The organism is Streptomyces sp. NPDC033131 (genome assembly GCF_055578365.1).
The window spans coordinates 1-57671 of the sequence record NZ_JBVIPA010000046.1; the positions used below are offsets into that span (position 1 = coordinate 1).

40 protein-coding genes and 6 pseudogenes (1 of these 46 running past the window's edge) are annotated in these 57671 nt (G+C 68.0%); 38 read left to right on the forward strand and 8 right to left on the reverse strand.

The genetic code is table 11. The features are described from left to right. Positions 1–386: 386 nt before the first annotated feature. Positions 387–851, reverse strand: a complete 465-nt coding sequence (locus ACZ5XS_RS38310; RefSeq protein ID WP_468659433.1) for a hypothetical protein — start codon at positions 849–851, stop codon at positions 387–389. Between ACZ5XS_RS38310 and ACZ5XS_RS38315 the strand changes: the two are divergent. The 13 genes and pseudogenes from ACZ5XS_RS38315 to ACZ5XS_RS38375 form a co-directional block, all read left to right on the forward strand. Further along, positions 850–1041, forward strand: a pseudogene (locus ACZ5XS_RS38315) (CBS domain-containing protein); the annotation flags it as partial. The gene ACZ5XS_RS38310 and the pseudogene ACZ5XS_RS38315 sit on opposite strands and share 2 nt — an antisense overlap. A 93-nt stretch (positions 1042–1134) precedes the next feature. After that, entirely contained in the window at positions 1135–2499 is a 1365-nt protein-coding gene (locus ACZ5XS_RS38320; protein WP_468659352.1) for an AlbA family DNA-binding domain-containing protein, read from the forward strand. Positions 2500–3458: 959 nt separating this feature from the next. Then, positions 3459–3581, forward strand: coding sequence for a hypothetical protein (locus ACZ5XS_RS38325; RefSeq protein ID WP_468659354.1), 123 nt, complete (start codon positions 3459–3461; stop codon positions 3579–3581). A gap of 176 nt (positions 3582–3757) precedes the next feature. Next, positions 3758–4054, forward strand: a pseudogene (locus ACZ5XS_RS38330) (urease subunit gamma); the annotation flags it as partial. Beyond that, a complete protein-coding gene (locus ACZ5XS_RS38335; protein WP_468659429.1) occupies positions 4052–4615 on the forward strand; it encodes an urease subunit beta in 564 nt (187 codons plus the stop codon). The pseudogene ACZ5XS_RS38330 and the gene ACZ5XS_RS38335, both read left to right, overlap by 3 nt. Beyond that, positions 4612–6660 (forward strand): urease subunit alpha, encoded by a 2049-nt coding sequence (locus ACZ5XS_RS38340; protein WP_468659356.1) that lies wholly within the window; start codon positions 4612–4614, stop codon positions 6658–6660. The genes ACZ5XS_RS38335 and ACZ5XS_RS38340 overlap by 4 nt, the downstream gene beginning before the upstream one ends. Positions 6661–6765: 105 nt before the next feature. Further along, positions 6766–7440 (forward strand): urease accessory protein UreF, encoded by a 675-nt coding sequence (locus ACZ5XS_RS38345; protein ID WP_468659358.1) that lies wholly within the window; start codon positions 6766–6768, stop codon positions 7438–7440. A 39-nt stretch (positions 7441–7479) separates the two neighbouring features. After that, positions 7480–8169: an urease accessory protein UreG gene (ureG, locus tag ACZ5XS_RS38350; protein WP_468659360.1), complete on the forward strand. Its 690-nt coding sequence runs from the start codon at positions 7480–7482 to the stop codon at positions 8167–8169. Next, complete coding sequence (locus tag ACZ5XS_RS38355; RefSeq protein WP_468659362.1) at positions 8166–9107, forward strand: urease accessory protein UreD; 942 nt, start codon at positions 8166–8168, stop codon at positions 9105–9107. Before ureG ends, ACZ5XS_RS38355 begins: the two co-directional genes overlap by 4 nt. Positions 9108–9233: 126 nt before the next feature. Next, positions 9234–9508, forward strand: a pseudogene (locus ACZ5XS_RS38360) (hypothetical protein). Then, the gene (locus tag ACZ5XS_RS38365) at positions 9468–10013 is read left to right on the forward strand and encodes a DUF6879 family protein (protein WP_468659364.1); all 546 of its coding nucleotides are present in this window, start codon (positions 9468–9470) and stop codon (positions 10011–10013) included. Before ACZ5XS_RS38360 ends, ACZ5XS_RS38365 begins: the two are co-directional and overlap by 41 nt. A 16-nt stretch (positions 10014–10029) precedes the next feature. Further along, positions 10030–10872 (forward strand): helix-turn-helix domain-containing protein, encoded by an 843-nt coding sequence (locus tag ACZ5XS_RS38370; RefSeq protein ID WP_468659365.1) that lies wholly within the window; start codon positions 10030–10032, stop codon positions 10870–10872. A gap of 96 nt (positions 10873–10968) precedes the next feature. Then, positions 10969–11151 (forward strand): hypothetical protein, encoded by a 183-nt coding sequence (locus ACZ5XS_RS38375; RefSeq protein WP_468659367.1) that lies wholly within the window; start codon positions 10969–10971, stop codon positions 11149–11151. Between the two features lie 452 nt (positions 11152–11603). Here ACZ5XS_RS38375 and ACZ5XS_RS38380 read toward each other — a convergent pair whose 3' ends face one another. Further along, the gene (locus tag ACZ5XS_RS38380) at positions 11604–11894 is read right to left on the reverse strand and encodes an MmyB family transcriptional regulator (protein WP_468659369.1); all 291 of its coding nucleotides are present in this window, start codon (positions 11892–11894) and stop codon (positions 11604–11606) included. 706 nt (positions 11895–12600) lie between these two features. On the opposite strand from ACZ5XS_RS38380, the gene ACZ5XS_RS38385 reads away from it, so the two are divergent. The 3 genes and pseudogenes from ACZ5XS_RS38385 to ACZ5XS_RS38395 all read left to right on the forward strand — a co-directional run. Next, the gene (locus ACZ5XS_RS38385) at positions 12601–13662 is read left to right on the forward strand and encodes a ParB/RepB/Spo0J family partition protein (protein WP_468659371.1); all 1062 of its coding nucleotides are present in this window, start codon (positions 12601–12603) and stop codon (positions 13660–13662) included. Positions 13663–14806: 1144 nt separating this feature from the next. Continuing rightward, positions 14807–15414: pseudogene (locus tag ACZ5XS_RS38390) on the forward strand (IS110 family transposase); the annotation flags it as partial. A 1-nt stretch (position 15415) separates the two neighbouring features. Next, positions 15416–16286, forward strand: a pseudogene (locus tag ACZ5XS_RS38395) (IS630 family transposase); the annotation flags it as partial. A gap of 10 nt (positions 16287–16296) precedes the next feature. Here the strand turns inward: ACZ5XS_RS38395 and ACZ5XS_RS38400 are convergent. Continuing rightward, complete coding sequence (locus ACZ5XS_RS38400; protein WP_468659373.1) at positions 16297–17532, reverse strand: MFS transporter; 1236 nt, start codon at positions 17530–17532, stop codon at positions 16297–16299. Positions 17533–17679: 147 nt separating this feature from the next. Here ACZ5XS_RS38400 and ACZ5XS_RS38405 point away from each other — a divergent pair, with 147 nt between their 5' ends. From ACZ5XS_RS38405 to ACZ5XS_RS38505, 21 genes and pseudogenes are all read left to right on the forward strand, one after another. Then, positions 17680–19062, forward strand: a complete 1383-nt coding sequence (locus ACZ5XS_RS38405; protein ID WP_468659375.1) for a condensation domain-containing protein — start codon at positions 17680–17682, stop codon at positions 19060–19062. Between the two features lie 12 nt (positions 19063–19074). Further along, the gene (locus tag ACZ5XS_RS38410) at positions 19075–19371 is read left to right on the forward strand and encodes an acyl carrier protein (protein WP_468659377.1); all 297 of its coding nucleotides are present in this window, start codon (positions 19075–19077) and stop codon (positions 19369–19371) included. Positions 19372–19441: 70 nt separating this feature from the next. Further along, positions 19442–21172 (forward strand): condensation domain-containing protein, encoded by a 1731-nt coding sequence (locus tag ACZ5XS_RS38415; RefSeq protein WP_468659379.1) that lies wholly within the window; start codon positions 19442–19444, stop codon positions 21170–21172. 38 nt (positions 21173–21210) lie between these two features. Next, the gene (locus ACZ5XS_RS38420; protein ID WP_468659381.1) at positions 21211–24312 is read left to right on the forward strand and encodes a non-ribosomal peptide synthetase; all 3102 of its coding nucleotides are present in this window, start codon (positions 21211–21213) and stop codon (positions 24310–24312) included. Next, positions 24309–26018, forward strand: a complete 1710-nt coding sequence (locus ACZ5XS_RS38425; RefSeq protein ID WP_468659383.1) for an HAD-IIIC family phosphatase — start codon at positions 24309–24311, stop codon at positions 26016–26018. The genes ACZ5XS_RS38420 and ACZ5XS_RS38425 overlap by 4 nt, the downstream gene beginning before the upstream one ends. Positions 26019–26028: 10 nt before the next feature. Further along, positions 26029–27732: a condensation domain-containing protein gene (locus ACZ5XS_RS38430; protein ID WP_468659385.1), complete on the forward strand. Its 1704-nt coding sequence runs from the start codon at positions 26029–26031 to the stop codon at positions 27730–27732. Continuing rightward, positions 27732–28838 (forward strand): FkbM family methyltransferase, encoded by a 1107-nt coding sequence (locus ACZ5XS_RS38435; RefSeq protein ID WP_468659387.1) that lies wholly within the window; start codon positions 27732–27734, stop codon positions 28836–28838. Before ACZ5XS_RS38430 ends, ACZ5XS_RS38435 begins: the two co-directional genes overlap by 1 nt. 70 nt (positions 28839–28908) lie before the next feature. After that, positions 28909–29199: an MbtH family protein gene (locus tag ACZ5XS_RS38440; RefSeq protein WP_468659389.1), complete on the forward strand. Its 291-nt coding sequence runs from the start codon at positions 28909–28911 to the stop codon at positions 29197–29199. After that, on the forward strand, positions 29171–29989 hold the full coding sequence (locus ACZ5XS_RS38445) for a phytanoyl-CoA dioxygenase family protein (RefSeq protein ID WP_468659391.1): 819 nt from the start codon (positions 29171–29173) through the stop codon (positions 29987–29989). The genes ACZ5XS_RS38440 and ACZ5XS_RS38445 overlap by 29 nt, the downstream gene beginning before the upstream one ends. Positions 29990–30000: 11 nt before the next feature. Further along, positions 30001–31668, forward strand: coding sequence for a carbamoyltransferase N-terminal domain-containing protein (locus ACZ5XS_RS38450; RefSeq protein ID WP_468659393.1), 1668 nt, complete (start codon positions 30001–30003; stop codon positions 31666–31668). Further along, positions 31658–34897 (forward strand): non-ribosomal peptide synthetase, encoded by a 3240-nt coding sequence (locus ACZ5XS_RS38455; protein WP_468659395.1) that lies wholly within the window; start codon positions 31658–31660, stop codon positions 34895–34897. Before ACZ5XS_RS38450 ends, ACZ5XS_RS38455 begins: the two co-directional genes overlap by 11 nt. Continuing rightward, positions 34894–38151: a non-ribosomal peptide synthetase gene (locus ACZ5XS_RS38460; protein ID WP_468659397.1), complete on the forward strand. Its 3258-nt coding sequence runs from the start codon at positions 34894–34896 to the stop codon at positions 38149–38151. Before ACZ5XS_RS38455 ends, ACZ5XS_RS38460 begins: the two co-directional genes overlap by 4 nt. Further along, on the forward strand, positions 38144–42499 hold the full coding sequence (locus ACZ5XS_RS38465) for a type I polyketide synthase (protein ID WP_468659399.1): 4356 nt from the start codon (positions 38144–38146) through the stop codon (positions 42497–42499). The genes ACZ5XS_RS38460 and ACZ5XS_RS38465 overlap by 8 nt, the downstream gene beginning before the upstream one ends. 266 nt (positions 42500–42765) lie before the next feature. Then, complete coding sequence (locus ACZ5XS_RS38470) at positions 42766–44334, forward strand: amino acid adenylation domain-containing protein (RefSeq protein WP_468659401.1); 1569 nt, start codon at positions 42766–42768, stop codon at positions 44332–44334. A 27-nt stretch (positions 44335–44361) separates the two neighbouring features. Beyond that, a complete protein-coding gene (locus ACZ5XS_RS38475; protein ID WP_468659403.1) occupies positions 44362–44649 on the forward strand; it encodes an acyl carrier protein in 288 nt (95 codons plus the stop codon). Further along, positions 44646–45593, forward strand: coding sequence for a chlorinating enzyme (locus ACZ5XS_RS38480; protein WP_468659405.1), 948 nt, complete (start codon positions 44646–44648; stop codon positions 45591–45593). The genes ACZ5XS_RS38475 and ACZ5XS_RS38480 overlap by 4 nt, the downstream gene beginning before the upstream one ends. A gap of 40 nt (positions 45594–45633) precedes the next feature. Beyond that, positions 45634–46833 carry an alpha/beta fold hydrolase gene (locus ACZ5XS_RS38485; protein WP_468659407.1) on the forward strand — a complete coding sequence of 400 codons (1200 nt, stop codon included), beginning with the start codon at positions 45634–45636 and terminating at the stop codon, positions 46831–46833. 51 nt (positions 46834–46884) lie between these two features. Next, complete coding sequence (locus tag ACZ5XS_RS38490; RefSeq protein WP_468659409.1) at positions 46885–47097, forward strand: hypothetical protein; 213 nt, start codon at positions 46885–46887, stop codon at positions 47095–47097. 39 nt (positions 47098–47136) lie between these two features. After that, positions 47137–48486, forward strand: coding sequence for a cation:proton antiporter (locus ACZ5XS_RS38495; protein ID WP_468659411.1), 1350 nt, complete (start codon positions 47137–47139; stop codon positions 48484–48486). A 487-nt stretch (positions 48487–48973) separates the two neighbouring features. After that, complete coding sequence (locus tag ACZ5XS_RS38500) at positions 48974–49348, forward strand: hypothetical protein (protein ID WP_468659413.1); 375 nt, start codon at positions 48974–48976, stop codon at positions 49346–49348. A 155-nt stretch (positions 49349–49503) separates the two neighbouring features. After that, positions 49504–49885: pseudogene (locus tag ACZ5XS_RS38505) on the forward strand (transposase); the annotation flags it as partial. Positions 49886–50264: 379 nt separating this feature from the next. Here ACZ5XS_RS38505 and ACZ5XS_RS38510 read toward each other — a convergent pair. From ACZ5XS_RS38510 to ACZ5XS_RS38530, 5 genes are all read right to left on the reverse strand, one after another. Then, a complete protein-coding gene (locus tag ACZ5XS_RS38510) occupies positions 50265–51677 on the reverse strand; it encodes a WD40 repeat domain-containing protein (RefSeq protein WP_468659415.1) in 1413 nt (470 codons plus the stop codon). Positions 51678–52314: 637 nt separating this feature from the next. Then, a complete protein-coding gene (locus tag ACZ5XS_RS38515; protein ID WP_468659431.1) occupies positions 52315–52677 on the reverse strand; it encodes a 2Fe-2S iron-sulfur cluster-binding protein in 363 nt (120 codons plus the stop codon). A gap of 230 nt (positions 52678–52907) precedes the next feature. Next, complete coding sequence (locus tag ACZ5XS_RS38520; RefSeq protein WP_468659417.1) at positions 52908–53489, reverse strand: ferredoxin--NADP reductase; 582 nt, start codon at positions 53487–53489, stop codon at positions 52908–52910. Positions 53490–53758: 269 nt separating this feature from the next. Continuing rightward, positions 53759–54421, reverse strand: coding sequence for a response regulator (locus tag ACZ5XS_RS38525; protein WP_468659419.1), 663 nt, complete (start codon positions 54419–54421; stop codon positions 53759–53761). Further along, positions 54396–55568, reverse strand: coding sequence for a sensor histidine kinase (locus tag ACZ5XS_RS38530; protein WP_468659421.1), 1173 nt, complete (start codon positions 55566–55568; stop codon positions 54396–54398). Before ACZ5XS_RS38530 ends, ACZ5XS_RS38525 begins: the two co-directional genes overlap by 26 nt. Positions 55569–55743: 175 nt before the next feature. Between ACZ5XS_RS38530 and ACZ5XS_RS38535 the strand changes: the two genes are divergently transcribed. Continuing rightward, on the forward strand, positions 55744–57671 hold the 5' portion of the coding sequence (locus ACZ5XS_RS38535) for an MMPL family transporter (RefSeq protein WP_468659423.1). Its footprint extends 343 nt past the window's final position; only the first 1928 of its 2271 coding nucleotides appear in the window; its start codon is at positions 55744–55746; its stop codon lies off the right edge, out of view.

Genomic DNA, 57671 nt, shown 5'->3' on the forward strand with positions numbered 1-57671 from the left:
ACCGGCACCTGCACCACCTGCCACCGCCCCCTGCCCAGAACATCCACCACCAGCCCAGACCCAAGAGACAGAACAACCTAACGGAGTCCTACTAGGTGATCGTGTCCGGGGATCTCCGGCAAGAGGGCCGGGTACTCGTCACATTCGCGTACAGGGGACTTCGGACTGGTGCCTCTTTGAGCGGGCAGCCTGAGGAGGCATGTGACCACCCCGGCGTCCAGCGGGACCAGGCCGCAAATGCTCGATCGGCGGGCTGGGCACGGAGCGCGCTTCCAGAATGCGCTGCGGGGTGTACGCCTCGCCGGCGCGATACACCTGGCACCTGCCCCAAGCCATCCGGGTGCTCCGGACGAGAAGCGTTATCTGAGAACCGTCGCCTCACCGGCTCAGGGTCGGCGGCCCGGCGGCTCCTGGGTGAGGACCGTCTGTGGGGCGCGCCGCGGGGTGGCGGGGCCTTCCGGACCATAGCCGAGACGGATCTGCATCTGCGAGTGCCCGGAGTGCTCCGAGGCGGGGCTCAGTTCGCGGCGCACGTCGGGCCATTCCATCGGCTGGTGCAGCAGGGACGTGCGCAGGCTGTGCGCCGTGGCCACCAACAGCACGTGTTCACGTGCCTGTCCGGCGCGCAGCCAGTCGGTACGGCGGTCGTGCGTAGTCGTCAGCAGGGCGATGACGGGGGCGGTCTCGAATTCCTGGGCGGGTAGCCACTCGGGATGCCGCTGCGCGGTGAAGTCACGCATGGGGAGACGCTCACGCGCGTCCTGCGTGCCGAGTGCGCCCTGTAGGAGACCGCTGTCGGCGGAGTCGTTCGCATCGAGGTGGACCCAGCGGACGCGGGTCGCGGTAGCCAAGGCCCGTGCCATGACCGCCGGGCAGCTGATGTCGACACCCGCCATCACCGTTCACCCGGAGCAACGCGTCGCGGACGCCGCACGGGTGATGGAAAGCCACCACATCGAACGACTGCCCGTGGTTGACGAGGAGGACCGCCTGATCGGCATCGCCACCCGTCGTGACCTTCTGCGGGTCTTCCTGCGCACCGTGCGGCGTTCCAGGCGTCCCTCCAGCGTGGCCATGCCGTCGTGGACTGGCTGACGATCGTCAGCAGCATGTGGTGAACACACTGGAGTACCGATGGCACTGCCCGCACGACTCACTGCCGCCCTGGGACGACACCCCGACGACCTCACCGAGGACGATCTGCAGCGTGCGGTCGAGAACCACATCCCCGAGAGTGTCGACCTCGACTGGAAGAAGGACTTCTACAAGGGCACCGACGCGGACAAGAAGGAACTCGCCAAGGACGTGTCCGCCATCAAGAAGGAACTCGCCAAGGACGTGTCCGCCATGGCCAACACCGCCGGCGGCATGGTCGTCATCGGCGTCGACGACGGCAAGCAGGACCACGCCCACGACCTGGCCCCCTTCGACCCGGTCCAGGGCCGCGGTGAAGAGTGGATCCGCTCGGTGCTCGCAAACTGGATCCAGCCCGTCGTTCCCCACGTCGGCGTACGGGCCGTGAGGTCCGTAGCCCACGAAGGCAAGATCTACTGGCTGCTCACCGTGCCCCGAAGCACCCAGGCTCCGCACGCCGTCGCGGCCCCGGGCAACGACTACCACTTCCGGGTCCACGTCCGGCACGGCACCACGACCCGCACTCTCGCCGAATCCGAGATCGCCCAGCGCTACCGTGACCGTTTCCAGGCCGCCTCCGACGACGTCGACCGCCTGAAGCAGGTCGCCGACACAGGCTTTGGCTACTTGTCGACCTACCTGACCAGCACCGAGCACGGCGGCAGTCCCAGGGCGACCTACTCTCCCGCCTGGGTCAGCCTGGCCGAAGTCCCGGCCGCCCGGGGCACCTACCCCCTGGCCACACGGGCGGACCGAGACGCAGCCTTCGCCCGCTTCCGCACGCTCGCCTGTGAAGGAGTGACCATCAGCGCGATGCCGGAAGGCACCGCGCTGGTCGGACGCCGCCAAGCCCGCTTCGAGGGCAAAACAACCGGCCAGCTCCACCAAGACGGCAGCTTCTACGCGGCACTGCCCATCAACCTTCAGAGCGACCACTACAACGACGACGGCCCCAAGCGGCTGTATCACCATGGGCTCGAACTCGATCTCGTGGCTCTGGTTCAGGCTGCGGCAGCCTGGGCGGCGGAGACTGGAGCGGTCGGTGACCTGGTGCTGTCCGCTACGCTCCACCGCTTCGACGGCGGCGACGGGCCGGTGCGCCTGGTTGCGTCAGAAGACGCCTACCCGAGGGACGGCACGCTTGCGCCGCTCCCGGAAAGCCCGGCACAGACCACGGTGGACCTTGGCGCCATCGTCACCGACAAGCGGGAGGCCGTGGTCGCGGCCTACGCCCTCGTCGCAGATCTGTTGGCCGACATGGGAGCGCACCAGCCTTGCGTCCTGACCCCTGACGGGGACATCCAGATCGTCCGGCTCAACTCCGACTACCGCCAACAGCTCACCGGTTGGGACGCAGGGCGATAGCCGCCAGCCGGGACACAGCACCGGACCCCGGGCCTCGACAGGCCCGGGGTCCGGTGGGGGAGCGGCCGGAGGTCATCTCAGTAGTCGTCCCGTTCGGAGGGGCGGTCCGTACGGCTCGATCAGCGTGTCGGAGTAGGGGACACCTTCGGCAGCCTGGGCTGCGCCTGGCTGTCGTCCGTCGGAGCCGGAGCGGACTGGGTTGACTGCTTCGGTGCTGTGCCCGCCCAGTCGACACCGAGTTCAGCGAGGGCGGTGTCCACGAGCGGTATTTCTGATCAGTGGGGGTGGGTTGGCCTGGGCTGATCACTTTGGCGCTGCTGGTAGTGAGGGCTTCGGACCGGGCTCGGTGGTGGAGGAGTGGGAGCTTGGGCGGTGTCCTGAGCTGTCGCTTTGTCAGGAGTGGTCAGTTTCCTTGCACGCTGTTCGGGTTCATTGAGTGTTGGTATGTGCTGGTTGTGGTGTTGGCGGGGTGGTTGAGCCCTACAGAGGGGTGTCGATGTAGCGGGCGGTCCAGTTGCTGATGGGCCCTGGGCCCTGGGGCCTGGGGCCTGGGGCCTGGGGCCTGGGGCCTGGGGCCTGGGGCCTGGGCCCTGGGGCCTGGGCCAGGAGCCGGTCGATCGCTTCTGTGCAGCAGCGTCCGGGTGCGTGGCTGAGGATGATGCCGAGGGTGCGCATTCCGCTGCGGGCTCAGCGGTCGTAGGTGCCCATGCGGTCCGGTGCCGCTGCTGCGAGGACGGCGGAGGCGAGGGGATCGGGCGCCGCCCCGGGTGTCCTCGCGCGAAGGCGGGCGCGTCGCCCGGCAGACGAGCCGCTCGGATGGTGAGCCGGGCAGCAGTGGGGCAGTGGCCCCCGTTCCGTTCCGTAGGCGACGGGCCCCGAGGGGTCAGCCATGACGTCCTCGGGGGCGCTCCGTCCAACGACGCCGACGCCCCCGCCGTCACGCCGTCAGGTGTACGGGATTGGCCCTTGGCAGGTGGCTGGCCAAGCAGCGTTATCACACGGTCTGGGCCAGGCTGCTCGACGGGCAGCGCGAGCGCCTGGAGCAAGAGGCCTCCTGCCGGTTCTCCTGCCTGGCGGGGTGAAACCGCGTGCTCTGTGAATTCATCAAATGGTGTGGGCCAGCCCCCGTTCGGTCGTTTCGCCGTTCTTGTCCCGCTGATGCTCGTAGAGCGTCCGTTGCCGTCCGGGGAGCGTTGTCCGCGTCCTGGGCATGTCCGGCCGGCCGCACGCACGATCCGCACAACAGAAACGAGTCATCGTGCATTTGACTCCGCATGAGCAGGAGCGCTTGCTGATCCACGTCGCGGCTGACGTGGCCGTCAAGCGCCGCGACCGGGGGCTGCGTCTGAACTACCCCGAGACGATGGCCCTGCTGACTGTGCACGTCTTCGAGGCGGCGCGCGACGGGAAGAGGGTCAGCGACATCATGGACTCGGGCCGGCAGGTGCTCACCCGTGACGACGTGATGGACGGCGTCCCGGAGATGACCAAAAACGTCCAGGTGGAGGCGACCTTCCCGGACGGCACCAAGCTGGTCACCATCCACGACCCCATCCCGGAGGCTACGCAGGAGCCCGAGGTCTACCCGGGTAAGGTCGAGCACCCCCAGCCGCCCCGCAAGCCAGGCTCCCCGGTCGACTGCGACGACAGCGGCAACTCCTCCGCAAGCTGCGACGAGGACGACGACACAGTCTCCCGGTACGACGCGATCTGCTTCAACGTGCACCTCGACGGGGACCCGCAGGGCGTCAGCCTGCAGGCGGACGCCACCACCTTGCCGGGGCCGGGCAAGACGAAGATCAGGGTGAAGAACGAGTCCGACCGTCCCGTTCAGGTCGGCTCCCACTATCACTTCGCCGAGGTCAACCCGGGACTGAAAGTCGTCAGCGTCGAGGTCCCCGCCGGTCAGACGGTCCCCCAGAACCGCAGTCTCTGGAACTGCGACGCGGCGAGGGGCCGGCGGCTCAACATCGCCGCGGGCACGTCCGTGAGGTTCGAACCCGGCGACGAGTGCTGCGTGGAATTGGTGCAGATCCAGGGCGAGGTCACGGCCGGCGGCAGCAACACCAGCGACCTCGCCAAGATCCAGGGACTGCGCGAAGGGATCGTCCGATGAGCAATCCGCAGGGACGAGGCTCTGGCCAGGCGCCGGAGCGTGGGAAGGGCCGGCCGAAGCCGAGCAATGAGCTGACGCGGGCGGATTACACCGCGCTGTACGGGCCGACCACGCGGGACCGGGTCCGGCTCGCCGACACCGACCTCACGCTGGAGATCGAGGCCGACTGGAGCGGCGGCCCGTCATACAGCGGCAATGAGATGATCTTCGGCGGCGGCAAGGTGATCCGCGAGTCGATGGGGATGTCGCACCTTGCCAGGGACGGGCGGAACAGCAAAGGCGACGCCACGGACCACAGGCCCGTGGACACCGTCGTCACCGGCGCGCTGATCCTCGACTGGTGGGGCGTGGTCAAGGCCGACATCGGTATCCGCGACGGCAGGATCGCGGCCATCGGCAAGGCGTACAACCCCGAGACGATGGACCCGATCCCGAGCAACCGGTTCGAGATGCCGGACCGTACGACTGCCGGCAACGCTGTGCCCATTCCGGTGACGCCGGCGAGTTTCGTCGTCGGGCCGAGTACCGAGGTCATCTCCGGCAACGGGCGGATCCTCACCGCGGGCGGCGTGGACACCCATGTCCACTTCATCTGCCCCGAGGAGATCCACGAGGCCCTGGCCTCGGGCGTGACCACCCTCATCGGAGGCGGCACGGGACCGGCCGAGGGAAGCACGGCCACCACCGTGACCCCGGGCGCATGGCACATCAGGCGGCTCTTCGAGGCCCTGGATGAGTTCCCCGTCAACATCGGCCTGCTCGGCAAGGGCAGCACGGTGAACAAGCACGAGCTCAACGCGCAGGTGGACGCCGGTGTCTGCGGCTTCAAGGTCCACGAGGACTGGGGTGCCACGCCCGCGGTGATCGACCGGGCCCTGGACATCTGCGAAGAGCGCGGCGTCCAACTCGCTCTGCACGCCGACTCACTGAACGAGTCCGGGTTCTTGGAGAGCACACGGGCAGCCTTCACCGGCGACGCCAGGGACGCAGTCGGAAAGTTCACGGCGAAGAAGGCGCGCTCCGTCCACATCTTCCACGTCGAGGGCGCGGGCGGCGGTCACGCGCCCGACATGATCGAGCTGGTCAAGGACCCCAACGTCCTGCCGGCTTCGACCAACCCGACCCGCCCGTTGACGGTCAACACCGTCAAGGAGCACGTCGACATGATGATCGTGTGCCATCACCTGAACCCGGAGATCCCGGCCGACAGGGCCTTCGCCGACTCCCGGATCCGGCCGTCCACGATGGCGGCGGAGGACCTCCTCCACGACATGGGCGCCATCTCGATGATGTCCTCCGACGCCCAGGCGATGGGCCGCATCGGCGAGATGATCATGCGTACCTGGCAGACCGCGCACGTCATGAAGTGCCGCTACGGGGCACTGAAGGAGGACCTCGAAGCCGCGAAGGTCCGCACGATCACCGACGACACGGACCACGCCTTCAACGACCAGCAGCTGCAGCCCAACGACAACGTCCGCGCCCGCAGGTACGTCGCCAAGTACACGATCAACCCCGCGATCACACACGGCATCGACCGCCACACCGGCTCCGTGGAGACCGGGAAGCTCGCCGACCTGGTGCTGTGGGAGCCGAAGTTCTTCGGCGTCAAACCGCACATGCTCCTCAAGGGCGGCCAGCTCGCCTACGCGCAGGTCGGCGACGCCAACGCGTCGATCACCACGCCACAGCCCTACCTGCCCCGGGCGGTATGGGGCTCCACCGGCCGCTCCCCGGGACGCAACTCGGTGAACTTCGTGGCTCCCGGCGTGGCCGGCAAACTGAACGGTGACGGCACCAGCAGCAATCCGGGTCTAGGCCTCGACAAGGACTTCGTGGACATCACCAGCACCCGTCAGGTCACCAAGGCCGACATGAAGCTGAACGACACCGTTCCCCACAGCCTCGAGGTCGATCACAACAGCTTCGAGGTCACCATCGGCGGCGCGACCACCAGCGACGCCCGTACCGAACTCAACGGCGTCACGGTGCCGCGCTCCTACGTCACCGAAGTCCCCCTGGCACAGCGGTACTTCCTCTTCTGAACCGCCACCCGCCTGGGCCGCCGGCCCCGCCGCCACGGTCGGGGCCCGGCGACCGCCCAGACCCCCGCAATGCCATCCGACCCTGTGAAAGGCAGCCGCTCGCCCATGAGCCGCGCAGCCCTGCTCCTGTTGGCCGACGGTCGCTTCCCCGCCGGCGGGCACGCCCACTCCGGCGGCGTCGAAGCCGCCGTCGCCCACAAGGCCGTCCACGACACCGACAGCCTGGAGGCGTTCTGCCGCGGGCGCCTGCACACCGCCGGCCTGGCCACGGCAGGCCTCGCCGCCGCAGCCGCCGCCGGATACGACCCACTGCTGCTCGACGACGCCGCCGACGCACGGACCCCCGCCCCAGCCCTCCGCGCCGTCGCCCGCAGGCTCGGCCGGCAGATGATACGCGCGGCCCGCGCCACCTTCCCCTCCGACGCACTCGACCACCTGGCCGCCGCGTGTCCCCAGGGCGCCCACCAACCCATCGTCCTGGGCCTAGCCGCCCGGGCCGCCGGGCTCACCCCGCTGGACGCCGCCTACGCCGTCGCCTACGAGAGCATCGGCGGCCCGGCCACCGCGGCGGTGCGCCTGCTCAGCCTCGACCCGCTCGACGCCTCCGGCCTGCTGGCCCGACTCGGCCCCGAAACCGACCACGTCGCACAGGCCGCCGCCGACGCCGCAGCCAGTACTGTGACCGAGGGCCTCGACGCCCTGCCGTCGGCTTCCTCACCCCTGCTGGACATCACCGCAGAGCAGCACGCCGCCTGGACCGCCCGCCTCTTCGCCTCCTGACGAGCAACAACCACACCTGAGCCATTCGACGGAGTTGCCATGCACCTCGACCACCCCCTGCCTCACGAGCACACCTCCAGCGTCTCGGGGACCCGGCCCGACGGCAGCCGCCGCGCGCTGCGCGTCGGCTTGGGCGGCCCCGTCGGTTCCGGGAAGACCGCGACCGTGGCGGCGCTGTGCCGCACCCTGCGCAACCGCTGGCCCATCGCGGTGGTCACCAACGACATCTACACCCGCGAGGACGCCGAATTCCTGCGGCGCGAAGCCGTCCTGCCGCCCGAGCGGATCACCGCTGTGGAGACCGGCGCCTGCCCCCACACCGCGATCCGCGACGACATCTCCGCCAACCTGGAAGCCGTCGAGCACCTGGAAGCAACCCTCCACCCCCTGGACCTGGTGCTCATCGAGTCCGGTGGCGACAACCTGACCGCAACCTTCTCCAAGGGCCTGGCCGACGTGCAGATCTTCGTCATCGACGTGGCCAGCGGCGACGACATCCCCCGCAAGGGCGGCCCCGGCATCACCAGCGCCGACCTCCTCATCATCAACAAGACCGACCTGGCCCCGCACGTGGGCGCCGACCTGGACACCATGGCCATCGACGCGAAACGACAGCGCGGCGACCTCCCCGTCTTCTTCACCAGCCTCACCACCGACGACGGCATCCGCGACGTCGCCGACTGGGTCACCGGCCACCTCACCCAGTGGCGCACTGGGGAAGCCGCATGAGCCCCTCCACGCAACTCGCCGCACCTCAAACCACGTCCGGCCCCGGCCTTGCCCCAGCCGGAACCCAGCAGCCTGCCGGACACCCCGACGGTGTACATGCCACGGCCCGCATCCGCGCCGCGCACAACGGACGCGTCACCAGCCTCCCGCAACTGCACAGCGACGGCCCCTTCCACCTGCGGCGCCTGCGCACCCACGGCAACGCCGCCACAGTGGGGATCATCAGCGCGATGAGCGCCCCGTTGGGCGGCGACCGGCTCGCCCTCGACGTCACCGCCGAGGACCGGGCCGAGCTGGAGGTCACCACGGCCGCCGCCACACTGGCCCTGCGCGGCCCCACCACCGACGCGGCCACCTACGACGTGCGCCTCACTGCAGGGGAGCACGCCCGTCTGCGCTGGCTGCCACAGCCCCTGATCAGCGCCGCCGGCAGCAACCTGCGCCAGACCTACACCGTCGAACTCGCCGCCACCTCACGCCTGACACTGCGAGAAGAACAGCTCCTGGGCCGGGCCGACGAGGAACCCGGCCACCTCGTCACCCGCATCCTGGTCCACCGCGCCGGACGCCCACTACTCGACCAGCACACCGCCTATGGGGCCCCAGAACCCGGCTGGGACGGCCCGGCCGTCCTCAACGGACACCGCGCCGTCGGTCAACTCCTCATCGTGGACCCGCGCCTCGACGTCCGACGAGACCCCGTCCTGCTCGGTGGCGAAGGCACCCAGGACGGATGCGCCGTCATCGCGCCACTGGCAGGCGGCCCGGCACTGCTCGCCACCGCCATCGCACCCACCACCTCAAGATTGCGACACCTGCTCGACCAAGCGCACGCACACGCTCTCGCCCCCGTAGAGGCGTCCGGGTGCGCCGCGCCGGTGACCAGCTCGCCCGGAGAAGGAACCGAGCCCTTATGGACCTGGACCGGCAGGAACTGACCTGGGAGGGCTGGCCCGCACCCCGGCCCGCGGGCTAGCCTCCGGCGTTCTCGGTCCTCTTGACCGGCTCTTCGGACTGCGGGACGGTCGGTGCGCGCTGCGCAACCACGTCGCAGGGAGAGTGCCATGACGTTACGGTTCGTCGGGATCGCCCCGAACACCGGGGGCGAGGATCGCCGACAGTGTGGGTGGAGGAGGAGAGCGCGGACCTGGTCCTCCAGGGGGATGAGGCCGACGCGTTCCTCAAGTCCCAGGTCGGCTCCACTCAGTGGGTGGCAGGCCATACGACGGGGATCCCCGCGCATGAGCGGGTGATCCGGATTCCGGCCCGCACGGTGCCGATTTTGAGGGAGGCGTGCGATGCGGCGGAACGAGCTGCTGAACAGCGCGACGTTCGCTGACCTCCTCGCGGCCACCCGGCACACCGCTGTCCATCTGGAGATGCGCGACGTCTACGCCGTGGGCGACGAAGCCGACGACTTCAAGGCCTTCCTGCGCACCGGCGTCCCGAATCTGGATCCGGCCCGCTCGTTCTGGCCGCAGTGGATGCCGCTCGTTCAGGATGCGGTCGCCCGAGGCGTGGTGATCCGCCGCGCGCGGATCGTGTCCGAGCCGGTCACCGACTACATCCGCTACGAGCACGCCATCACCCCGCTCAACCTCCAGGCCGGGGAGGACGTGCGCTGGCTGCCCCGCCGCCAGGCGAGCGACATCCCGCTGCCCGGCAACGACTTCTGGCTCCTGGACGGACGCATCGTGCAGTTCCACCACTTCACCGGCACCGGCGACTGGGCGCCGGACGGCGGGAAAGAACGCACCGACGACCCGGCCGCGGCCGCGCTGTGCGCCACCGCGTTCGAGAAGGTCTGGGAACGCGGCATCCCGCACGAGAAGTTAACCGTCTAGGCCTCTGAGCTGCCCCATGACCGCCTCTCCATCGTCCAGCGCCCAAGGCGCCCGTGAGGCGCTCGCCGTGCGGTTGCAGCACCTGCGCAAGGACGCCGGCCTCACCAGGAAGGAACTCTCCGCCCGGTGCGGCTGGCACCCCGCCAAGACCACCCGCATCCAAAAGGGCGACGCCGCGCCCTCGGACACCGACATCCGCACCTGGTGCGCGGCATGCGGCGCCGACGACCAGGCCGACGACCTGATCGCCACCGCCCGCGCCGTCGACTCCATGTATCTGGAGTGGCGACGGCTGCACCGCACCGGCATGCGCAAGGTCCAGGAGGGCTGGTACGCCCTCCACGAACAGACCCGCATCTGCCGGACGTACGTCTCCAACGTGCCGCCGGGCTTCTTCCAGACGCCGGCATTCGCGACGGCCCTCATGGAGCAGATCACGACCTTCCAGGGCACGCCGAACGACGTCTCCGAAGCGGTCGCAGCCCGCGTCGCCCGCTCCCGGTTCCTCTACGAAGGCGGCCACCGCTACGTCGTCCTCATGGAGGAATCCGTCCTTCGCTACCGCACGGCCGACCCTGACGCCATGCGCGGTCAGCTGCGCCATCTCCTGGCCGTGATGCCGCTCGCGTCCGTCTCGCTGGGGATCATCCCCTTCACCACGCAGCGCTGGCCGCTGGAGGCGTTCTACCTCCACGACGACACCACGGCCGTGGTGGAGACACTGACGGCGGAGATCAAGGTGACGCAGCCGCGCGAACTGGCCGACTACGCCAAGGCATTCGTCCAACTCGCGGAAATGGCCGTGTACGGCGACGCGGCCCGCGACCTCATCCGGGCCGCGATCGACGCTCTGGAGTAAATCGCCCGCAATTACCCGCAATTCTGTTGAGGAACGCGCGGCGGTCTCCGTAGCGTCGAACGCCACGGACACACCCAGCAACAGAAGGCGGTGCCCATGAGCGCACCCACACCCGCCGGACCCGCAACGGAAGGATGCGGACTCCAGCCGCCCGCCTTCGGCCTGCCTTCCCCGGCGCTAATCGCCCGCGCCGACCGCGGCTACGCCCGCTTCCTCGCCACCACCGTCCCGGCCGCCCCGAGCGACGGCGACCAGGACGGCGCGGCGAGGCAGCGATGAGCGGAGCTCACACCGTGCTCTACGACCCCCAGGGCCTGATCGACGCCCAACTCCCGCTGGACCGCGCTCCGTACGAAGCGCTCGTCACCGCCGTCCTCGCGTGGCAAAACCCGAACCTCACACCCGGCGACTTCGCTGGACTTTGCCACGGCCGCCGTCACCTTCCACCCGCCACGAGGCCCAACATCTCAGGTACGCCAGAGGGACGGAGCTCACCCGTCCAGCCCTTTATGACCAGGCGAATCACCCGCCGAAGTTCCCGCAGAAGCGGACAGCCGACCTCCCGGGAAGCGCAACGGGACTGATCGTCTTGGCGTTGGGGTCAGCAACCCCGCCAGGAAACCCGCGCGTTGTCGGGCCGGACCGCCATCAAACGGCTACCCGGAGACAGGATCGGGACGGCAGGAAGAGCATGTAGCCGAGCCCCGAGGATGGGCCGCGAGCATGGCAGGTCAGGTGGTCGAGGTGTGGAGGTGGGTACCGGCCCAGGAGGAGAGCAGGCGCAGGCCGTCGTGGCTTCGCGAGCCGGGTTCGGCGGTCCACACGATGAGGCGCTGGTCGGGGCCGGTGCCGGCGGTGAGGGTGTCCCAGTCGAGGGTGAGGTCGCCGGCGACATCTTGCCTTTGAGTGTGATTGCCTGCGTTGCGCTGGATGCCGGATTCAGATGGCGTCCCGCTTCTCGGAGACGGTGCTGCTCGGTCTTGCTGCGCTTGCGCTCTGAGGGCTGGATCGAGCGGTAGCACATCTCTGAGGTCCCTACGGCGTGACCTGGCCCGGGTCAGCCGCCGCCGCGATCTTGACCGTCACGGTCAGCGAGAGAAAGCGCTCACTCTTTACCTAATCTTGCAAGTATCAGCCCTTCGGCTGCCACCGCCGCATGTCTGACGCCCTCTGAAATGGGATTTCAATGCGTCTTGAGCGACTTCTTTCATGGGTGCCGCAGACCCGGTTTGGGATTTAGGGGTCTGGTCCGCCTCCGTGGAGAGCCGGGGTGACGGAAGGTGGCCTGGACGCTCTCGGCTGCCTGTCATAGCCTTGGGAAGTCGTCAAGGTGACTTGTGCGAACTGCATTTTCCTGTCTGTCCAGAGAGGTACCGCAGCTCCCTCATGTTCAGTGGCGGCGAAGGAGGCAACCTCTCGACCGACTGTAGGGCGCAAAGAAGAACGGGTGACGATCCGTCTCTTTTGCACCGGTGATTCGCTGTGATGCCGAGCTCACGAATCCCGGGCCAGTTTTCCTGCTGAATCCAGCGGTTGGCTTGCTGCGAGCAATGGTCTGATCCTCGGCCCGGAAATTTCCTGTACTGGTCCGTACTATTTGGATGCCGTAGATGTACGGCAGTGGAGTCTTGCGGTGGCATCGGGCAATGAAGTGTTGGCAGTCTTGTCCCGGATTGAGTTGCAAGATCCCAGTGGATGTGGCGAGATGCAGCAAACGGGAGTGGCGGTATGGTGGGATTCGAACCGTCAGGTCTGGAAAAGTCGTCAGGTATGGAAAAAGGGCAACGTGCGCACAATCAGCGACCCACGTTACTGACTGAGCTGCACCTTCCCGTCGTAGAGGTGTCAATCAGCGAATTACACCTTGACGAGTCTCCGTCGCCACGTCTGCGCGGTGTCGACGCGGCTCATGTGCATGCTCTGCGGGAGACCGACGCGCGACTCCCGCCGATCGTGGTGCACCGCGACACCATGCAGGTCATCGATGGGGTGCACAGGGTGCAGGCCGCCATCGCCAAGGGGGCTCCGTCCATTGACGCTCGGCTGTACGCCGGCAGCCGTGATGAATCATATGTGCTGTCCGTCAGATTGAATATCGAGCATGGCCTGCCGTTGTCTCTGGCCGAGAGGCGCAATGCTGCCCTTCGCATCCTGAAGGTCTACTCGGAATGGTCGGACAGTGCCGTCGCTGAGGTGACCGGGCTTTCGGCGAAGACAGTCGCGAAACTCCGTCCGAGTGATTCCGCTGCTGGTCTGGAATCTAAAAGAAGGGTCGGCAAGGACGGGCGGGTGCGCCCCTTGGACCGCGCTGGTGGACGGATACTGGCCAGCCAGGTGATAGCGACCCGTCCCGAGGCATCCCTCCGTGAAATCGCGCAAGCCGCAGGAGTCTCACCGAACACGGCCCGGGATGTGCGCAATCGACTGAGAAATGGTGAAGATCCTGTGCTGGCGAAGAGGGAGGTCAAACTCAACCTGCAGAAGCGTGAGGTGGCAGCGAAGAATGACCATGGCATTTCGACTGAACGGGTCATTTCCAAGACGGTGGTTAATGGTGCATGCCTGTCATGGGAGCGACTCAGACGCGACCCTTCTTTGAGGTCAACGGAGGCGGGACGGTTCCTCCTCCGGAGTCTCAGCATGCAGGCGCTTGACGCGGAAACCTGGAGCAAGGTTGTTCAGGCAATACCCCGGCACTGTGCTCAGGGTGTGGCCGATCTGGCGCGCCAGTGTGCGGCGGCATGGGAGGAACTGGCACAAAAACTTGAGGCACCGGCCAGTGACCAGTGAGAGTTGTTTCAAAAGGGTGAGGACGGCCTTGGTGAGCGGCGAGGCGAGTTCGGTTCTGCGAGCAGGCCGTCGTGCGGCGGCTGCCAACCCCCGTCTTGACCGGAGAGCAGGGCAGCCGTTGACGAGGCGCAGTGCGGTCCAGGAGGGATTCATGACAGCGGTGTGCATCCGAGGATTTTCCCGGGTTGCACACCGTTTCCTGTCCGACGGTTGCCGATATCTCCCGAGGCGCAGGTGTGGTGACGGCCGACCTCGGCTGACGTGGTGCCCGTCTTGATGAACCTGGCGCCATCGATGTCCCACGCGCTGGAGCTGATGGAGTGCGCCGGTGCCTGCCCGTTCCCGTCCGCACTCCGCCGCGCGGCCATCGGCTCCACCGACTTGCGCCGCCCTCCAGCAGCAGCGCCGTACGCACACCGCTCCCCAACGGGGTGATCTGCCCGCGCGAACGGCCCGAACATGTCCGCCGCGGAATCCTCCGGGTCGCACCCGGATCGCGAGTGCACCTGACCAAGCCCCCGCTGGAAACCTGTTCGGTAGCCCTGTGCGCGGTGGGCCAAGCCCCTGCCCAGCAGACCCCCAGGGCTGCGTCGGAAGTAGCGCCTGCTGGGCGACGCCTGGCACGCGCCCCCACTGCCTCAGGGGCGTGGGAGGTGCCCCCACTCGCCGCGCCGGGCGAAAGCCACCCGCCCTGCGGGCGGACGGCGCCACCTCCGACCCAGGCCCTGACTTGATCCCGTCCGGCGTCGAACGGTGCGTCGAACTTGATCACCTGGTTCGGTAACTGCCGTACGCGGAAGCGGGCTTCGTCTGAACATGTGCTCCGACCAAGGAACACCGACGTCCAAAGGCCGTGAGGATGATTCTGCTGCATCGCGATGCCCGGCAGGAGGCGTTGGCGGAACCCTCACGCTTCCCTACGTTGTTCTGCGGGACGCGGTGAACCCTTCGTATGGTTGACCCTCCCAGGAGCGTCGGGTGTGGCTTTCACGCTTCTGCCGCTTGTGGCTTGCCCGGATTGGCCGCCCGACGCTCCACGACGACTCGGCTGCCAATTAGGAATTGCGAATGATCGCTGCGTAGGGAATCGACAGCGAGGTCGTCCGTCGGAAGGCACCAGCAACACACCGTACGGAGGCACCATATGGCCGCGATCTGGGCCGGCATCGACGCAGGCAAGACCCACCACCACTGCGTCGCGAACGACGAGGGCGGCCGCCGGCTGCTGTCGCGACGCGTCGCAAACGACGAACCCGAACTGCTCGAACTCCTCGGTGATGTTCTGGCCCTGGGCAACGAGGTGACTTGGGGTATCGACCTGGCCGACGGCGGAGCCGCCCTCGCCATCGCGATCCTGATCAACCACGGCCAGCCGGTGCGCTATATCTCCGGCCGGGCCATTCATCGCGCCTCTGAGGGCTACCGCGGCGAGGGAAAAACAGATGCCAAGGACGCCGCCGTCATCGCCGACCAGGCCCGGACCGCCGCGATCTGTACCCCTTACGCGCCAGCGACGAGATCGTCACCGACCTCAAGATCCTCACCAACCGCCGCACGGACCTGGTCGCTGACCGCACCCGCACTGTCAACCGGCTCCGGGCCCAGCTCACCAGCATTTTCCCCAGCCTGGAAAGGGCCCTGGACTTCGCCAACACAGGCCCGCTGACCTGGCTGACGGGGTACCAGGCTCCGGCAGCCATCCGCCGGATCGGCGCCAAACGGCTGGAGACGTGGCTACGCAACCGCAAGGTCACCATCGCGGTGTCGCCTGTCCCCGCGCTGTCTGGAGAAGCTGGCCGGGTATCTGGAGCAGGGGCGGCCGCGCATGGCTGGGTGGAGGACCAGGTGTGGACCGCGGCGAGGGTGGCCACGCTGATCGGCAGGAAGTTCCACGTCTCCTACAGCGTCTCCGGGGCGACGAGGCTGATGCACCGGCTCGGCTTCAGCCCGCAAATCCCCGCGCGGCGGGTCGCCGAGCGTGACGAGCAGGCCGTCACCGCGTGGAACGAGGCGACCTGGACCGAGGTAAAGGAGCACGGGCGGCTTGCGGAGGCTACGTCTGTTTCGAGGACGAGGCAGGCTTCACCCGACGGCCGCCCAGAGGACGTACCTGGGGCCGGCGCGGTGTGACTCCGCAAGTGGCGGTCAGCGGGCGACGCTCGGGGCGGCTGTCGGTAGCGGGGCTGATCGCGATGCGGCCCGGCTCCCGTACCCGGCTGTGCCACCGCCTGCGCGTCCACCGCGCGGGCAAAGGCAAGCGCCGCAGTATGGGCGAGCGCGACTTCATCGCGCTGATCGACGGCGTCCACCAGCTCGTCAAAGCGCCGATCGTGTTGGTGTGGGACCGTTTGAACACCCACGTCTCCCACGCTATGCGTGAGTTGATCGCCGAGCGTGCATGGCTGACGGTGTTCCTGCTGCCCGCCTACTCGCCCGACCTCAACCCCGTCGAGGGGGTATGGGCGCACGTCAAGCGCAGCCTGGCCAACCTCGCCGTGGTCGCCTTCGACCGGCTTGAAACCCTCGTCCGCAACCGACTCAAGCGTCTTCAGTACCGGCCCGACACCCTCGATGGCTTCATAGCGGGCACCGGCCTGGCACTCGACGAACCAGCGTCACCCTGACGAGCCGAAGTCAATAATGAACGGGATCCGCCTGCTCGGCCTCCGTCGCCCGCCCAGGCATGAACAAGGCGAGCACGGCGGCGCCGACAACGAGCGCGGCCGCCAGGTCCATGGCTGCGACGGTGCCCCACACCGATCCGAGGACCGAACCGAACAGCGCGCCCACCAGGGTCGCGGCGGCCTGCAGAGCGAGGTAGGCGGCGGAGACCCGGCCCAGCATGCCGTCGTCGGTGTTGCGCTGAATGAAGGTTTCGATGGCCACCAGCGCGGTCACCCCCGGCAGGCCGATCAGGGTGAACATCACCACGCTCCATTGCAGATGCCGCACATGGAAGGTCACCAGAAAGGCCAGGCCCAGCACGGCGAAGGAACTCACGAGCTGCCAACGCGGCGGCAGGGCCGTGACGGCGAAACGGCTGATCGGAGCGCCGATCAAGAACCCGACCCCCAGCGCACCGAGGAGGAGGCCCAGCATCCGCGCATCGGCGTGCAACACACCGCTTATGTAGGGAACCAGTAGGGCCGTCAAGGCGGCGTTGCCCACCAGGAACAATCCGCTCGAGCTGAAAAGCACGGAGAAACCGGGCGCATGACGGATATGAGCGCAGCCCTGCGCGACGTCGTGGACGATCCGACGGACGGCTCCGCCACCGCGAGGAGGGAGGTCCCGTGGACCCGAACGGAAACGGATCCTGGCTACCAGGCAGGCTGAGAGCAGGTAAGTGACGACGTCCGCAAGGACAGTGAAGTGGAAGCCCGCCACGGCATACAGCGCCCCACCCAGCGGCGCGCCGATCAGCTGAACCACGCCACGTACCAGCGCGCTGAGCGCGTTGGCCGAGACCAGGCCCGACTCCCGGCCGATCAGTGAGGGGACGAGGGCGTGCCGCGCCGGCAGGAAGAACTGGCTGAAGCAGCTTTCGATCGCCAACGCGACGTAGAGCAGCCACATCTGGTCCTGCGTGTGCACGAGTAGCATGAGAGAGACAGCCGCGGCGCGCAGCAGGTCAGTCGCCATCATGGTCTTACGCAGATCCCAACGGTCGACGAACGCACCGGCGATGAGTCCGATGAGAAGTGCGGGTACTGTCTCCGCAGCCATCGAAAGCCCGGTTGCCAGAGTGGATCCCGTCAACTGCCAGACATAGAAGGGCGCTGCCACGACCAGGAGGTAGTCGCCGAGGCTGGACAGCAACTGGCCGGCAAGGGACAGCTTGAAGTCGTGATTCCGCAGAGCTTCCCGCACGGCGCCCGCCTGCTTTCACCGTTGGATCCGGTGCACATGGAGTGGAGGGCCGCCATCGAACCACCCGGCTCCGCCCGCGATCAAGCCTCCACCGGCCTTCTGTGATCTCGCGTGTTTGCACACTCGGTCTTCGGCGCCGGGGAATGGTTGACAGAAATCGAGGCGACTGCGCTACTTGGAGATCAGCCGGAAGAGCGAATTCTGGAGGTCGAATTTGCTGTGTCAGCCTCACCGTTCGTCGAACTTAATTGGGCACAAAGGGCATGGCTGGGTGGCCCTCACGACGGACTGACCGACCTTGTCTGGCGGCACCGGTGTCAGATGCGGGTTGCCTTGCGTAAAAGGGTGGACGTCGCTTCGGTCAGGGCATCGTTCGAACGGACCGTGAAACGCTTCCCGATGCTGCGGGCGAAGGCCGTGCACAATGCCGACGGCGAGGTCGTGCAGAAGATATTGCCCGCGGCAACGGCGAGTGAACTGATCGTCGCGGAGATCACTGGAAACGGCACCGGGGAGGATACACCCGAGGCCGTACTGGACCTGATCAAGGGCGGCGGGCCCAGCATCGGAATCATCCTGATCCAGGAAGCGACGCGGTCGACACTCGTCATCGAAGCCGCCCACTTCTTCCTCGACAGCGGATCCCTGGCGACAACGGTTTCGCACGCTCTCACGTTCCTTGAAGGTGGGCGGGCGGGGTGGGGCGAGGCCGAGGACGGAACCCACCAGGCGATACTGCGGTACGAGAGGAGTGCCGCCGCGGGCAGCGCGTCGGATCGCAACATCTCCAGGCTGTGCGAGATCGGGGAGAAGGCGGTCGATCTCGGTGCCGCGGAGCAGTTCCGCCTCCACCCCGAATCGTCGATCGGCGGGGGCGCCAGCAGGAGCCTTGAAAGGTCCTGCGTGACCCTGGCGGAGTCCACCGGCATGCCGATGTCGGCCATACTGCTGTCGCTCTTTGTGATCGCCCGCGGTGCGGTGCTCCACGAACGACGCACATGGTTGTCGGTGTGCTCGGCCAACAGGATGACGCCTGAGGAACGACAGTACGTAGGTCTGCAGTCGCGGCATGGCGCGCTGCTGGCCGAGCTCGGTTCCTGCAGCGAGACGTTCGCCGAACTCGTTCGGCGAACCGGTGGCGCATTGGCCGATGCGGTGCAGAATTGCAGACACGATCCTGTCGCGCTGTTGCGGGCCTATCACAAACGTGGGATTCCCGATGACCCGCCGTTCTTCTTCAATTTCGTCCATGGGCAGATGCCGACTTCCAGCCTGGTGCTCGACGAGCTGGCGGAAGTCGAGGAGATCGAGTTCCCGTGGATCACGGCGCCAAGCGGCCGCTTCGCCTTGGAACTCAACTGCTTCTCTCTCTCCGGACTCACCGGTGTGAGCGTCGAACACGACCCGAAGATATTTCCGAGGGACCAGATGGCCGAGCTGATGGCCGCGATCCGAAACCTGGCCGACCAGGCCACCGTCCGTGGACCCGCAGTCCCCGTGCGGTTGCTCCTGAAACTGGCGGAAGCGTGAAAGGGGCAGGCTGTGCGGCTAATTGAGACGCTAGTCAAGAACGACCTCTGCGCCATGCTGCTTTCCTGCGCACACGGGCAGGTGCGGACGGTCGGCGAGTCTGACAACCTGCTGGAGCTGGGGCTCGATTCCTATGCAATGGTCGCCTTCACCGAGGCCATGAACAGCACATATGGAATCAGCCTTCGCGTGAGCGAGATCTACGACCGGCCCAGCATCGGAGATCTGTCCCGCTACCTGACGGAAGATCACGGTGTTGTGGTGGCGGAGCACTACCGGGCGGCTTCAGCAGGACAGCAGGAGACCTGAACCGCCCGATGCCGGTGGCACGACCGAAAGTGCGCTCACCTGACTCCCGTCGACGATCACGGAGTGTCTGATGGAGGTACGTTACCGAGACCTGCCCGGCGGTGCGGACTCGCTGACCTGGGCCCAGCTTGACGGATGGGATGCGTACCAGGACGGGAACGAGACGCACTCCGCGGCGGTCTCTCTCCCCGGTGACGTCCGCGAGGACGATCTGGCGCGGCTGGTGCACCGCCTCGTCGAGTCTCACGAGGCTCTGCGGACACGCTTCGCGGCCGGCCCGGGCGGCGACCCCGTGCAGACCGTGGACGCTGACGGCGAACTCCACGTCCGTATACGCGACTGCGGCGAGCAGGAGCAGGCAATGTGCGTGGAATCCCTGCTGACCGAGCTGTCCGCGGAGCCCTTCGACCACGAAAAGCAGCTCCCGGTCCGTCTGGCGGCAGTGCGTGTGACCGGTCGCGTGGCCACGCTGGTCGTCGTGGTGTCACGACTGGCGGTCGACTGCTGGGGTTGGGAGATCCTCAAGCAGGACATTCCCGCACTGTTGAGTGATGCTCCGGATGGCGCGGAGCGGCCGCCGAGCCGCCAGTCGCTTGAACAGGCGGCCTGGGAGAAGTCGTCGGAAGGCGGGAGGCAGGAGCAGGAGTCGCTCGACTTCTGGCGCTCGCGATTGTGGCGCCTCCCGGGCGGAACGCTGCGCCCGGTGTCCGACCCGGCGAGCGACGGACCGCACTGGACGTACTGCCGGCTGGACTCCACCGCGCTCGCGTACGCATGTGCCCACCTGGCATCCCAGTACCGCGTCAGCACCGGCAACATCCTGATGGCCGCCACCGGGGCGCTCCTCGGGATTCTCGGCTCCCACGAGACATGCGGTCTCGGCCTGGTCGTCAACAACCGTCTGATGGACATGCGGGCCGTCCGGTCGTCCTATCCCTACACACAGTCCGGAGTGTGTGTGCTGGCACTGGGGGACGTGTCCTTCGCCGAGCTGGCGCGGCAGTGTCGTGACGAAGCTCTGGAGAGCTTCGCGAAGGCCCGCTACCACCCGTTGACGCTACGGAGGATCGAAGAAGAGATCGCTCTCCTCCGTGGAGTCCACGCTTCGGTCCGCTGCTTCTTCAACGACACCAGGAAACCGGCGAGTTTTCTTCTCGACCAGGGGCTGGCGATCTCCTCACGTGAGATGGCGAGGCTGCGTTCACGGACCATGGTCTCCCGGGAGGTCCAGGCTGGCGGTATGGGTGAAGCCGACCTCTACCTGCACGTGCTGGACCGCACCGACACGGCCTCCCTGGCGCTCCAGGCGGACAGCCGGTTCTTCTCCCCGCACGACGCGGAGACTTTCCTGCGCAGCGTGGAGACCCTGGTCACCGAGGCCATGTACCGAGAGGTGCCCTTGGCCGCGATTCCGGAACTGACTGGTCTGGAGAGCCGGGTCGACCCCACCAAGCTGTGCTACGCGGACCACGGCTGGGTTGATCCGGGAGCGGTCGAGCGACTGGTGAGCGCGCAGCCGGCCGTCCGCGACGCAGCGGTCTTCGTCGTGGACGGACCTGACGGCTCGCCCTCGCTGCTCGCCTTCGCCGCGGTTCACGACGGAGCACGGCTCTCGCCGGAGGACCTCCATCGGGGCGTCGTGAGGGCCATGCGCGGCGTCCCCTCCGTCATCGCCCCGGGGTACTACGTGTGCTGTTCCGAGCCACCGCGGAACGGCCACGCCAACCTGTCCGGCTGGCGGGCCCAGCCGCTCCTGGCCGAAGGCTCGGGACGCCCGCAGGAACGAGGTGACGTGCGGTGACGGAGTTCCGAAGAGAAGCGGAAGCCATCCTCGCGGCAATGCGCGGAACCACCCATGGGCCGCCGAGCCCGCCGGCACCCGCACTGTCCGACCTGGAGCAGCAGGTTCTGGCCATCGCGGCAGCCATCCTGGGCCGGGGAGACCTGCGGCTCTCGGACCGCTACCAGGATGCCGGCGGGGATTCCCTGAAAGCAGTGCGCATCTTGTCGCACTGCTGGAAGGAGTACGCGGTTGAGCTGCCCTTGCGGCTCCTGGCGCCCACTACCACCTTCGCGGAACTGGTCGCCGCGGTGCAGGACGGCACCCGAACGGGCCCCCCGCGAGAGGACGAGATCCGGGCCGTGCCGCGCGACGGCTCGGCACATCCAGCCTCTCCTCACCAGGAGCCTCTCTACTACCTGTATCAGGCACGCCCCGATCTGCCGACCTACAACGTCCCGGTGGCGCTGAAGCTGACGGGCCCGCTGGACACAGCCCAGCTGCGGCAGGCGGTGGACGTGTTGTGCGAACGGCAGGAAGCGCTGCGCTGCCGGTTCGAGCCCGACGGCGAGGGGCACGCGGTCATGACCGTCCACGCCGCGGAGCCAGGCGTTCTGGACATCGTCGACTTGAGCTCGTCGCCCGCTGAGCGCCGCACCTCACTGGTGGAACAGGAGGTCGCCGGCGCGGCACGCACTCCGCTGGACCTGAGCCGATCCCCGTTCCGGGCCCGCCTGTTGCGGCTCGGGCCCAACGAGCACGTGCTGGTGATGACCACCCACCACGTGGTCTGCGACGGCTGGGCACTCGACGTCATGGTGCGGGAGCTGCTGAACCTGTACGCGGGGACAGCCCCGGCACCGCCCGCAGCCGGAGCCCTCGACCTCGCCGCGTGGGAACGCGAGTGCCTGCCGCGGGAGCGCCGGGAAGCGCTCGCCGGCCATTGGCGGCGGACCCTCGCCGCGGCCCCCCGACTGCTCGGCCTCCCGCTGGACCGCGGCCGCCCCCGTGTACAGAGTTACCGGGGCGGCCGGGTCCCTATTCGCTTGCCGCGGGAGCTGGCCGTACGGCTGCGGGATGTGGCAGCACGAGAGGGGGTGACGCTGTTCACCGTCCTGGCGGCGACTCTCGCCGTGGTTCTTCAGCGGTACTCGGGTCAGGACGACATCGTGATCGGCTGTCCCGTCGCGCGTCGCCGCCATCCGCAGACGCTCGACGTGATGACGCACCTTGCCAACACGGTGCCGCTGCGCCTGTCAGCCGCCGATGACCCGTCGTTGTGTGACTTCCTCGCACGCACACAGCACGAGCTGGTGGAAGCCCAGGAACACGCCGATCTTCCCTTCGACCAGATCGTCGAAGCAGTGGCACCGCACCGGAGTCCACGCCACAACCCGCTCTACCAAGTGGCTCTGGTCCTCGTGGCCGAGCAGAGGGACGTGCCGCGCCTACCGGGCATCGCTGTTCACCGGACCGACCTCGGCACCGGGACGTCGAAGTTCGACCTGTCGTGGTTTCTGCAGGAGCGTGGCGGCGCACTGGAGGGCTACGTCGAGTTTGCGACGGATCTGTTCGACACCACGACGATAGACCAACTGATCCGCCACTTCGGCAACGTGATGGAGAGCATGCTCGACTCGCCCATGGAGCGGCGGGTCAGCCGTCTGCTGCTGACCGATGACGCCGAGCGGCGTCATCTGCTGGCGCGGTTCGGCGCCGGCCGCCGTGGCGGGACCGTCCCGGTGACCGAGGCCTTCACAGCCCACGCCGAGCGCCGACCGGAGCACCCGGCGCTGTGGTTGCCGGATCGCCGCGTCACCTACCGCGAGCTCGACCGGCTGAGCGATCGGATGGCCGGCAGGCTCATCGCCCGGGGCGTTGGTCCGGAAACACTCGTCGCGGTCCACCTGCCGTGGTCGGTCGCTCAGGTCGTGGCGCTCCTCGGGGTGCTCAAGGCGGGCGGCGCCTTTCTTCCCCTGGACAGCCCATGGCCGGCCGAGCACGTGCGGTCCGTGGCGGCGGACTCCGGCGTGACGCTCACTGTGACGTCGGCCGCCGGCCAGGACCTGTTCTCGGGTGGGGGGACGGCGAAGGTGCTCCTGACGGGAGACGACGAACTCACCGAACCCGACGCCGAGGCGGAGAAGAGGAAGGACGCGGCAGACGGTGGCGGAGCCGTGAACCGCGCCGTCGTGAGGGACGACGGTCTCGCGTGTGTCGTACCCACCGCGGGTCCCTCTGGTCGGCACATGGGCGTGGAGCTGACACACGCGTGCCTCGCCGACATGACAGCGGAATCGGCCCGCGTCGTCGGATTCACGACACGCACACGTGTGCTGCCGCTGACATCACCCGGCCACGACACCGCGTTGTGGGAGGCGACCCTCATAGCGCTGGTTTGCGGAGCCACCCTCTGCCTGGCCCCGCCCGACCCGTCCCGCGCCGATCCGCCGATCGACGACATGATCAGGGAGCTGGGCGCGCACGTGCTGTTCAGCCCCCCGGCCGTGCTGTCCGTGATCGACCCGGCGGCGGTGCCGGACGTACAACAGGTGATCATCAGCGGTGACCGCGTCCACGCGGAACTCCGTGACCGGTGGGCGCAACGAGCACGTGTCTTCACCACCGGCGGATCGACGGAAGTCCCCATCGTGCGGAGCATGACCGGATGGTCCAGCAGTGCGTCCGGGCCCCAGCCGTTCACCGCCCCTTCCACCGGGATGCGGCTGTACGTGCTGGACCAGAGCCTCCAGCCGGTCCCCCCGGGAGCCGTCGGAGAGGTCCACATCGGTGGGGGCGCGCCGGGAAGGGGGTACAGGTTCCGGCCGGGGCAGACCGCCGAGCGCTTCATCCCGGACCCGTACGCGCAGCCCGGCGCCCGTATGTACCGGACAGGAGAGCTGGTCCGGCTCGACCGGCACGGAGCGCTCGAGGCCGTGGGTCGCAGGAACCAGGAAGCCGGGGAACGGAGCTCCTGGACAGAGACGGGGGCCGGCGAGAACTGCGAAGAGGTCGCCGTACAGACCAGGGCCGTGGCCGACACCGAGCCGGAACCTATGGAGAAGAATCCCCCCGACCTCGCCACCCTTCTCGACCGGCTCGACGCGATGACCGATGAACAGGCCGCCGCCCGGCTGGAGTCCCCGGAGAATGCGCGATGAACATCGACACCGGAACCGGAGTCGGCGGGACCAGGTCAGCACCGGCTTCTGGTTCACGCCGCGCGGTCGGGCTGGCCGGCACCTTCGTCCTGGACAGCTTGGCCAATTCCATCGGCTGGTGGTTGAGGAGGCTCCAGGCGGCCCCGGAGATCAGGGTCGCACCGTATGGCCAAGTCCTGGAGCCGCTCGTGGACGCAGGAGGGCCGTTGAGCGGCGACCTCGACGTCAGCATGGTCGTCTTGCGGGTCGAGGACCTGCTCCGGCCCGGAGGTCACGATCGATGGCACACACCTGGCACCCAGGAGATGGCCCGGGCCGATGCCTTGTTGGGCGAGATCCTCCATGCACTGGGGGAGGCGTCGTCCCGTTCCCCCGCGAACTGGCTCCTGGCCGTCACCCCAGCGTCTCCCGCTGCGGCCCTGGACACGGTCGCGGGCCCCTGGATCCTCGGTGCCACGGAGCGTGTTGCGAGAGCGGCGCAGGCCATGCCGTCCCTGCGCGCCGTCCCCGTGGAAGATCTTCCCGCGCTCTACGGCGTCCCCGCGGTGTACGACGAGTTCGCCGACCGGTCGGCGCACCTGCCGTACTCGGAGGAGTACATCGTCGCGCTGGGCACACACCTGGTGCGGATGGCTCACGCCGCGTGGGTGCCCCCGCGAAAGGTCATTGTGCTGGACTGCGACAACACCTTGTGGGACGGCGTCTGCGCCGAGGTGGGACCACGTCGGGTGAGCATCACTCCGGCCTTCGAGGGTGTGCAGCGCTTCATGCTCGCCCGGCGGGAGGAGGGCATGCTGCTCTGTCTGTGCAGCCACAACGAGGAGACCGACGTCAGGGAGGCGTTCGACAGTCATCCCGCGATGCTGCTCCGCTGGGAGCACATCACCTCCCATCGTTTCGGATGGACCGCCAAACCCGATCTGGTGACCGAGATCGCTGCCGAACTCGGACTGTCCGTCGACTCCTTCATTTTCGTCGATGACGATCCGCTGCAGCGAGACCTGATGCGGCAGCGCCACCCAGGCACAGCCGTGGTGGACGTGCCCGAGTCTGCGGAGCACATCCCCGGGGTGCTGGCGCACAGCTGGGTGTTCGACCGCTTGTCGGTCACTGAGGACGACAGACACCGTGCCGACAGGTACCGGGACGAAAACCACCGTCGGCAGGCTCTCAACACCACGGCGAGCTATGAGGAGTTCATGCGCCGGTGCCGGTTACAGGTGCGGATGACGGTCATGGACAACACAGACCTGGAACGTGGTGTTCAGCTGGCGGCCCGAACCAATCAGTTCAATCTCACCGGTGCCCGGACGGGCGAGGGCGAACTGCGCGGCCATCGGCAGGACGGGGGCCTCGCATGGGTGGTCCGTGTCACCGACCGCTTCGGGGACTACGGCACCGTCGGACTGGTCCTGGCGGAGATCGCCGGTCCCTGCCTTGACGTCAGCACCTTCCTCCTCAGCTGTCGCGTGCTGAACCGCAGGGTCGAACACGAAGTGCTCGGACAGCTGCTGGATGACGCGAGAGGTCGTGGACTGACTGCCGTGCGCCTGCGCTATCACAAGACCACCAGGAACGAACCGGCACGCAGATTCCTTGAGGCCGTGGCCGGAAGGCGAATTGACGACGACGCCTACGACGTGACGCTACCGGTAGCAGCCACTGCCCCCTCGCGTTTCCGCGTCGCCGGGAATCCTGATCGCTGAGGAGAATCTGATGGCTCAAGACGAACACAGCGCACGTGTAGCGGATCTGTCACCTGCGAAGAGGGCTCTGCTGGAACAGTGGACCACGGCGCGGGAGGGCGCTGGCCGAGCGGTCCCGCCGACACCACCCGCCACCGACACGGAACGGCTCCTGCTGCGGATTTGGCGCGATGTTCTGCGAGTCGACGAGATCGGCGTCGATGACGACTTCTTCTCCCTCGGCGGCGACTCGATCGCCAGTCTCCAAATCGCCGTCCGTGCTGCCGAATCAGGCTTGAGCATCAGCTCCCGCCAGGTACTCGAGGCCGAAACAGTAAGCCGTCTGGCAGAGCTGGCCGTGCCCACGGAACGTTCCGGCCAGGACGCGGCCACCACAGGGACGGTGCCACTCACTCCAATTCAGCGTTGGTTCTTCGAACAAGAATTGCCTTACGCCCATCGCTGGGACCAGACCATTCAACTGGTGGCATCCGTCGCCCTCGACGAGGACGTTCTGCGCCGGGCGCTCGCTTCCCTCGTAGGCCACCATGACATCCTGCGGGCGCGGTTCGTCGCCGCCGGCGGAACGTGGCACCAGCACGTGCCCGACGACACGGAACCGGTGCCCCTCCGCGTTGTCGACCTGTCCGGCGCGGACGGTCCCGCATCCGAGGAGGCCAGGTCGACGGCCGCCAGGGCCCTTCAGGACGACATCGATCTCGGCAGGGGCCCACTGCTGTCGGCGGTCCTCTTCCGGTTCGGCCCTACCGGTCAGGACAGGCTGATGCTGGCGGTCCATCACCTTGTTGTGGACGGGGTCTCTCTCCGGGTGCTCGTCGAGGACCTGGATCTGGCCTACCGCCGCCTCTCCCGGGGGAGGCCCGTGGAACAGCCGGCCCGCACGACATCGTTCAGGCACTGGGCACAATCGCTGCAGCGGTTCGCCGGCCAACCGGACGTGCAGAGCCAGCTCGGCTACTGGCGCCGTGTCCCCAGCGCCGGCGCCGCACGGCTCCCGGTCGACCATGAGGACGGTCCGAACACCGTCGGATCGACAGAGACGGTGTCCGTGCGAACGGACAGCCGAACCGGCCGGGCTCTGTTGTGGGAGGTCCCCAGGAGCAGCCGGGCGTCCGTACATCACGTTCTCTTGGCCTGCCTGTTGCTGACGTGGTGGCGATGTCACGGCATCACCTCCCTCCAAGCCGACCTTGAGGGACACGGCCGCGAACCCATCGACTCCACCACCGACGTGTCACGCACCGTCGGCTGGTTCACCACGATGTTCCCCGTCGTGCTCCACGCTCCGGACGGCCCGGAAGCAGGCAGCCTGACAGCAGCTTTGGACTCGGTACAGCAGGTGATGGGGGACGTCCCCATGGCCGGCATGGGATACGGCGTTCTACGCTATCTGAACCCCGGAGCCGGGAGCGGTCTGGCGGACCTGCCGCAGTCCCAGCTGAGCTTCAATTATCTGGGCCGGTTCGAGCCCCGGACCGCCGAGGACGCCGTTTTCCGAGTCCCCCTTCAAGTGCCCGGTCTGCTCCAGGACCCAGCCGTGCCACGGCGGTACCTCCTTGAAGTAGCGGCGACAGCCGTGGATGACGAACTCCTCGTGACATGGACCTACAGCCGGAGCCGGCACCGACCCGACGCCGTCCAACGGCTGGCGGACGCCTACATGTCGGCACTGGCAGAAGCGACACTACTGCTGGGCTCGGCAGGAGGCCGGTGATGCCCGGCGCGGACGGGCGCTGTGGAGTGGCGGCAGAGGCCGACGGCCTGGCCGACGAACTCAGGCGGCACCCAGGAACACGGGAGGTGCAGACCCGTGTTCGCGGTGACGTGATCGACATCGAGGTCACCGTGCACCCGCGCTGGTCCGCGGTGGTGGGCGGCCATCAGAGGGTTCGTATGCCCAACGGCATGGCCGTTGTGCAGCAGCGGGGTTATGAGACCGACTACCTGTACCAGGAGATATTCGAGGACCACTCCTATCTGCGGCACGGCCTGTGGCTGCCTGAAGAGGCCGTGGTGATCGACGTCGGCGCCAACATCGGCATGTTCGCGCTTTACGTCGCGGCGGTGTGCCCGACCGCCCGAATCCACTCCCTCGAGCCTTCCCTGGAAATCTTCGAACTGCTGAGGACGAACCTTGCACTCTATGCGCCGAACGCCATACCGTACTGCTGCGGCGCCAGTTACGAGGACGGTCGACGGCAATTCACGTTCTACCCCAACTCATCCGTTTTCTCAGGCTTTCATGCCAACCTGAGAAATGACCGGGCCGCTGTCCGGGCTGCCATTGACGGCAGCTTCGGGATGAACGACGAGATGGTGCCGGAGTTTCTGCTCGGAGAACTCATGGAAAGCCGTCTCGACGCCGTGAGCTACACAGTCGAGACTCGCTCGCTGGCCTCGCTGATCGCCGAATCACATCTTGATCGGGTGGATCTCCTCAAGGTGGACGCGGAGCGGGCGGAGATGGAGGTGCTGGGCGGTCTTTCCGAGGCCGACTGGCCGCGGATCCGGCAGATCGTCCTGGAGTCCCATCAAGGTCCGGAGCAGCACAGGATGATCGCTTCCATGTTGAGGGAACGGGGATTCACCGTGCTGGTCGAGGACCTGCCCGCTCTTCGTGGCACGGGATTCGCCAACATATACGGTCGCCGGGAGGAGGTGGAAATGCAGGCACGGTCCGGTGCCCGGACGGGTGCCTCGGGGTCGCAGATGCCACTGTTCGAAGCCGGCCTGCTCGACGAGGTGGAGATCGTCGCCCTCGCACGGCATCTGGGAATTCATGAGCGTATCGAGGCACGTGTGCGGGTCGAACCTTCCTAGGGGTGACAGCCCACGTAAAGGCAAGAGGAACATTCGCTCCGCAACATCGACGTATGAAACGGGAGCAGTCATGTTCGACGACGAAAACCCGTACATCTATACCGTGGTGGTCAACGAGGAAGAGCAGTACTCCATCTGGCCGCAGGACATGGCCATTCCCATGGGCTGGCGGGACACGTGTTTCGTGGGCCCCAAGGAGGAATGCCTGGCTCATATCGAGCGGGTCTGGACGGACATGCGCCCACTGTCACTGCGGCGTTGGCTGGACGGTGCCACCGGGCCCAAGGGGCAACAGCGGGCCCAAGCTGCCAAGGAAACGAGGAGCGCCCACAGTGACCTTGACCGACGACCAATTGCGTGAGTACAACCGCAAAGGTTTTCTCCTTGTCCATGACGTCTTCGACGCCGAAGAACTGCGGTTGATGGGAGAAGAGGCGGCTTCCGAATTCTCCGTGGACGGCCCGCGCCGCGTCATGGAGAGCAACGGGATGCAGGTCCGGGGTGTGCACGGATCCCATCTGTACTCCCGGTTCTTCGGCGACCTTGTGAGGGTGCCGCGACTCCTGCGGCCGGTGCAGCAGTTGCTGGGCAGTGATGCCTACGTCCACCAGTTCAAGATCAACGCCAAGAGAGCGTTCGGCGGAGAGCTCTGGGAATGGCACCAGGACTTCTACTTCTGGGAGCACGAGGACGGTATGCCTGAGCCGAGGGCGGTGAACGTCGTCATCCACCTGGACACTGCCAGTGAGTTCAACGGACCGCTGATGCTCATTCCTGGGTCCCATAGAGAGACGGGAGTATCGGCGGAGGAGAACACCGCCGAACCGGAGGGGGAGGGGTGGGAACGCACGGTCAGCGCCAGGCTGAAGTACCGAATCAGCACCGAAACGCTGCGCAAACTCGTCGACACCCACGGCATCACCTCGATCAGGGGCAGCTCCGGATGCATCCTGTTCTTCGATCCGCGTGTGGTGCACGGCTCCGTTGGCAACATGACGCCCTACGACCGCAGCCTGGTGATCGTTTCCTACAACAGCACGGAGAATCTGCTCCGGGACGTTCCCCATCCTCGCCCTGAATTCCTGGCCGCCCGAGAGTACGGCGCATTGAAGCCATTGTCCCGGGACCTCTTGACGCGCGCTGGATCCTGAGAGAAGGTGCCATGCTGATTTGCGGGCTGAAACTTACGCATGACGGAGCCGTGGCACTCGTCGACGGGAATCTCCTGATCACGAGTGTGGAAACCGAAAAGCTCGACAACGGGCACCGGTATTCGGAGCTCGGAGACCTCGCAGTGGTCGAGTCGGTCCTCAAGGACGTCGGGCTCGGTACGGATGACGTTGACGCCTTCGTCGTGGACGGTTGGGGATTCGGCGAAGACCGGCCCGTGGTCACGACCCGCTACCGCGGCAAGGACGTTCGTCTCGCGGTGGCCCCCTACCGCGAGTCGCGACTGGACGACGACACCACTGCTCCCCGCGTTTTTCGGGGACTGCCCTGGAAAGAGGCCGCCTACAGCAGCTACAGTCACGCGGCCGGCCATGTCTTCTCCTCGTACTGTGCCAGCCCCTTCGCGGCGACGGGACAGCCCGCGGTGGTCCTCGTCTGGGACGGCGGGGTGCTGCCGAGGTGTTACCGCATAGGTGCCGCCCCGTCAGTCGTGGAGAATCTGGGCCCGGTCTTCGGGCTCATCGGCAATGTCTATCCGACATTTGCCATGCACTTCCCTCCGTTTCGCCCCGAGGACCTGGGCGACGACGACCGTGCCGCCTACCGTCAGCTCACGGTGCCGGGAAAAGTGATGGCCTACACCGCGCTGGGCGAGGTGAGGAGCGACCTGTGCGGCGTCTTCGATGACATATACGACCAGCACCTGACCGTGTCGCTGGAATTCGCCGGGAAATTCTCGGAGGAGTTCCTCGTGCGCACGGCGGACCGCGATGTCCGGCCCGCCGATGCGATGGCGAGTTTTCAGCACTGGGCGGGTGGCCGTCTGGTGCAGGGTCTGGCCAGTCTGCGACAGCGGTGCCCGGACCTCCCCACGAACCTGGTGCTGAGCGGCGGTTGTGCCCTGAACATCAAGTGGAACGCCAGAATTCGGGCCAGCGGGCTCTTCGAGCAGGTCTGGGTGCCACCGTTCCCCAACGACTCAGGCTCGGCACTTGGCACGGCCTGCGCCGAGATGGCGCGGCTCACCGGGAGCTCCGTTCTGGACTGGTCCGTCTACAGCGGACCGGACATGAGCGTCGGGGAAGCCGTCGACGGCTGGGCCGGCAGTCCACTGGACGTCCCTGGACTCGCGCGGCTGCTGCACGAGAGCGGCGAGCCGGTTCTCGCGCTCCACGGCCGTGCCGAACTCGGCCCCCGGGCACTTGGCAACCGCAGCATTCTCGCAGCACCGAACCGGGCCGAGATGAAGGACCGTCTCAACGAGTTGAAGGGCAGGGAGTACTACCGTCCGGTCTCGCCGATCTGCCTCGAACACAGGGCACCCGAAGTCTTCGACCCGGGCATGGCGGACCCCTACATGCTGTTCGAACACCAGGTCCGCGAGACCTGGCGGTCGCGGGTCCCGGCTGTCATGCACCTCGATGGCTCGGCACGGCTGCAGACGGTGAACCATCGCCAGAACCCGGTCGTGGCCGAGCTCCTGGAGGAGTACGCACGGCTCAGCGGAGTCCCTGTGCTGTGCAACACGAGTGCCAACAACGCGGGGCGGGGATTCTTTCCCGACGTCGCTTCGGCGCTGCGCTGGGGGAGGACCCGGTATGTCTGGAGCGCCGGCCAGTTGTGGACGCGCACCGGGGACGGGGCGGGCGATGACCACTGAGCCGGCAGCCTGCGCCTCCGCACCGGTCGGCTCCGGCGTGTACGAGCTGACACCGCTGCAGAGCGGAATGCTGTACCACACGGTGCGGGCCGAACGGCCGGGACCCTACGTCGAGCAGTTCGTCTTCTATGTCGACGGCTCCCTTGACATGCAGGCCATGAAAGCGGCCTGGAACGACGTGCTGCGGCACCACCCCGCACTGTGTACACGCTTCGCCTGGGAGGGCCTGACGGACCCACTCCAAACAGTGGTCCCCGAGGCCACCGTGCCGGTACGGGAACACCACCTGGGCGACGACCCGATGGGTCATGAGGAGGAGCGGTTTCTCGCGGCGGACCGGTCGGAGGGGTTCGACCTCGGCAAGGCCCCGCTGATGCGGCTGACGATTCTGCACGGCGGCACCACCACCGCGCTCGTGTGGAGCCTTCACCATCTGATCATCGACGGCTGGTCGATGCCCATCGTTCTGCGGGATGTCGCGACCGCCTACCGCGCTCGATCGGCCGGTGCGGTCCCCGTTCTGCCCGTGACCAGGCCGTTCGGCGACTTCGTGGACTGGATGCGCGGCCGGTCCGACGACGGCGCGGCGAAGGAGTTCTGGCAGAGCCGCATCGCGGAATTCTCGACGCCGACCCCGCTGCGGCTCCTGCCGGGGGCGTGCGAAACCTCGGTCGGTAGGACCTCGGGAGCGGTGGCGACCAAGGATCTGCGGGCCGGCCTGAGCGCGAGGATCACCGCGGCGGCTCGTCAGGCCAGGGTCACCGAAGCCACCTGGTACCAGGGAGCGTGGGCGCTCACGCTGAGCCGGCTGTCGGGAGAGCGTGATGTTCTCTTCGGGATCACTGTGTCCGGACGGCCTGCCGAACTGCCCGGAGTCGAGAGCATGGTGGGCCCGTTGATCAACACCCTGCCTCAGCGCATCGTCATCGACGAACGGGCGTCCCTGCGTGAGTGGCTCCGCGGGATCCAGCGCCGCCACTTCGGCATGGAGCCGCACCAGCATGTCGGACTCGGCACGCTTCAGCGGTGGAGTTCCGTCCCGGCGGGAACCGCGCTCTTCGAAAGCATCCTGGTGTTCGAGAACTACCCGGGGGAGACCCTGAGGTTCGACCTCGGCGATGGCAATGCCCTGACCCTGAGTCAGGTGATCGAGGACACCGGGTATCCGATCACCTTCATGGTGCTGCGCAGGCCTGAGGGAGTCCGCCTGCAAGTCCTCTACGACGAACGCATGTACTCCGCCGACACCGTCGCATCCCTGCTGGGCCGGGTGGAAAGTCTGCTCGACGCCATGGCCGTCCGCGTTGACAGGCCCCTCGCCGAACTCTCTCTGACCACTCCCCGGGAACTCGACCTCGCGCTCCAGGAATGGAACCGGACGGGCGGCCCGATGCCGGATCGCCCCGTTCACGCCATGGTCGTCGAACGGGCCCTCCAAGCCCCCGAATCGCCGGCGCTGGAGGAGGCCGGTCACCGCCTGACCTACAGGGACCTGCTGGCCCGCAGCGAGAGTCTCGCCCGTGCCCTGGTGGACCGGGGAGCGGGACCGGACACCGTCATAGCCCTGTTCCACAGACGCTCCGCCGAGCTTCTGGTGAGCGTGTTGGCGGTCCTTCGCGCAGGTGCGGCCTTCGTCGCCCTCGACCCGGCCAATCCGGACGCGCGCCTCGCCCATGCCCTCGAGGATTCCGGTGCCGTCCTGATCCTCACCGAAACCGCGTTCGGCGGGCGGCTCGCCGACTGCCCGGTGCCGCGTCTCCTGCTCGACGGTCCGTGGCCCGACGGCCAGGGTCTTCTGCCCGACCGGGAGTGCCTCGACAGCCTGGCCTACATCACCTACACATCGGGGTCCACCGGCACGCCGAAAGGCATCGCCATGCCCCATCGGGCCGTCTCGAACCTGATCAGCTGGCAGTTGCGCCAGTCACCCGTGCGACACACCGGCAGGACGTTCGCCTATGCCTCGCTGAGCTTCGACGTCTCGTTCCAGGAGATCTTCGGGACCTGGTGCGCGGGCGGCACTCTCGTCCTGGTCACCGACGCCGACCGCCGCGACTTCGACAGACTGCCGCAGGTCGCCGCGGAAGAGGCGGTCCAGCGCTGGTACCTGCCGGCCGCGGCGCTGACACACGTGGCGGCCGGTGCCGTCGGGAGAGGCGTCACGGTGCCCTCACTCGGCGAAGTCATCCCGGGCAGTGAGCCGCTCCATGTGACGCCGGAGGTCCGGTGGCTGCTGGCCGCCGCGCCCGGCTGCAGGCTGGAGAACCAGTACGGCCCCTCGGAATGTCACGTGGTCACCAGCCACGTCGTCGAAGGACCCCCGGAACTGATGCCGGAATGGCCTCCCATCGGACGACCGATCTCCAATACCCGTATCTACCTCCTGGACGACCTGAAACGGCCTGTCCCGGTCGGGGTGACCGGCTTTCTGTACATCGGCGGCATCTGCCTGGCACGCGGCTACGTCAACCGCCCCGCCGTGACAGCGGAGAAGTTCGTGCCCGATCCCTTCGCCGGCGTTGCCGGCGCGCGCATGTACGACACCGGGGACCGCGCGTACCAGGCACCGGACGGCACGTTGCATCTGGTCGGACGGGTGGACAACCAGATCAAGATACGCGGCTACAGGATCGAACTGGGCGAGGTGGAGACGGCCCTGCGAGCCACCGGCCTGGTCCGGGAAGCAGTGGTGGTGGTGCACGCCCAGGGCGCGGAACGGCGGCTGGCCGCCTACGTCGTACCTGTCGACCCTCCCCACGACGAGACGGCCTTCGGGGACAGGCTGCGCGAGCTGCTGAGCACCACCCTGCCCGAGTACATGGTTCCGTGGTCCGTCACGGCGCTTCGCCGCATGCCGCTCACGGTCAACCGCAAGATCGACCGCAAGGCCCTTCCCTCCCCTCGGCAGCCGGTCGCTCAGGCCGTCTCGATCCCCAGCCGGCCGGCGGCGGTCCTCATGACGGGGCTGTGGCGGGAAGCACTGGACCGGCCGGTCGTCGACTTCGACGGGGACTTCTTCCGCATGGGCGGCCACTCCATGCTGGCCTTGCGGCTGATCGGCCGGGTCCGGAACGCGTTCGGCGTACCGGTCGGCCTCGGCAGCCTCTTCGACGACCGTTCGCCGCGACGTCTGCTGGGACGGATCGACGAACACGTGGGCGGTGCCGACGAGGCGGACAGAAGAGCCACCCGGTTCCTGGAGCAGGCCGACCCGGGGGAGCACCAGTGACGGGCGCCATACCCCCGGTTCCCCCCGCACGCGGCGATGCCCAGGCCGCGTCCGCGGGGCAGGAATCCATGTGGCTGTTCGAACAGATCACCCCGGGTACGGCGGCGTACCATCTACCGGCCTCCTGGGAGATCCGCGGCCCGCTGAGCGTTGAGGGGCTGGCCGGGGCGCTCAGACACCTGGTGGCACGACACGAGGTTCTGCGGACGACTCTGCACGATACGCAGTCGGGCCTCGTCCAGGTGGTCCGGCCACCCGAGCCGGTCGCGATCCAGCAGGTGGACCTGCGTCCGCTGCCGCCCGGCGCCCGCTCTCGGGCGGCAGCGGGGGCGACAGCCGAATTCATTCGGCGACCTTTCGACCTGTCCGCCGACCGGATGCTGCGTTCCCTGCTGCTCAGACGCGGTGAGGAGCGATGGCGGCTGGTGCTCACTCTGCATCACGTGGCATGCGACGCCGCGTCCTTCGCGATCCTCAAGGAAGAACTCCGGGCCGCCTACACGGCGATCGAGAACGGCCTGCGGCCCGTGATGGGCAATCCGGCGCTTCGCTACGCGGACTTCTCCCGCAGGTGGCAGCGGAACACCTCGGGCGGTGTGACGCCGACGGGGGCCGGCGCGCGGGAGGACACGGAGACCCGGCGCCTGGTGCTCTCCGCCGACCGGACGCTGCTGCCGGCCGATCGTCCCCGTCCCGCGCGTAGGCCGGGCAGAGGTGAGGTCGTCAGGACAGAACTGCCGGAAGCCGGTGTCCGGGCACTCATGCGCGAGGCCGAAGCACGGGGAGCCACAGCGTTCACGGCGTTCCTCGCGGTGTTCGGGCTCCTCCTCGGGAAGTGGTGCGGAGAACCGTCGGTGCTCGTCACGACCCCCGTCAGTCGACGGGACGGGCCGGACGTCGAACGGACCGTGGGGCTGTTCGCCGAGCCGGTGCCGCTGCTGCTGGACGCCACCGTGACCGATGTCGGCCGTTTGCTGACCGGAGCCAGGACAGCGGTCCTCCACGGACTCGACCTCGTCGGCGGCCGTCACGACGCCGCACTGAGCTCCGCTCTGCGGGCCGCTCGGCTCTCGTTCGCGGTGGAACACACCGGGCCGCGTCACTTCCGGATGGGCCGAGTCCGGGCCTACGAGCTCCCGACGCACACGGGCGTCTCGCGGTTCGATCTGGCGATCCGTCTGGAGTACGGCACCGACGGCTGCCGAGCTCTGTTCGAGTACGACACCGATGTCTTCGAGCGGGCCACGATCCTGCGGGTCGCCGACCATTACGCGGCCCTGCTGACAGCCGTCGCCCGACCGGGCCCCGGCGGCCGTATCGACTGGCCTTCGAGCCCGCGCAGCGACCAGGTGGCTCAGCGCAGGCTCGGACGTGGTGTCCGCCGCCCCAGCCCGCCGACGGTCTGCGAGAGGATCGCCGCTCATGCCGAACAGACGCCGGAAGCGGTGGCGCTGCGGTACGACGGCCAAGAGATGACCTACCGGAGCCTGTGGCAGACGGCAGGGGAGATCGCCCGAACGTTCGCCGCTCACGGAGTGAGGCGGGGCGACAGGATCGCCGTCTGCCTGCCGCGCTCGTCGCACCTGGTGGTGACCGTCCTGGCGATCCTGCGGCTCGGCGCCTGCTTCGTGCCGCTCGACCCCATGGATCCCGTCGCACGGCGCAGTGCCCTGCTCCAGGGCGCGGGCGCCCGGGCTGCTGTGGTGAAGCGGGGGACGAGCTGCGGAGACTGGCCCGGAGCCGTCATCGACGCAGACGCGGTCACCGGCACTGAACCGGCTCCCGCACGACCGTCTCCGCTGCCCGGTGACCGTCCCGCTCCCGAGGCGGTGGCCTACGTGATCCACACCTCCGGGACGACCGGCGCCGCCAAGGGTGTTCCGGTGACCCACGGCGGCCTCGCCAACTATCTGGACTGGGCCGTCCACGCCTACGATCTCGGCCCCGGCCGACAGATGCCCCTGCACACACCGGTGGCATTCGACCTCGCCATCACCAGTCTGCTCGGTCCGCTGGCCGGTGGCGGGACCGTGCGTGTCGTGACCGAGGAGGAGCTCGACCGCGCCTTCCCGGCGGACGAGCATCGTCCGGATCACGTGGTGAAGGCCACGCCGACCCGCCTCGACATGATGCTCGCCCGGGACCAGGCCCCCCAGGGCGCTGATGTCCTGATCCTCGGCGGTGAGAACCTCACCGGTGAACAGGTTCGGCGGTACAGCGCGGCCCTGCCGACGTGCCGCGTCGTCAACGAGTACGGCCCCACCGAGACTGTCGTCGGGTCGGTGGCCTGGACTGTGGTCGCATGTCCGGACGAAGGGTTCGTGCCCATCGGCCTGCCGATCGACAACACAGACGTGCGGGTGGTCGACGCGGCCCTGCGTCCGCTTCCCGTCGGCGCCTGGGGCGAGCTGGTGATCGGCGGGGCTGGCGTCAGCCAGGGGTACCGTGACCGGCCGTCCCTGACGGCGCGTCGCTTCCCTCCCGATCCGTTCAGTGGTGCCCGCGGGGCTCGCCTCTACCGCACGGGCGACGTCGCCCGATGGACTGCCTCGGGACTGCTGGAGGTACGCGGCCGCCTGGACGACCAGGTGAAAGTCCATGGCCACCGTCTGGAACCAGGCGAGATCGAAGCCGCACTGCGCAGCGCCCCAGGAGTACTGCAGGCGGCAGTGCGGGTGGAACAGGGCAAAGCCGTCTGCATCGCCGGCTACGTCCAGCTCGCCGGCACCGCGGACACCGACGACGCGTCGCTGCGGCCGGTGCGGCGCTGGCTCGCCGACCGTCTCCCACCGCACCTGACCCCGGATGTCCTCATCGTGCTGCCGCGCATGCCCGTCACCGGCAACGGCAAGCTCGACCGTGCGGCTCTGCCGGCCGTCTCGCCGCCGCCACCGCTGTCCGGCGGCTCTGCACCCCGGGCCCACTCGGCCGTGCACGACCTCGTCGCGGAGGCGTGGGCCCAGGTCCTCGGGGCCGAACGGGTGGACCCCAACCGGAACTTCTTCGAAGCCGGCGGCACCTCGCTGCTGCTGATGAAGCTGCACAGACTGCTCGTCGCACGGGGGTTCGGGACGCTCACAGCGGTCGATCTGTTCCGCTACACGACGGTCTCCGCGCTGGTGGACCGTCTCGCGGCGGAGACGACCCCCGCTCAGGACCTCGACCGGGCACCGAGCACGCCACGTGCACAGAAACTCCGGGTCCGCCGCAAGCGGGTGAGGACCCGCCATGGAAAGGGAGAAGCAGATGCCTGATCCACACGACCAGAGCCCGCAGGACGCCATAGCCATCATCGGTGGCGCATGCCGGTTCTCGGACATCGAGGGCATCGAGGAATTCTGGGCCGCCGTCGCTGAAGGCCAGGAACTCATCGACAGGTTCCCGATCGGCACCCGGCCGGCGTTCTACGGCGACGACACCGCCGTGGAACTGGTACCGGCCGGGGGAGTTCTGCGTGACGCGGACTGCTTCGACGCGGACGTGTTCGGCATGTCGCCACGGGAGGCGCTGCTCACGGATCCGCAGCAACGCTCCTTCCTGGAGTGCTGCTGGCACGCTTTCGAGCATGCCGGGCACGACCCCCGCCATTTCGACGGACTGATCGGTGTCTACGCCGGGGTCGGTGCGAACTCGTACCTGCCCGCGCTCCGCGAGCACCTGGCCCGGCAGGGCTGGGACGACAACCCGATGAGCATCGATGTCGGCAACGAGAAGGACTTCCTGGCTACCCGGGTCTCCTACCGGCTGGATCTGGCAGGACCCAGTCTGACGGTGCAGAGCGGTTGTTCGACTTCCCTCGTGGCGGTGCACTTGGCCTGCCAGAGCCTGTTCGATTACGAATGCGACATGGCACTGGCGGGCGGCAGCTCCATCGCCATGTCCAGACGGCAGGGGTACCCCTACACCGAAGGCGGCATCCTCTCCCCGGACGGGCGGTGCAGACCTTTCGACGAGGCCGCCTCCGGGACGGTTCCGAGCGATGGCGCCGCCGTCGTCGTCCTGCGGCGGCTGGAGGACGCCCTCACCGACGGTGACCACGTGATCGCCGTCATCCGCGGTTCGGCCGTCCGCAATGACGGAAGCCGGAAGGTGGGCTTCACCGCACCCGGTCATGACGGGCAGGTCGGAGCCATACGGTCGGCCTGCGAGGCGGCAGGTGTCGACCCCGCCTCCGTCGACCTCGTGGAGGCTCACGGCACGGGCACTCAGCTGGGGGACCCCATCGAGTTCGAGGCCCTGCGCACGGTGTACGGAGCGCCGCGCGACAGGGCACGGCCGTGCCGCGTCACCGCGGTGAAGTCGATGCTCGGACACACCGACACGGCGTCCGGGGTGGCCGGGCTCCTCAGCGCCGCGATGAGCCTGCGCGATGGCGTGCTGCCGGGCATCCCGACGTTCCGCAGGCCCAGGCCCGACCTGCCCCTGGAAGGCAGCGGACTGGAGGTTGCCGCCGGCTCCCGGCCGTGGGACCCGCGTTCGAGCCCTCGCCGGGCTGCCGTCAACTCCCTCGGCGTCGGGGGCACGAACGCCCATGTGATCCTTGAGGAGGCCCCTAAGCCACGGCCGTACCCCGAGCCGGCCGGACGGTGGAACATCCTGCCGCTGTCGGCCCAGACCCCCGAAGCGCTGGACAGCGTACGCGATCGGCTGCGGGAACACCTCGTGAACGGCGGTGAGCACCGCATCACCGATGTGGCGCACACGCTTCAGCAGGGGCGTGCTGTCATGCCCTTCCGGGCCGCAGCGGTTGTCGGGGACCGTCACGACGCGGCGGACCGCCTTGCGCGTGGCTCGCTCGCCGCGGAGCCGTGTGTACCCGCCGACAGGGATCGTCCGATCGTCTTCCTCTTCCCCGGCGGCGGTGCCCAGCACGCGGACATGGTTTCCGGTCTCTACGGTGGTTTGCCGCTTTTCGCACAGGCACTGCGCTCCGCGACCGCAGAGGTGAAAGACCAGCTCGATCAGCGTCTGCTCCACTGGTTGTCCAGTGGCGCGGATCCGTCGAAGGCCCGCGGATGGGTCGAAACGGTCGGCCTCGGCCTGCCCGCTCTCTTCCTCGTCGAGTACGCACTCGCCCGCTCGCTGACAGAACTCGGTCTCCGGCCGACGGGAATGCTGGGCCACAGCCTCGGCGAGTACGCGGCCGCGTGCCTCGCCGGGGTGATGAGCCTCCCGGACGCCTTCGCGATCGTGCGCGAGCGCTCGCGACTGCTGGCAAGTCTCCCCCCGGGAGCCATGCTCTCCGTGCCTCTTCCGTACACCGAGGTACGTGATCTGCTCAACGGTCACCCCCTGGACATAGCGGCGGTGAACTCGGACGACACCTGTGTCGTGACCGGTCCGGCTGTCGCCCTGGACCGGATGGCGGCACGTCTTGAGGCGCGCGGGGTCGAATCCGTACCGGTGCCGCTGGCGACGGCCGCCCACTCGCGTGAGGTGGACCGCCTGCTGGACTCCTTTCGGACCGCGGTGTCGGCGGTGGAGCTGCGCAGGCCCACTGTGCCTTTCATATCGGACATCACGGGGGAGTGGGCCGACCCCGAGACGGTGACGACCCCCGAGTACTGGGTGCGCCACCTGCGGGAGACGGTCTGGTTCGCCAAGGGCCTACGGACCGCGCTCGCCGGTGATGTCCCGCCGCTGCTGGTCGAGGTGGGCCCCGGGCGAACGCTGTCCTCACTGGCCCGTCGCCAGGCAGGCTCGGATGCGCCGGTGTTCGCTCTGTGTGGGCACCGCGACGACCACCGGCCGCAGCAGGAACTGTTCCTCACCGCCGTAGCCGGAATGTGGGCGGGCGGCCGTGAGGTCCGCTGGGAGGTGCTGCGGGATGGGCCGGCCCGTCGCGTTCCGCTGCCCCTCTACCCGTTCGAACGGGTCCGGCACGGAACCGGAGGGGTCGGCTCTGGTTCCCGCCCGGCGCCCTCGAGCCCTGCCCCACCGCCCTCCGTCGAGGTGCGGGCGCACGGCTGGCGCCGGCATGTGCCCGGGCCGCCTCAGCCCGGGCCGGAACGTCCCTGGCTGTTGTTGTCCGACGAATCCGAGACGGCGCTGACAGGCCTGCTGGCCGCTGGGCACCCCATCCGGCCGGAGAGGGGCGAGCATCTCCCCACCGTGGTCGCCTCCCGCGCCGCGGATGGTCCGGTGAACGTCGTATACCTCGCCGGACCGGGGGACGGAGCCGGGCTCAGAGAACGCTACGACCACAACGTCACGGTGGCCGCCCGGCTCGGACGGTCGATGAGCGGCTGCGAACCGGGCAGTGTGAGGCTCACCCTCGTCGCGGAAGGCCTGCTGGATGTCAGCGGCGACGAGCCACCCGATCCCGCGATGGCGCCGTTCCTCGCCCTGGCCCCCGTTCTCACCGCCGAGACCGGATTCCCGGCCCGTGTGATCGACATTCGGCCGCGGGACACGCACCTTCCGAGGGGGGACAGGGAAAATTGCGGCCTCGTGTCGGAGATCGTGGACCCCGATCTTCCGGAGGTCGCCGCCTGGCGTGCGGGGAGGTGGTGGGTTCCCGACGAGATCCCCCAACAGCCCGGAGCGGGCCACGAGACGTTGCCGGAGAATCCGGTCGTCCTCATCACGGGCGGCTTCGGAGGGGTCGGTGCGGAACTGGCGGCACACCTGGCCCGTACCCGCAACGCGCGGCTTGCCCTCGCGTCCCGGTCCGGTGGCACGCATGACCGGTCCGCGACGCCGGCCACGGTCGCTGATGCCACGGAGGTGCTGTCCATCAGGGCGGACATGTCCGTCCCAGCCGAGGCCGAGGCCGCGGTGAAGCAGACGGTGGCGCACTTCGGCCGTGTCGATGCCGTTGTCCACGCCGCCGCGGTGCCGTTCGGCGCGATGCTGGAGGTCCGTCCTGACGAGGCCCCCGTGGATCTGCACGGCTCGAAGGCCGGCGGCGCCTTGGCGCTGGCCGGGGCTCTGCGGCACCACCCGCAGGCCGTACTCGTCCTGACGTCCGCCCGGCAACCCCGAGCAGGAGCCCCCGGATCATTCGACTACATGGCGGCGAACGGATTCCTCGACGCATGGGCGCAGAGGCTCCGGGCCGAGGGCCGGCGAGCCGTCAGCATCGCCTGGGACAGGTGGCGCGGTGTCGGCATGGCCGTGGCGCTGGAGAAGCGACATGCCGAACTCACGGGCGAGCACACGGTCTTCGGCATGGACCCGCGCCAGGCCGTCGACGCGTTCGACCAGTGCCTGGCACTGGCAGCGGCGGGTGAAGCGGTCGTGACAGTGGCCGCCCTGGCGGAGCAGCAAACCTCCGAGAGGCCTTCCGGATCCAGGAAGCCGCCGCTGAGTGAGCTCCCCAGCGCACTTCCGCGGCAGGCCCGCAGCCCCGCCCTCGGCGAACGCGCGATGGCGCGAACCGGTCTGGAAGAGGGACTGGTGTCCGTCTGGGAACAGGCTCTGAACATCACCGGCCTCGGTGTGACCGACAACTTCTTCGCGCTCGGTGGGGATTCCCTCATCGGCATGCAGATCTGCGCCCGTGTCCGTACCACGCTGTCGTATCGCCTGTCGGTACGGACTCTTTTCGATCATCCAAACGTCCGTGAACTTGCCGCTGAACTGCAACGGGGGAACGAATAGGAAACAATTCTCAGTTCCTTCCCTAGGGTTGATCTGCGACATCCGTGACAGTTTTTGGTGCCCGCGACGCCTTCCTTTTCGCTGCCCACATTCTCGCGATCGCTCGCGCCCATTGACGGGGTGACAGGTGATTTCGCGCTTCTCTTTCATCCATCAATTTCACTCGCTACGATGCCAGTATCTCGGCAGTTTCCGATTGCGGAGCCGGTACTCGCCCCGATCGTGCTCAAGGACCAGAATGTCCATCTGATGGGAATGGAATCCTCATGTTGCCGGGCACCTGCCTGCACAATATTTTCAAGGAACGCGCTCGTGCCGCACCGGAACGGATCGCCCTCTCGACGCCGGAGGGGACGATCTCCTATGGGGAACTGGACGCACGGAGCGACCGGTTGGCCGCCCGGCTCACCGGTCTGGGTGTGGGCCCGAACGTACTCGTCGGGCTGTGTGCGCGCCGGAATCCCGAAGCCATCGTGGGAATGCTCGGTATCCTGAAGGCGGGTGGCGCCTATGTACCCATAGATCCCGGTTATCCGGATCATCGAATCGATTATCTGCTGACAGATTGCGCGGCCCCGGTCGTGGTGGCTGCGGCGGACACCGCCGACGTGATGAACGGTCGGCATCCGGTGATCGTGTGGATCGAGGGCGAAGAAGTCGTCGCCCCCGACGCGGTGACGCCGGACAGTGGTTCTCCGCCGGCGCAGGCGACCGAGGACGACCTCGCGTACGTCATCTACACGTCCGGTTCGACAGGGGCCCCCAAAGGCGTGACCATTGAACACCGCAATGTAGTGCGGCTGTTCACCCAGACCCAGCCCTGGTTCCAATTCGACCACCGGGACACGTGGTCGCTGTTCCACTCGATCAGCTTCGATTTCTCGGTCTGGGAGATGTGGGGCGCGCTGTTGCACGGCGGACGGCTCGTCTTGCTGCCCGAGACGGTTTCCCGCTCGCCGGCTCTGCTCGTGTCGCTGCTGCGATCCGAAAAGGTGACCGTTCTCAATCAGACGCCCTCCGCCTTCCATCAGCTGCTCGCCGTGATGTTCGCGGACGGAAGGGCGGGCGGCGGAACCTCCGGTATGGCGCTGCGACTGGTCATCTTCGGCGGGGAGCGACTTGATCCTCGGATGCTGGCACCGTGGATGGAACGGCACGGCGATCGGCTTCCGGCCCTGGTCAACATGTACGGGATCACCGAGACCACCGTGCACTGCACCTATCGGCAGATAACGGCGGCGGACCTGCGCACGGGCGGTGTGAGCGCCATCGGGGTGCCCTTGCCGGATCTGCGGGTGCATGTGCTGGACCCCGACCAAAAGCCGGTGCCGGACGGCGTGCCCGGCGAGATGTACATCGCCGGTGCCGGGCTGGCCCGTGGCTACCTGAACCGACCGGAGTTGACGAAGGAACGGTTCGTGTCAGCATTGCCCGGAGTCGATGAGCCGCGGCTCTACCGGTCCGGTGACCGGGCAATGCGGCTGCCCGGGGGCGAGCTTGTTTACATGGGGCGAATCGACCACCAGCTGAAAATCCGAGGGTATCGAATCGAGCCGGCTGAAGTGGAGGATTGCCTGTCGGGTCTGCCGGGCATCGCGGGCGTGGTCGTCACCTCACGCGACTTCGGGGGCGGTGATGTCCGGTTGGCCGCCTACCTGGTGCCTTCTGACCCGTCGGCTGCGGGTGCCGAAAACAGGCCCCGGCTTGTCTCCGCGGCGGAGAGGCATGCTCGGTCGATGCTGCCGCGACATCTTCGTCCGTCCTTCTACGAAGTCGTCTCAGAACTTCCTGTGACCGCGAATGGAAAGGTGAATCGAGATGCGATTGGCAAATAAGTACCTCGCACGGAAGGAACCGCTGTCGTGACCACTCTGCCCAGCGCGCAAGAATCCGCCACAGACATTCACAGCTCGGTTAGCGAACTCGCTCGAAGCGTTCTGGAGAGGGGAGACATCGATCCGGCCATGGACTTGTTCGATCAGGGTGCCACGTCCCTGGCCTTCATCCGGCTGATGGCGCAGCTGAACGAGAAGTACGGCATCACGGTCGACGTTGCCGGCCTGGAGGAAGCGACGATCGATTGTTTGGCGGCCCTCGTGCATGCGCAGACGGCCGGCGGCACCTCAATCACGGGAAAGGACGGACGATGACGAACGCAGTGCAGCAGAGCTTCCAACCCACTCCGGAAGAGGTGGCACAGTTCCACGAACGCGGCTACATGGGGCCCTTCACGGTCTACGAGGTCGAGGAGATGAAGCGACTGTGGCGGCGTGAGCGGCTCCAGTTGATGGACCGCAGTATGGCCGTCTACGACGAGGGCGACGCGCAGGCGGGGAACACCAACATCGCCAACTACGACCGTCACCTCGACTCCGGCTTCCTGGCCGACCACATCTGCCGACCGGAAATCGTCGACCGGGTGACCGCGGTGCTCGGGCCCGACGTCCTCTGCTGGCGCTCGGAGTTCTTCCCGAAGTATCCCGGTGACGAGGGGACCGACTGGCACCAGGCCGACACGTTCGCCTTCGCCTCCGGCAAGCCTCAGATCCTGTGGCCGGAGTCCGAAAAGGAATTCGGCGGGACGATCACGGTGTGGACGGCGTTCACCGAGGCCGCCGAGGACACCGGCTGCCTGCAGTTCATCCCGGGAACTCACCGCACGATGCAATACGACGAAGCCAAGAAGATGCACTACCAGCCGAACAAGATCAACAAGGCGAACAAGGACGGCGTCACGCGCGGCTTCTACGGCTACGACTACCGGGAGCTGCAAAAGGACCCTGACTGGCGGCCCGAGGAGGACCGGGCCGTCTCGATGGTCATGAAGCCGGGTGAGGCGATTCTCTTCTGGTCCACCCTGATGCACGCGTCGAAGCCGCACTCCGCGCAGGACAAGGAGATGCGGCTGGGGTTCGCAGGCCGGTACGTGCCCACCTCCGTGGCGATCTACCCGGACACTGACGACGTCGACGAGTACGGCGGCCGGGTGAGCCTGAGCCAGTACGGTGCGGTACTGGTGGCCGGCGTCGACACCTACACCCACAACCGGAAGGTGACCGAGACCACAAGGGGCCACGAGTTCCGTGTGAGGTGACGTCGTCGGCCCTGGGAGGCGTCGAATGCTGGGACTTGGCATGACAACGGCCGTCGCTCGTCTTGCGGAGTCGGTCCTCTCGGTGAGGCCGCTCACCGATGCGTTGAGCCCACCGGTCCGGATCGTCCCGGTGGCCCGCGGTACCGCCGCTTCATCCGCCGACTGGCCAGAGGAGCGGTGGCAGGCGCTGCGCGATCTGCTGGACCGGATCGCCCGGCGTGCCGGCGTCGCGGGACTGACGTTGGCTCGTGACCAGGCGCTCGACGACCTCCAGATGTTCGAGCGGGTGATCAGCCGTCGGTTGGCACTCGCGGATTGGGTGGACTGTGCCTCCGCGGTGCCCGCGGATCGGTTCGGCGACGTGGACCAGGTCGTCGCCGACACCATGGCGAACAGTTTCGACGTGTTCGCCAACAAGGAGATCATCTCCTCCTCCGACGGCGTGCCGTTGCCTGTGTACGCGGCCGGTCAGGGCGACGAAGCCGCTGTGCTCGTGCTCGCTTGCGGTATGCCGGCGGTGCTGGCGGAGTCATGGGTGCGTTTTCTCGCGAGGGACCGCCGCGTACTGACCTGGGAGAGCCGGGGACTGTTCGGCGAGGCCGGGCATCCCCGCGACCATGCCGTCGGCATCACAGCCCAGGTCGCCGACCTGTTCGCTGTACTGGACCACTACGGAGTCGCCGGCGCACACGTCGTCGCCCATTGCGGCGGTGCGGTCATCGCGCTGGCGGCTGCGACTGACCGGCCGCGGCGCGTATCCTCCCTCAGCCTCTGGCACGGCGCGTACGGCTTCGCCGACAGCCCGCTGGAGACACGGCATCAGCGGGGACTGGTGGATCTGATGACCACGGCCGCCCGCAGCCGTGCTGCTGCCCAGGTCGTGCACGCCGCGTTCTGTCAGGCGATGCTCACCAGCAGCCTCGCCGATGTTGCCCACCTCGTGCTGTACCCGTACGCCAACACCGAGCTCCTCTACCAGTACTGCCGGCTCAACACGCGGATCACCAGCACCGACGTCGGACAGTACCTCGCCAGGGTGCACCAGCCGACGCTGGTGGTGACCAGCGAGGACGACGACGTCGCCCATCCGGCCGGTTCGGAACGGGTCGCCGCCGAGCTGCCGAACGGACGACTCCGGGTCGAGGCACACGGAAACCACATCTCGCTCTTCAACGCGGACGAAAGGCTGTTGCAGGTTGCCGCGGACTTCATGACAGAACACGGCATCGAGGCTGTCTGACACCAGCTTCGTGACGCCGCCCTGTGTCACGCGAAGCGATCCCCTCGCTACTTGGACGGCGAAGGATTCCAGCAAGGTTCCCAGGACGGGGCGCAGTACGGACCTACCGCACCCTACTCACCGAGCGACACCGCCATCGAGCGGTACCGGCACCACCCCGGTCGACGGCCCGACCGCCCGGCGACCGCACTCACCGGCGCCAGTGACCCCCCGGACACCCTCGACCAGGCGCGTCTGGTCGAGGGCGCCCACACCCACCGCTGAACCACTTTCGAACCCTTCCGACGAGGGATGAAGCCAGTGATGCTTGCCGCGCCCGTGCCGACCATCTCCCATCATTCGCTCCTGGTTTTTCTTCTCCAACTCGCGTTCCTGCTGCTGCTCGCGCTCGTCCTGGGACGCCTCGCAGTGCGCTTGCGCATGCCCGCCGTCGTGGGGGAGCTGTGCGCGGGCACACTCGTCGGCCCGTCGGTGCTGCAGCACGTGCTGCCCGGCTTCTCCGACTGGTTGCTGCCGCAGCAGCCCGAGCAGATGCACATGCTCGACGCGACCGGCCAGCTCGGCGTGCTGCTCCTTGTCGGAGTCACCGGCGCCGAGCTGAAGTTCGACCTTGTCCGCAAGCGCGGGATCACCGCGGCCCGGGTCAGTATCGCCGGACTGCTGCTGCCGCTCGGCCTCGGCATCGCTCTCGGCTTCGCGTTGCGCGACGTCCTCCTACCGGACGGCGTCGACGCGACCGTCTTCGCGTTCTTCCTCGGTGTGGCGATGTGCGTCACCGCCATCCCGGTGATCGCCAAGACGCTGCTGGACATGAAGCTCCTGCACCGGGACATCGGCCAACTCATCCTGGCCGCCGGGGTCGTGGACGACGTCGTGGGCTGGTTCCTGCTGTCCGTCGTCTCAGCGATGGCCACCGCAGGACTGACCACGGGCGTCGTCGCGACCTCCGTGCTCTCCCCGGTCGCCGTCGTGCTCTTCGCCCTGTTGATCGGCCGCCCGCTGGTGGCCGCCGCACTGCGCCTGGCGGGGCGGGCGGAGGGACCCGGTCCGACCATCCTCACCGTTGTGGTTCTGGTCCTGTTCGGCGCGGCGGCCACCCAGGCCATGAAACTGGAGGCGGTCTTCGGCGCCTTCGTCTCCGGCGCGCTGATCGGCACCAGCAAGGGGTTGGACAGGGAGAAGCTGGAGCCGCTGCGGACCACCGTGCTGTTTTTCCTCGCCCCGCTGTTCTTCGCCACCGCCGGTCTGCGGATGGACCTCACCGCCCTGCGCCGTCCCGATGTCCTCGCTGCGGCCTGCGCGGTACTCACCGTCGCCATCGCCGGCAAGTTCTCGGGTGCCTTCCTCGGGGCCAGACTCAGCAGGCTCAACCGATGGGAGGCTCTGGCCCTCGGGGCGGGCATGAACGCCCGCGGAGTCGTCGAGGTGGTCGTGGCGATGACTGGCCTGCGCCTCGGTGTCCTGGACACGGAGACCTACACCATCATCGTCCTCGTCGCGATCGTGACCTCCCTGATGGCACCGCCGATTCTCCGAGTCGCCATGGCCCGCGGCGAGGAACTCGCCCAGACGGAACTCGGCCTGGACGACCGGCACTCCGGTGTCACGGACTCTGGCCGGCGGGTCCGAGCGATCCGGCTGGACGAACAGTGAACCGCTCCGGGACCGGTCGGCGGTGGCCCGGCGTTGGTGTTCGCCAACTTCGCCACCGAGGCCGCCACCGCGGCCGACGGCGGCCACTGGTTGCTGCATGAGCGACCCGAAGGCCGGCAGTTGGCCTTCGACTGCAGTGTCGCCTCGGCACGCGCAGAGATCGGAACCCGTGTCGCCGACCTGGCAGCCGAAGGTGGATGACACCAGAGCGCTGTGCCCGCCTGGACGATGACACCCGCCGCATCCTCGCCGGCCGTACCCTGGCCGCCGCTGTGACTCCTCCGCCCCGGCGCCCTGCAGCGCGTCATCAACCTCTCCGCAGGACTGGGCGGCTGGTGCGAAGTCATCCGGGCCGTTCTCGGCGTCTGCCTCGACCGTCGACGTCGACGTCTCCGAAGACGCATGTGCGACGGTGACATCCTCGTTCTCGTCTCCACAGGCGCTCCTTGGATCACACCACCAGGAGGAACCAGTGTCATACTCGCAAATGTTCACCCCTGAGGAGAAGCTCGCCGACGCGAAGAAGCTGTTGAGCCTCCCGCGTATCGTCGTGATCTGCGGCTCCACCCGCTTCATGACCGAGATGACCGAGTCCGATCTGCGGGAGACCAAAGCCGGGAAGATTGTCGTCAAACCGGGCTGTGACATGAAGTCGCCGCACGAACTTTGGTCCGATCCTGTCGAGGCCGAGGCGCTAAAGGTTCGACTCGACGATCTGCACCGGGCGAAGATCCGGCTAGCTGATGAGGTGCTCGTAGTCGGCGACTACATCGGAGAGAGCGCCCGGGCCGAAATCGCCTACGCTCGGTCGCTGGGCAAGCCCGTGCGGTTCACGCACCCCGAAGTCGACCCAGACGCCTGACCGCCCGGTGCCACCTCGGCAACCACGGCCAGCAGCCCGCCGCCTGACCGTCTCGCGGTGGCTTCGGCCGCCGCCCACCCCACACCCTCCGCAGGCATCCCCTGAAATTGATCATCTAGGCGCTGTTTCTCGGATCATGTGCGGAGCCAGGCCAGGCGCGGCGCGGACGCACACCCGTCATCCGGGTGCGGGGACGTTCCCAGCGCCGGTTCTCCATCGCCGCTCTGGCCTGCTACAAGGAGGGCGAACGCACCTGAACGTGCACCGGGATGCCTGGCTGCGGGCGTTCATCGACTCCCACGACTGGATCAGCTGCCATTTCCTGCCGGCCTACGCGCCTCACCTCAACCCTGTCGAGGGCATCTGGTCACTGCTGAGACGTAGCAGCCAGGCCAACACCGCCTTCACCGACCCGACCACCTGATGCGCGCCCTCAGACAGGGCCTTCGCCAGATCCAGTACCGCAGCAACCTGATCGATGGAGGCCTCGTCGGAACCGGCCTCACCTTGACGACACCACGCCAACAAAGTCAGTAACTGCCGCAGGCGCTCACCGGTGGTCTCCACGGTGACGTGGACCCGTCGGGTTCCAGACCTGAGCGCCGCAGCCGTCGGCCTCGTCCCCCCGGCTGTTTTCTCGCACCATCGCCATGAGACGCCGCATCGACCGCTTGTTGCCGGCCAGAATGTGCTCACGTAGAGCGGCCTCCGCCCGTCCTCGGTGACCGGCGCGCCACCAGAACTCGAAGAGCGCCGTGCGCTCACCCGCCGACGACCTGACCTGCCCCACCCTCGCCACACCACAACCAACGAGCCAGGACCATCTAAGTCACCGGCATTGGTCCCTAGAGCCGGTCCAGCCGTTCGTACAGTGCCCGCAGCGTACGGGCCCGGTCCCTGACCCGCTGTCAGTGACTCAGGCTGCTGGCAGCTTCGCGGCGCCAATTTCACGCTGCCGGTGCCGGGCATGCTCGGGCCGGTCGGCAGGCCAGAGCCGGATGGTCCCGTCACATCCACCTGACACCAAGGCAGTTCCTTCTGCGGTCTTCCACGGCAGCAAGGTGACCATGACACCGTGTCCGTACACGCCCTCAGTATGGCCCTGCAGTGGCGGCCCCACCGGTGCGAGCGTCGCCGGATCCCACACCGTGATCTCGCCACCCCAGAAGGTGGACTGGGCGATCAGGTCCCCACCGGGATGTTGGAGAGTCGCCAGGTCACTCGTCCCCGACTGCCGGACATCGGGCAGTTCACCCACGAGCCGACCGCTCTCCGCCTCCCACAAGCGCACTACATCGGTGTTCTGATTGCCGGCAGCGATCATCGGCTGCCGGTCGGGGCCATACAGTGCGGTCAAAGCAAGGACACGGTCGCCGGCCGGCACGGCCTCACCGATCTGGGTCCCTGTCGCCACGTCCCAGCGCCGCACGGTGTTGTCCATGCCGCCGGAGACGATCACTGGTTGCCGCAGCCCCGGCACGAGAGCCAGGCTGTCCACGCCGGAAGTATGCCCCGACAACACTCGGCCCGCCGATGCACGGTCGCTCAAGTCCCACAGGCGTACGGTGCCGTCGAAGCTCGCCGAGGCAAGCAGTGGTCTCCCGTCGGCTCCGTTGAGCGCCAGCAACCCGGTCACGCCCTCGGTATGGCCGGCCAATTCATCGACAAGCCGTCCCGTCGCTGGGTCGTAGAGCCGGATCACTTCACGGCCCTCGGATGCGGACCGAGCCGTGGTGGCCACGACCGGCTCACCAGTGGGTCCCTTCGTCACAGCAAGCGACCAGTCATTGGGAGCGTCGATTGCGCCTGTTTCCTCACCCGATTGCAGATTCCACAGCCGCAGCTTCGACTCTCCCTCATGAGCGGCCACCACCGTGTCGCTGTCGGGCAGGCGCTGCAACGCGCGGACACTGCCCGTCCGCCGCTTCAGCGCGGATGCCAGAGACTCGTCGAGATCGACGACCGACGCCTCACCGGTCCACTCGACGGCTGTCCCGGCCACCCGTTCTCCTGTGGCGGGATCCCACAGCCCCGCGAATTCCCCCTCGCTCGTCCCGCAGGACAACAGCTCCCGCCCCTTTCCGTCTCTTACGACGGCCAGCTCATCCGGAACCCAGCCGGCCAGAACGGGCAGTGGCGGACCAACGGGGGCAAGGGTCCGCTCGTCCCACAGACGCACCGTGCCGTCGGACAACAACGTGGCCACCACAGAGGTGTCGTCCGCCCGCCTTACCCGGCACGCACGCCCACGGAGCGCCCCATGCGTTCCCTTGAAAACACGCTGCCTGCGGGTTGGTATGAACTCCTGCATGATCAGATCATCTGGCATGACTGCACTTTCTCTTCGGGTGGTCCTGCTCGGCTGTGCTGTGAGGGTGTCTGGTGAGCTGTGGTGAGTCAGCAGGAGGTGGTTGCATGTGGGTTGCCTTTGATGATCTGCGCCTTCATGGGTGGGCTCGGTGTGGAACGCCGTGAAGGCTCCCGCCCGCCTCTGACACACCGCGTCGTACGGCTCGATGCTGAACAGCTCGATCCACGCGGGCACTGGTCGACCGTCCTCCGCCAACCGTCCTGTTGTCAGGGGATCGGCGAGCCCGCCGCAAGGGGCCGGGGATTCTTCGGCCGCCCGGCTCGACGCAGCTGGGCCTCGTCGGCGTGCAATCCTGATCTGCGGATGGTCACAGGCCCACCCCGCTGGTTTGTCTTCTTCCCGACCGTGCCCCCAGAGGAACGGAAGTCTCGATCGTCGCGGGTCACTTTCGACGGTTCAACGAGCTCGACCTCGAGTGACGTCGGCGGCAAGGCCCATGCCGCTGAGGACTTGGGATCCGGACGCGCAGGATGCGGTGTTGTACCTGTGCGGAAACGGATATGTGGAACGTCGTGTCGGCGGGTGCGGCGCTGTGATGTTCTCTTCCGGTGCAGGGGAGCGGGCGTGGTGGCGCGCCGGCTCGGCCCGCGGTTTCCTATGGCAGGCCGATCTCTATCCCCTCTACCGGCACGGCACAGCACAGCAATACCTCAACCGGCGCAGTCGGGAGCAACGGTTCGATGACCGAGGCGCACTCGCCCCGGACAACGGCACGACATGATCCGCACACGCCTGCCCGGCAACTGGAAGCGGGACGTAGTCCCTGGGCTTCGCTGAGGTCGAGCAGGGTGCCGTCTTCCGGTGTCCACTGTGCTGCCGCTCCGCCCGCCCAGCGGACCTCAAATGGCCCACTCTTTGGGGCGGCATGCTGGGTCAGGTCGATGGCACGTGGCGAGTAGAACGGATCGGAGCGGATCGCGGTTCTGGGAACTCCGTGACGCAGTGCCAGAGCTCGCATGGACGAGGTGAAGGACTCGGGACCACACAGGTAGACGGCTGCCTTGGGAGCTCGGCTGAGGAGGCCGGCGACGAAGGTCTCGTCCGGGCGGCCACTGGTCGCACCGGCTGGGGTCGGAGTCTGCGCAGTCAGGAAAAGGTGGAGCTCGGATGCGGAAAGTTCGGCGACCGCGTCGACGAGTTCCTCCCAGTGGGGTATGCGTGGCTGGTGCCTGTCGATGTGCACCACCTTCACCGGCCTCTACTGCTGGCGTCGGCCAGCGCACGAGTGATCGCTAGTGCTGGCGTAATGCCTATTCCCGCGGTGAGGATGACGACGGGGGACTCGTCTGCTGGATCGAGCGCGGCTTCGCCGTGGGGGCCACTGATCAAAATTTCGTCGCCCGGCTCTTGCGCGCACAGCCAGGGAGAGAAGCGGCCGACCGCTTCTCGCTTGACAGTGATGCGAGTGATGCCGTCGCGGTGGGCGGAGATCGTGTAGTTGCGCCAGTCCGGTGCGGGCACGGTTCGGTGTATGCGGACATGCTGGCCTGCGACCGTGTGGTTGAGGGTGCCGTGTTGGTCCTCCAGGTCGATCGGCCAGGCCTCGTCGGCTGTTTTCTGTACAGCGACGACGCGAGCAGGGCGCGGCTTCTTGGCGGCATCGTGCACGGAACCGAGGAACAGGCGTCTCACGTCGTAGGTGTCTCCAGGTATTGCCTGGACCTGGTCGCCCAGGGCCGCGGTTCCGGGATTCACGACGCGGGCGTAGAGCCCGCAGTGCGTATGGCCGAAGTGGGCGGCCAGGGTCCCTGGCACGTTGGCTTCGAACATCCCGCTCTGTGGGTCTGCGCTAGGCCGCGTATCGAGTCGTGATCATCGGGTGGTTCTGGTGAGGTCTTTGATCCAGATCATCGAGGCGTGCAGGTGGAGACTGGCGAGGTAGCTGTCGGGAGTCTTGTCGTATCGGGTGTCTCACCGTCCCAGTTCTGGCTTCCTGGTACGTCACGCTCTGGGGCGGGTGAGGCACGTGGAGCCGACGTGAGCCGACCGGTGCACTGATGTCCGGGCGGGGACTCATGGGGCATGGCCCGGCACCCGGCTCAGGTTCCGGGGAGGATACGGCGCGTTTCGTAGGCCCACATCGCGATCTCGACCCGGTTGCGGGCGCCGAGTTTGGCCATCAGGCTGGCCAGATGCGTCTTCACCGTGCTGAGGCTGATGTGCAGTGCATCGGCGATCTCGGTGTTGGTCAGCCCGCGAGCGACGGCGAGGAGCACCTGCTCCTCGCGGGCGGTGACGGGGGAGACCGGCTGGGCCACGGGCCGGCCGGCGGGCAGGTCCGCGAATGTCTGGAGCAGACGGACGGTGACGCTGGGGGCAATGAGCGCCGCACCGTCGGACGCCGACCGTACGGCCTGCGCCAGAAGGTCTGGTCCCGTGTCTTTGAGGAGGAATCCGCGGGCGCCGGCACGCAGTGAGCCGTAGACGTACTCGTCGAGGTCGAAGGTGGTGATGACGACCACGGCCAGCGGGTCGGCGACGCCAGGGCCGGCGACCAGCCGGGTGGCCTCGAGCCCGTCGAGTACGGGCATGCGGATGTCGAACAGGCAGACGTCGGGGCGTAGGTAGCGGGCCAGACGTACGGCTTCCCGCCCGTCGGCGGCCTCGCCGACCACCTCGATGCCGGGCTGGGCGTTCAGCATGATCCGCAGCCCGGTGCGGATGATGGTCTGGTCGTCAGCGACGAGGACGCGGATGGGCACCGCTCTCGCTCCTCGCTCTCGGCAGTTCGGCTTCGACATGCCAGCCCTGGTCGGCGCCGGGGCCGGCTTGTAGTTTGCCGCCGAGCAGGGTCGCGCGCTCGCGCAGTCCGGTAAGTCCGTATCCGGCACGGCCTCGGCCGGTGCGGTGGCCGTTGTCGCGCACGCTCACCCGTACCGTGTGCCGTTCCGCGGCGACCCGAACGACGAGCTCGGTCGCGTTGACCGCATGGCGCAGCGCGTTGGTCACCGACTCCTGCACGATCCGGTAGACGGCCGCGTCCACGGCCGGGGGCAGCGTCTCCAGTTCGCCGTCGAGCCCCAGGTCGACCCTGAGGCGACCACCCGGGGTGCGCACCAGGCGCTCCAGATCCGCGACTCCGGCAGGCGGCGCCAGCTCGGCGCCGACCCCGCGGTCGCGCAGCGCGGCGACCATGGCGCGCATTTCCTCCAGCGTGCGCGCCCCTTCCTCCTCGACCCCCTCCAGCGCCTCGACGGCGGCGGACGGGTCGGCGCCCGCGAGCACCCGGCCCGCCTGGGCGATGATCACCATGGCCGACACGTGGTGGGCCACCGTGTCGTGCAGTTCCCGGGCGAGCTGCTCGCGCTCGCGGGAGCGCACCTGCTCCAACTGCCGCTCGCGAGCGGTCACCCAGAACCGCACGGCAGCCCCGACCACACCGGGCAGCAGCAGGAAGACGAAGCCCACGACATTTTCGACGACCGGGGTCTCGTCCGTGACGGAACACAGCGCGCTGGCCGCGAGGATCACCGCGCCGCCCAGCACAATCTCGCGTCCCGATCCCCACCGGAGCAGCGCGTACACCAGCACGAGCACGACCGCGCCGGTGTCCAGGCCGACGGGCTCGCCTGGTGCGGCGACGAGCGAGGCCACCTGAAGCAGGATCACCGAGCCGAACGCCAGCGTCACCATCGCCAGCGGGCGGGTCCGGCGCCACAGGGGCAGCAGGCACAGCCATACGGCGAACACCACCGCCACCGGCCGCCACACGACGTTCTCGCGCAGGGTGGCCTCCAGCGCCACACCGGCAAGGCCCGCGGCGAGCAGCGCCCAGTCCCGCCGCACCCGGGCGGGCGCGTCGGGCGGCCGGGGTTCGGTCCACAGGGTTCGCAGGTCGTCTCGGAGCACGGTTCTCAGCCTAGGGACCGCGGCGGGCCGCGCATCGGCCGAAAGGACGGGTCGTCACTCCACCCCGGGGCCGACGGATCCGCGGCCCGCGGGCCGATGCCGCGGAGCGCCGTGGCGACGAGCCTCGGCATCGGCGGCCGTACAAGGACGGCCGACGAGGTGGTTGGAGGACCCGATGCTCTCGAAAGCCCTGTTGCGCCTGGGCGCAAGCGCCGCCCGCCATCCCTGGCGGGTGATCGCGGCATGGCTGATCGCCGCCACGCTCGCCGTCCTCGCCGCCATCGCCTTCGGCGGGCGGACCGCGGACTCGATGACCGCTCCGGGACTGGACTCCCAACGGGCCGCGGAACTGATCGAGCGGGTCGGCACCGGCCAGGAGGGGATGACCGCCCAAGTGGTCGTCACCCCCCTCGACGGCGCTGCGACGTTCTTCGACCACGACAGCGCGCGCACCGCTCTCACGCGGCTGCAGACCGAGGTGAAACGGCTGCCGCACGTGCTCGGCACGAGCGACCCGGCGGGGGCACTCGACGCACGCGGGGACACCACCGTGCGCGGCGGCCTTGTCTCGGCCGACGGGCGGATCGCAGTCGTCCGGGTGCAGTACCCCGACCAGAGCCGACTGTCGGCCAAAGACCTCGACGCCCTCGTCGAACTCGGCGACCGACTGCGCGCCGAGCTACCCCTGCGCATCGAGATGGGCGGGAACCTCTTCTACGCCTTCTCCGACCCCGACGGCGGCGCAAGCGAGCTGATCGGCCTCCTCGCCGCGGCCGCGATCCTGTTCCTGGCGTTCGGTTCGCTCGTCGCCGCCGCGCTGCCGATCGGCATGGCGGTCTTCGGACTGACCGTCGGGGTCGCCACGATGACGGTACTGGCGGGGGTCACGGACGTCCCCACCTTCGCACCGGTCCTGGGCAGCATGGTCGGGCTCGGAGTGGGCATCGACTACGCGCTGTTCGTGCTCGCCAGGCACCGGGAGTACCTCGCGTGCGGGCTCGATCCGCAGGCGGCGGCCGGGCGAGCGGTGGCAACGGCGGGGCGGCCGGTGGTCTTCGCCGGCGGCACCGTCGTCGTGTCGATCCTCGGCCTGGCGGTCGCGAACGTGCCGTTCATGACGGTGGGCGGGGTTGCCGTCTCGATCGTCGTCCTGACGATGGTGCTCGCGTCGGTGACGCTGCTGCCGGCCTTCCTCGGCGCGGCGGGCCCGCGCCTGGCCCGGGCCGGCCGGATCGGCCGGGCTCTGCAGACCAGGAAGCCGGCCCGACTCGCAGGGCGGCGGGACCCGGCGGCAGGCGCCGCCCACGCCGCCGGGTGGCGTCGTTGGATCGGGCACGTCAGCCGGCACCCGGTGCCGTACGCGGTCGGCGCTGCGGCGCTGCTGCTGACCGCGACGCTGCCCGTGCTCGGCCTGCGCGTCGGCCTGCCCGACGACGGCTCACTGCCCCACAGCCGTACCGAGCGCCGGGCCTACGACCTCGTCGCCGAGGGATTCGGCCCGGGCACCAACGGTCCCCTCGTCATCGCCGCGGACCCCGCCCGTGATCCGGGAGTGCTGGACCGACTCGTCGCAACGGTCGCGGCGGATCCGGGCATCGCATCCGTCGCGCCGACGCACATCGATCGGGCCACCGGCATCGCGACCCTCGTGGTGTTCCCGACCACCAGCCCTCAGGACAAGGCCACGGCCGACACCATCGCCCGGCTGCGCACCGACGTGCTGCCCACGGCGATCGGGCACGGCCCGGCCAGGGCCCACGTCGGCGGCGCCGCCGCGAGCCTGTCCGACGTGGGCCAACGCACCAGCCAACGCCTGCCGGTGATCGTCGCCGCCGTGCTGGCGATGTCGTTCCTGCTGCTGATGCTGGTCTTCCGCTCGATACTCGTACCGCTCAAGGCGGTACTGCTGAATCTGCTGAGCATCGGCGCGGCCTACGGCATCATGGTCGCGGTCTTCCAGTGGGGCTGGGGAGGCGCACTCATCGGGCTGGAAGCGACGGTTCCGATCGTGTCGTTCATCCCGACGTTTCTCTTCGCCATCCTGTTCGGCCTGTCGATGGACTACGAGGTGTTCCTCCTCTCCCGCGTACGCGAGGAGTACCT

Excerpts from the sequence above, each read along its gene's own strand:
- ACZ5XS_RS38430 (WP_468659385.1), top strand. The coding sequence starts at position 26,029 with ATGGCTCAAGACGAACACAGCGCACGTGTAGCGGATCTGTCACCTGCG.
- ACZ5XS_RS38520 (WP_468659417.1), bottom strand. The coding sequence starts at position 53,489 with ATGTTCGAAGCCAACGTGCCAGGGACCCTGGCCGCCCACTTCGGCCAT.
- ACZ5XS_RS38435 (WP_468659387.1), top strand. The coding sequence starts at position 27,732 with ATGCCCGGCGCGGACGGGCGCTGTGGAGTGGCGGCAGAGGCCGACGGC.
- ACZ5XS_RS38495 (WP_468659411.1), top strand. The coding sequence starts at position 47,137 with ATGCTTGCCGCGCCCGTGCCGACCATCTCCCATCATTCGCTCCTGGTT.
- ACZ5XS_RS38470 (WP_468659401.1), top strand. The coding sequence starts at position 42,766 with ATGTTGCCGGGCACCTGCCTGCACAATATTTTCAAGGAACGCGCTCGT.
- ACZ5XS_RS38415 (WP_468659379.1), top strand. The coding sequence starts at position 19,442 with ATGGAGGTACGTTACCGAGACCTGCCCGGCGGTGCGGACTCGCTGACC.
- ACZ5XS_RS38485 (WP_468659407.1), top strand. The coding sequence starts at position 45,634 with ATGACAACGGCCGTCGCTCGTCTTGCGGAGTCGGTCCTCTCGGTGAGG.
- ACZ5XS_RS38375 (WP_468659367.1), top strand. The coding sequence starts at position 10,969 with ATGAGCGCACCCACACCCGCCGGACCCGCAACGGAAGGATGCGGACTC.
- ureG (WP_468659360.1), top strand. The coding sequence starts at position 7,480 with ATGCACCTCGACCACCCCCTGCCTCACGAGCACACCTCCAGCGTCTCG.
- ACZ5XS_RS38480 (WP_468659405.1), top strand. The coding sequence starts at position 44,646 with ATGACGAACGCAGTGCAGCAGAGCTTCCAACCCACTCCGGAAGAGGTG.
- ACZ5XS_RS38365 (WP_468659364.1), top strand. The coding sequence starts at position 9,468 with ATGCGGCGGAACGAGCTGCTGAACAGCGCGACGTTCGCTGACCTCCTC.
- ACZ5XS_RS38370 (WP_468659365.1), top strand. The coding sequence starts at position 10,030 with ATGACCGCCTCTCCATCGTCCAGCGCCCAAGGCGCCCGTGAGGCGCTC.
- ACZ5XS_RS38500 (WP_468659413.1), top strand. The coding sequence starts at position 48,974 with ATGTTCACCCCTGAGGAGAAGCTCGCCGACGCGAAGAAGCTGTTGAGC.
- ACZ5XS_RS38450 (WP_468659393.1), top strand. The coding sequence starts at position 30,001 with ATGCTGATTTGCGGGCTGAAACTTACGCATGACGGAGCCGTGGCACTC.
- ACZ5XS_RS38355 (WP_468659362.1), top strand. The coding sequence starts at position 8,166 with ATGAGCCCCTCCACGCAACTCGCCGCACCTCAAACCACGTCCGGCCCC.
- ACZ5XS_RS38440 (WP_468659389.1), top strand. The coding sequence starts at position 28,909 with ATGTTCGACGACGAAAACCCGTACATCTATACCGTGGTGGTCAACGAG.
- ACZ5XS_RS38515 (WP_468659431.1), bottom strand. The coding sequence starts at position 52,677 with ATGCGAGCTCTGGCACTGCGTCACGGAGTTCCCAGAACCGCGATCCGC.
- ACZ5XS_RS38340 (WP_468659356.1), top strand. The coding sequence starts at position 4,612 with ATGAGCAATCCGCAGGGACGAGGCTCTGGCCAGGCGCCGGAGCGTGGG.
- ACZ5XS_RS38510 (WP_468659415.1), bottom strand. The coding sequence starts at position 51,677 with ATGCCAGATGATCTGATCATGCAGGAGTTCATACCAACCCGCAGGCAG.
- ACZ5XS_RS38420 (WP_468659381.1), top strand. The coding sequence starts at position 21,211 with ATGCGCGGAACCACCCATGGGCCGCCGAGCCCGCCGGCACCCGCACTG.
- ACZ5XS_RS38320 (WP_468659352.1), top strand. The coding sequence starts at position 1,135 with ATGGCACTGCCCGCACGACTCACTGCCGCCCTGGGACGACACCCCGAC.
- ACZ5XS_RS38455 (WP_468659395.1), top strand. The coding sequence starts at position 31,658 with ATGACCACTGAGCCGGCAGCCTGCGCCTCCGCACCGGTCGGCTCCGGC.
- ACZ5XS_RS38425 (WP_468659383.1), top strand. The coding sequence starts at position 24,309 with ATGAACATCGACACCGGAACCGGAGTCGGCGGGACCAGGTCAGCACCG.
- ACZ5XS_RS38465 (WP_468659399.1), top strand. The coding sequence starts at position 38,144 with ATGCCTGATCCACACGACCAGAGCCCGCAGGACGCCATAGCCATCATC.
- ACZ5XS_RS38385 (WP_468659371.1), top strand. The coding sequence starts at position 12,601 with ATGGTGGGATTCGAACCGTCAGGTCTGGAAAAGTCGTCAGGTATGGAA.
- ACZ5XS_RS38345 (WP_468659358.1), top strand. The coding sequence starts at position 6,766 with ATGAGCCGCGCAGCCCTGCTCCTGTTGGCCGACGGTCGCTTCCCCGCC.